This window comes from Streptococcus cristatus, from assembly GCF_963529205.1.
In the GTDB taxonomy this organism is placed as follows: Bacteria; Bacillota; Bacilli; order Lactobacillales; family Streptococcaceae; genus Streptococcus; species Streptococcus cristatus_O.
In genome coordinates this window covers 1-44,470 of the sequence record NZ_CAURYF010000015.1, presented here as the reverse complement: position 1 = coordinate 44,470, position 44,470 = coordinate 1, and the positions used below count along the sequence as shown (strand labels likewise).

General features: G+C 42.3%; 45 protein-coding genes, 1 tRNA gene and 2 pseudogenes. 3 read left to right on the top strand and 45 right to left on the bottom strand.

Features of this window, described 5'->3' with window-relative positions; translation table 11 throughout:
• Positions 1–353 precede the first annotated feature (353 nt).
• From tehB to RWS39_RS04725, 17 genes and pseudogenes are all read right to left on the bottom strand, one after another.
• The gene (tehB, locus tag RWS39_RS04805) at positions 354–1,217 is read right to left on the bottom strand and encodes an SAM-dependent methyltransferase TehB (RefSeq protein ID WP_314481054.1); all 864 of its coding nucleotides are present in this window, start codon (positions 1,215–1,217) and stop codon (positions 354–356) included.
• A 215-nt stretch (positions 1,218–1,432) separates the two neighbouring features.
• Positions 1,433–1,513, bottom strand: a pseudogene (locus RWS39_RS04800) (SsrA-binding protein); the annotation flags it as partial.
• A gap of 41 nt (positions 1,514–1,554) precedes the next feature.
• Entirely contained in the window at positions 1,555–2,517 is a 963-nt protein-coding gene (locus tag RWS39_RS04795) for a hypothetical protein (RefSeq protein WP_314481064.1), read from the bottom strand.
• 230 nt (positions 2,518–2,747) lie between these two features.
• On the bottom strand, positions 2,748–3,674 hold the full coding sequence (locus tag RWS39_RS04790) for a hypothetical protein (RefSeq protein ID WP_314481052.1): 927 nt from the start codon (positions 3,672–3,674) through the stop codon (positions 2,748–2,750).
• 156 nt (positions 3,675–3,830) lie between these two features.
• Complete coding sequence (gene smpB / locus RWS39_RS04785) at positions 3,831–4,298, bottom strand: SsrA-binding protein SmpB (protein WP_002894882.1); 468 nt, start codon at positions 4,296–4,298, stop codon at positions 3,831–3,833.
• A complete protein-coding gene (gene rnr, locus RWS39_RS04780) occupies positions 4,261–6,609 on the bottom strand; it encodes a ribonuclease R (RefSeq protein ID WP_314481050.1) in 2,349 nt (782 codons plus the stop codon). Before rnr ends, smpB begins: the two co-directional genes overlap by 38 nt.
• Before the next feature lie 83 nt (positions 6,610–6,692).
• Positions 6,693–6,926, bottom strand: a complete 234-nt coding sequence (secG, locus tag RWS39_RS04775; protein ID WP_005590722.1) for a preprotein translocase subunit SecG — start codon at positions 6,924–6,926, stop codon at positions 6,693–6,695.
• A gap of 41 nt (positions 6,927–6,967) precedes the next feature.
• Positions 6,968–7,117, bottom strand: coding sequence for a 50S ribosomal protein L33 (rpmG, locus tag RWS39_RS04770; protein WP_005590723.1), 150 nt, complete (start codon positions 7,115–7,117; stop codon positions 6,968–6,970).
• On the bottom strand, positions 7,117–8,313 hold the full coding sequence (locus tag RWS39_RS04765; RefSeq protein ID WP_390896043.1) for a multidrug efflux MFS transporter: 1,197 nt from the start codon (positions 8,311–8,313) through the stop codon (positions 7,117–7,119). Before RWS39_RS04765 ends, rpmG begins: the two co-directional genes overlap by 1 nt.
• A gap of 10 nt (positions 8,314–8,323) precedes the next feature.
• Positions 8,324–8,917 (bottom strand): dephospho-CoA kinase, encoded by a 594-nt coding sequence (gene coaE / locus RWS39_RS04760; RefSeq protein ID WP_314481048.1) that lies wholly within the window; start codon positions 8,915–8,917, stop codon positions 8,324–8,326.
• 5 nt (positions 8,918–8,922) lie between these two features.
• Positions 8,923–9,747, bottom strand: coding sequence for a DNA-formamidopyrimidine glycosylase (mutM, locus tag RWS39_RS04755; RefSeq protein ID WP_314481046.1), 825 nt, complete (start codon positions 9,745–9,747; stop codon positions 8,923–8,925).
• A gap of 27 nt (positions 9,748–9,774) precedes the next feature.
• Entirely contained in the window at positions 9,775–10,251 is a 477-nt protein-coding gene (locus tag RWS39_RS04750; protein WP_314481044.1) for an NUDIX hydrolase, read from the bottom strand.
• A 56-nt stretch (positions 10,252–10,307) separates the two neighbouring features.
• The gene (gene era, locus RWS39_RS04745) at positions 10,308–11,207 is read right to left on the bottom strand and encodes a GTPase Era (protein WP_125373310.1); all 900 of its coding nucleotides are present in this window, start codon (positions 11,205–11,207) and stop codon (positions 10,308–10,310) included.
• Between the two features lie 15 nt (positions 11,208–11,222).
• Positions 11,223–11,627 (bottom strand): diacylglycerol kinase family protein, encoded by a 405-nt coding sequence (locus RWS39_RS04740; RefSeq protein WP_288932012.1) that lies wholly within the window; start codon positions 11,625–11,627, stop codon positions 11,223–11,225.
• Complete coding sequence (gene ybeY / locus RWS39_RS04735) at positions 11,608–12,105, bottom strand: rRNA maturation RNase YbeY (protein ID WP_314481039.1); 498 nt, start codon at positions 12,103–12,105, stop codon at positions 11,608–11,610. Before ybeY ends, RWS39_RS04740 begins: the two co-directional genes overlap by 20 nt.
• Before the next feature lie 139 nt (positions 12,106–12,244).
• Positions 12,245–12,317: transfer RNA gene (locus RWS39_RS04730), tRNA-Thr, on the bottom strand.
• 49 nt (positions 12,318–12,366) lie between these two features.
• Positions 12,367–12,936, bottom strand: a complete 570-nt coding sequence (locus tag RWS39_RS04725; RefSeq protein WP_314481037.1) for a GNAT family N-acetyltransferase — start codon at positions 12,934–12,936, stop codon at positions 12,367–12,369.
• A gap of 175 nt (positions 12,937–13,111) precedes the next feature.
• Between RWS39_RS04725 and ald the strand changes: the two genes are divergently transcribed.
• Complete coding sequence (ald, locus tag RWS39_RS04720) at positions 13,112–14,224, top strand: alanine dehydrogenase (protein ID WP_314481035.1); 1,113 nt, start codon at positions 13,112–13,114, stop codon at positions 14,222–14,224.
• A gap of 189 nt (positions 14,225–14,413) precedes the next feature.
• Here ald and RWS39_RS04715 read toward each other — a convergent pair whose 3' ends face one another.
• The 16 genes from RWS39_RS04715 to nagB all read right to left on the bottom strand — a co-directional run bounded on the left by RWS39_RS04715 (position 14,414) and on the right by nagB (position 30,290).
• Positions 14,414–14,974, bottom strand: coding sequence for a DUF3267 domain-containing protein (locus RWS39_RS04715; RefSeq protein ID WP_314481034.1), 561 nt, complete (start codon positions 14,972–14,974; stop codon positions 14,414–14,416).
• Positions 14,975–14,987: 13 nt separating this feature from the next.
• Complete coding sequence (locus tag RWS39_RS04710; protein ID WP_314481032.1) at positions 14,988–15,680, bottom strand: ABC transporter permease; 693 nt, start codon at positions 15,678–15,680, stop codon at positions 14,988–14,990.
• The gene (locus RWS39_RS04705) at positions 15,673–16,506 is read right to left on the bottom strand and encodes an ABC transporter ATP-binding protein (protein WP_314481030.1); all 834 of its coding nucleotides are present in this window, start codon (positions 16,504–16,506) and stop codon (positions 15,673–15,675) included. The genes RWS39_RS04710 and RWS39_RS04705 overlap by 8 nt, the downstream gene beginning before the upstream one ends.
• A 209-nt stretch (positions 16,507–16,715) precedes the next feature.
• On the bottom strand, positions 16,716–17,456 hold the full coding sequence (locus tag RWS39_RS04700) for a DUF3169 family protein (protein ID WP_314481028.1): 741 nt from the start codon (positions 17,454–17,456) through the stop codon (positions 16,716–16,718).
• Positions 17,457–17,471: 15 nt separating this feature from the next.
• Positions 17,472–17,825 carry a PspC domain-containing protein gene (locus tag RWS39_RS04695; RefSeq protein WP_314481026.1) on the bottom strand — a complete coding sequence of 118 codons (354 nt, stop codon included), beginning with the start codon at positions 17,823–17,825 and terminating at the stop codon, positions 17,472–17,474.
• A 168-nt stretch (positions 17,826–17,993) separates the two neighbouring features.
• Positions 17,994–18,200: a helix-turn-helix transcriptional regulator gene (locus RWS39_RS04690; RefSeq protein ID WP_005590740.1), complete on the bottom strand. Its 207-nt coding sequence runs from the start codon at positions 18,198–18,200 to the stop codon at positions 17,994–17,996.
• Positions 18,201–18,211: 11 nt separating this feature from the next.
• On the bottom strand, positions 18,212–18,406 hold the full coding sequence (locus RWS39_RS04685; RefSeq protein WP_314481023.1) for an aspartyl-tRNA synthetase: 195 nt from the start codon (positions 18,404–18,406) through the stop codon (positions 18,212–18,214).
• 296 nt (positions 18,407–18,702) lie between these two features.
• Complete coding sequence (gene alaS, locus RWS39_RS04680; RefSeq protein ID WP_314481021.1) at positions 18,703–21,321, bottom strand: alanine--tRNA ligase; 2,619 nt, start codon at positions 21,319–21,321, stop codon at positions 18,703–18,705.
• A 35-nt stretch (positions 21,322–21,356) separates the two neighbouring features.
• Entirely contained in the window at positions 21,357–21,938 is a 582-nt protein-coding gene (locus RWS39_RS04675; protein WP_314481019.1) for an LURP-one-related/scramblase family protein, read from the bottom strand.
• A gap of 138 nt (positions 21,939–22,076) precedes the next feature.
• On the bottom strand, positions 22,077–23,153 hold the full coding sequence (gene prsA / locus RWS39_RS04670; protein ID WP_314481017.1) for a peptidylprolyl isomerase PrsA: 1,077 nt from the start codon (positions 23,151–23,153) through the stop codon (positions 22,077–22,079).
• A 110-nt stretch (positions 23,154–23,263) separates the two neighbouring features.
• Positions 23,264–23,947 carry an O-methyltransferase gene (locus tag RWS39_RS04665; protein WP_314481015.1) on the bottom strand — a complete coding sequence of 228 codons (684 nt, stop codon included), beginning with the start codon at positions 23,945–23,947 and terminating at the stop codon, positions 23,264–23,266.
• 1 nt (position 23,948) lies between these two features.
• The gene (gene pepF, locus RWS39_RS04660) at positions 23,949–25,751 is read right to left on the bottom strand and encodes an oligoendopeptidase F (protein ID WP_314481012.1); all 1,803 of its coding nucleotides are present in this window, start codon (positions 25,749–25,751) and stop codon (positions 23,949–23,951) included.
• A 20-nt stretch (positions 25,752–25,771) separates the two neighbouring features.
• Entirely contained in the window at positions 25,772–26,731 is a 960-nt protein-coding gene (locus RWS39_RS04655) for a competence protein CoiA (RefSeq protein WP_314481009.1), read from the bottom strand.
• Between the two features lie 158 nt (positions 26,732–26,889).
• Positions 26,890–28,056 carry an MFS transporter gene (locus tag RWS39_RS04650; RefSeq protein WP_314481060.1) on the bottom strand — a complete coding sequence of 389 codons (1,167 nt, stop codon included), beginning with the start codon at positions 28,054–28,056 and terminating at the stop codon, positions 26,890–26,892.
• Positions 28,057–28,139: 83 nt separating this feature from the next.
• Positions 28,140–29,477, bottom strand: a complete 1,338-nt coding sequence (locus tag RWS39_RS04645) for a D-alanyl-D-alanine carboxypeptidase (RefSeq protein WP_390896042.1) — start codon at positions 29,475–29,477, stop codon at positions 28,140–28,142.
• A gap of 105 nt (positions 29,478–29,582) precedes the next feature.
• Positions 29,583–30,290 carry a glucosamine-6-phosphate deaminase gene (gene nagB / locus RWS39_RS04640; RefSeq protein ID WP_314481008.1) on the bottom strand — a complete coding sequence of 236 codons (708 nt, stop codon included), beginning with the start codon at positions 30,288–30,290 and terminating at the stop codon, positions 29,583–29,585.
• A 317-nt stretch (positions 30,291–30,607) separates the two neighbouring features.
• On the opposite strand from nagB, the gene queA reads away from it, so the two are divergent.
• Positions 30,608–31,636, top strand: coding sequence for a tRNA preQ1(34) S-adenosylmethionine ribosyltransferase-isomerase QueA (gene queA / locus RWS39_RS04635; RefSeq protein ID WP_005590760.1), 1,029 nt, complete (start codon positions 30,608–30,610; stop codon positions 31,634–31,636).
• A 13-nt stretch (positions 31,637–31,649) separates the two neighbouring features.
• Entirely contained in the window at positions 31,650–32,120 is a 471-nt protein-coding gene (locus RWS39_RS04630; protein ID WP_005590761.1) for an arginine repressor, read from the top strand.
• 81 nt (positions 32,121–32,201) lie between these two features.
• Here the strand turns inward: RWS39_RS04630 and RWS39_RS04625 are convergent, their stop codons facing one another.
• The 12 genes and pseudogenes from RWS39_RS04625 to RWS39_RS04570 all read right to left on the bottom strand — a co-directional run.
• Positions 32,202–33,536, bottom strand: a complete 1,335-nt coding sequence (locus RWS39_RS04625; RefSeq protein WP_314481004.1) for a dipeptidase — start codon at positions 33,534–33,536, stop codon at positions 32,202–32,204.
• A 21-nt stretch (positions 33,537–33,557) separates the two neighbouring features.
• Entirely contained in the window at positions 33,558–35,072 is a 1,515-nt protein-coding gene (locus tag RWS39_RS04620) for a YfcC family protein (protein WP_125405894.1), read from the bottom strand.
• Positions 35,073–35,284: 212 nt separating this feature from the next.
• Complete coding sequence (gene arcC / locus RWS39_RS04615; protein WP_045499180.1) at positions 35,285–36,232, bottom strand: carbamate kinase; 948 nt, start codon at positions 36,230–36,232, stop codon at positions 35,285–35,287.
• A 158-nt stretch (positions 36,233–36,390) separates the two neighbouring features.
• Entirely contained in the window at positions 36,391–37,407 is a 1,017-nt protein-coding gene (gene argF / locus RWS39_RS04610; RefSeq protein ID WP_005590765.1) for an ornithine carbamoyltransferase, read from the bottom strand.
• 58 nt (positions 37,408–37,465) lie between these two features.
• Positions 37,466–38,695, bottom strand: a complete 1,230-nt coding sequence (gene arcA / locus RWS39_RS04605) for an arginine deiminase (RefSeq protein ID WP_005590767.1) — start codon at positions 38,693–38,695, stop codon at positions 37,466–37,468.
• Between the two features lie 304 nt (positions 38,696–38,999).
• Positions 39,000–39,686: a Crp/Fnr family transcriptional regulator gene (locus tag RWS39_RS04600; RefSeq protein WP_314481000.1), complete on the bottom strand. Its 687-nt coding sequence runs from the start codon at positions 39,684–39,686 to the stop codon at positions 39,000–39,002.
• 296 nt (positions 39,687–39,982) lie between these two features.
• Positions 39,983–40,762, bottom strand: coding sequence for a YhfC family intramembrane metalloprotease (locus tag RWS39_RS04595; protein ID WP_314480997.1), 780 nt, complete (start codon positions 40,760–40,762; stop codon positions 39,983–39,985).
• Positions 40,763–40,960: 198 nt separating this feature from the next.
• On the bottom strand, positions 40,961–42,013 hold the full coding sequence (locus tag RWS39_RS04590) for a serine hydrolase (protein ID WP_390896041.1): 1,053 nt from the start codon (positions 42,011–42,013) through the stop codon (positions 40,961–40,963).
• A gap of 113 nt (positions 42,014–42,126) precedes the next feature.
• Positions 42,127–42,732: a superoxide dismutase SodA gene (sodA, locus tag RWS39_RS04585; RefSeq protein ID WP_314480993.1), complete on the bottom strand. Its 606-nt coding sequence runs from the start codon at positions 42,730–42,732 to the stop codon at positions 42,127–42,129.
• 91 nt (positions 42,733–42,823) lie between these two features.
• Positions 42,824–43,861, bottom strand: a complete 1,038-nt coding sequence (gene holA / locus RWS39_RS04580) for a DNA polymerase III subunit delta (protein ID WP_314480990.1) — start codon at positions 43,859–43,861, stop codon at positions 42,824–42,826.
• A 106-nt stretch (positions 43,862–43,967) separates the two neighbouring features.
• Entirely contained in the window at positions 43,968–44,144 is a 177-nt protein-coding gene (locus RWS39_RS04575) for an XRE family transcriptional regulator (protein ID WP_314480988.1), read from the bottom strand.
• Between the two features lie 70 nt (positions 44,145–44,214).
• A pseudogene (locus RWS39_RS04570) lies at positions 44,215–44,470 on the bottom strand (accessory Sec system glycosylation chaperone GtfB); the annotation flags it as partial.

Below are 44,470 nucleotides of genomic sequence, written 5' to 3'. Positions count from 1 at the left end.
GAACATTAGTCTGAGCAGTATTTTCTTCATAGTCTATCTCCTTTTGACTATCTGCGGGGCTGGAATCAACTCCCAGTCTAAACAACATAAACCGTAATACCTTAACATTCCTACTTTAGTATACTCTCTTTCTAATCTTTTTGCAAGCGTTTACATAAAATTGTGTATATTTTTTATCTAATCTATATTTCCTCTACTTTTTTCTCGAATCAGAGCAAATAAACTAAAAAATAGCCCCATCTTATTTAGAGAAAAGGCTATTATTTTTTGTCTTATCAGAAAGTATCCTGCTATAAAATCTTTATAAGCAATTCACTAGAGATTTTAGCAGAGCCGACTTGAGCTTAAAGAATTTATCTCACTTTTTTAGCCAACATAGTCGCAAAGCGCAGCTGAATTCGATTACCGTTTTCATCACGGCGATGGAGGTGGCCAGGATTTTCATTGTACTTGACCAGCTCCCAGTCCTTGTAATACTCGGCAAGCTCACCTTCCTTAAAAGTAAAAGGAAAAGGCACAGAGCATGGGAAGTCTTCTGTATCCATAGCACAGACGATGAGATTGTAACCACCAAGCGCTGTCTGCTCCTGCATATTGCGGATAATATCTGGAATCCGCTCCGCCTGCAGGAACATCAGGACAACGGTGGAAACAATCAAATCATAAGTCTGGGTCAGACTAGCTGAGTTGATATCGTAGCTACCCACTGGCAGATCTAAATCTTCCTGTTCCACAATGCTACGTAGGATCTCCAGTGCCAGCTCATTCTGATCTACGGCCGTCACTTCAAAGCCTTGCTTGGCCAGAAAGAGGGCATTGCGACCTTGACCGCAGCCTAGATCCAAGGCCCGTCCTGGTCGGACTGTTTGCATAGCTTCCAAAACCTCTGAGTGCACTGGATTGCTGCCGTATTTCTTAGGGAAATAATCCTCAGGTCGACAGTAAAATTCTAAATACCACTCCAAATCATCTGTCAGGGCTTCGACCCGATGCCAAGCTTGGGGCTGGGCGAAAGGATTGTCCTGACCGGCCTCAAAGATATGCTCATCCAGCTCCTCACCTTCCTCTGACATCTCGACAAACTTAAGTCGTCCCTTGAGCACCGTGATTTTACCCCAAGTTCCCACTTTGGTATTGTGCTTTCTCTTGACTGCTTCTGGCATGGTCTCAGCAGTCCACAGCGGCATACGTTTATAGGCTAGTAATTCTTCTGTCATAAAAAATCCTTTCTCTGAAAGCCAAATTTCAAAATTTTAACTGTCTTTATCATACTCGAAAAGAGCAGACTTGACAAGTGCTAGGGTATTCAAGGTATCACTAGCAAAAAAGCAAGAAATGATTAAGTAGTCAATTCTTGCTCATATCATACATTAAGTTTTATGTTATAAATTATATCCCTGTACCTTATACGACGGCTTGTTCTGAAGAGCTTTCATCTTGTATTAAAGTTCTTCATCTGCCTTGCCATGTCGCGGTTTTTCTCGCGGCGTTTGATGGACTAGCGCTTGTCGTAAAAGTTATTTGTCAGTAGTTTTATCGTTTTCCCTGTAGACTCTAGTTTTCTTTTTGTGGATGGGTTTCAACCCACTGCTTGAAATCATTAAAAGATCGAATCTGCGTTTTCTCTCCAGTTGTTTCATCTGTGGCATAAAGTTCCATTACATCCTGATCTTCGGGCGCAAACCAATGAATTAAATCATTAAACCACTCCTCCTCATTGTATTGGTCTGGACGGAAATAGATTTTATTGCCTTCTTTTATATTTGTCCCAATTTCTGGATAAAGTTTTGCAAAATTAGTGCCTGAAAGATCTAAATTACCTTTATCATAAGAAGCCACTAAGTAACCCGGTCCATATCCTAAGTGATAATTTGATGTTGAAGAACTAATCTGACTCTCTATACCTCCTTTTTTCCAATTGGTAGCCATAGGCGAAGAAGCCTCCACAGGAAAAATCGTGATATCCTCTTTACTTAAAAATTCATTGAACTCATTTTCTGACATCTTCTTTTCGATTTTTCCCGTATCCAACGACAGAATTACGTATATAGTTTTTTCTATCTTACCGCCTTCGTTCGAATACATGCTAAAGGATAAATACTCTTTTCCATCCCTTGAGAACTGCTCCTGAATCTGCTTTAGCCTATATGTATTCTCTCGTCCTAACAAACTATAGATATCGACTTCTTTGCTAGTTATTTTGGTAGAATCGTGCAAATTATATATCTTGATTTTGAAATATTCCTCTTTATTTACTTTAGATGAACTTACACTGTCATATTCATCCAAGCTGTTGTATTTAAAATCCGTTATATAATTTTGACTATAGCGAAAAGAATCAGTTTCTTTACTGCCAACTAAAACATATTTATCTTTATTAAATAGCTGTATTCCTTCAACACAATATTCACTCTTAGCATATTCTTTCTTCTTCCCACCTAGAAAAAAAGTCAGTGAAGCCACGGAAGTCAGAATCAAACAGAATATAAATATGAAAAATTTTTTATTGAATTTCATTTGCTTACCACCAGTTTTTAATTCATCTAGCCATTTAATTTGATAGTCCTCGGAGTCATTCCACTTTTTTTCATCAATCATTCACCAAAAGTGGTCATCTTCAAACCTCATCCTTTCCATTATAGCATAAATCAATTGACAGAGTTGAATGCTAAAAAAGACCGGTCGCCCAGTCTTTTAATGTCATTAGTCATCTTCCCCTATAGCTACTGTTCACTTCTTTGCCCATCTCAATCATTTTGATGTGACTCTTTCCACTTTAAAAAATCTTCATAAGAATTAATAGGTGTTACTTCATTAGTTTCCTTATCAGTTATAGAAAGAGAAAGCTTATCTTGCCCTACTGGAGCAAACCAGTGCATTAGTGTATTATACCATTCCTCCGGGCTAATATTGCCCTGGCGTGTGTAAATTATTCCCTTACCAGAATTCATTTTTTTAACAACCTCAGGGTAACGTTTCGAGATATTTAAATCATCAGGTATTTTACTTCCTTTGACTGACCTAGAACCGATGCCTTGAAAGTCTGAAGCAAGACCGTATGAGTCAGTAAGGTGATCCCACAAGCCAGAGGTGATGGATACTTCATCAAACTGTAATTTAGATTTGACAAATTCTTTTGAATAATCAATTATCTCCTCAGTATCCACATTAAAGAGGATTTCTTTAATTCTCGGTGAGCTGTTTTCTTTTATTAGCCTAATGTAAATATAATCTTGCCCTTGAATGTTTAGAATATCGCCAGATAAGTCAACCCCAAACGAAGGATCATAATGTCGAACAATTTCAAAAATGTCCAATCTTTTCTTAAACTTCTTCGTCTTTAGATCATAGACATTAATAAAGTAATACTCTCCTTCATTCTGATGACTATCAGCTCGATTTTCCTCACTATAATCGAAGCTCCAATCATCCAAATAAAAATTATTTTGCCCAACTTTTAATGCATTAAAGCCCTGTTCAGGTGTCTTACTTGTCACAAACACAAGCTTTCCATCTTCCAATTGCTCAAATCTAAGATCATCAACATAAAGTGTATATTCACTCCTGAAACGCTCCTCTTCTACTGGCGATTGGTGATAAAGGAATAGAGCTCCGAATAAAGCCGTAAGAAGAATTATGAAAAAGATACTTTTTTTTGATTTTATAACTTTCATTCCTTAACCTCAAGTAATTTTCTGAAGAACTCGTTACATATTTATATACGCCATCTATCTGTAAGAGAGATTCCGAATTACATTCCTCATCCTTTCCATTATAGCATAAATCAAAAATCAGAGTTGAATGTTAAAAAAGACCGGTCACCCAGTCTTTCATCTTGTATTAAAGTTCTTCATCTGTCTTGCGATGTCGCGGTTTTGCTCGCGGCGTTTGATGGACTCGCGCTTGTCATAGTCGTGCTTCCCTTTAGCTAAGCCCAGAAGCAGCTTGGCATAACCGTCCTTGAGATAGACCTTGAGTGGCACCAGTGTCATGCCAGTTCCCTTGGTCTCCTGCTCCAGCTTTTGGATCTGCTTCTTATGCAGCAGCAGCTTTCTGCGGCGCTCAGGCTCTTGGTTCCAGATATTGCCCTCTTCATAAGGGGCGATATGGACATTGCTGAGCCAGGCCTCGCCATTCTTGATCTGGGCAAAGCCGTCTTTGAGATTGATACGGGCTGCGCGGACGCTCTTGATTTCCGTCCCCGTCAGCACCATGCCGGCCTCGATGGTGTCTACGATGGTATAGTCATGTCTGGCCTTTTTATTTTGCGCGACGACCTTTCCTTCTCCCTTTGCCATGCTTGGCTCCTTTCTTGACTAGTTCCTTGTAAAATGCCTTCTGGCTCTTGCCTTTCTTGGACTTCTTATCTTTCTTATCTCTGTTGCCTTTTTCTTTGGAAGAATGGCTGCGCTTCTCATCCTCACGGCGTCTATTTCTCCCTGACCTGCCTCTGCTACTCTTGCTAGTCTTTTCTACCAGGTCAAATTCACTAGGCAGGTATTCAAAGTCAATCTCGCCCGTAGCCTTATCCGCTCGGACCAGCTTAATGCGAATCTGCTGACCGACCTTGAAGACCACGCCAGACTTTTCTCCTTGCAGGGTCATAGTCCGCTCATTGTAGCTGTAAAACTCTGGCAGGTTGGTAACATGAATCAAGCCCTCTACCGTATTGGGCAGTTCGACAAAGAGTCCAAACTTAACCACGCTTGAAACCACGCCGTCAAACTCTTCTCCAACGAATTCTTCCATGTACTCAGCCTTCTTCATGGCTTCAACTTCACGCTCGGCCTCAATAGCCCGACGCTCTCGGCTGGAAGACTGACTGGCAATCTCTGGAATCACTTGCTCAAAATGCTCTGCTATTTCCTTAGACTTAGCATAATCCCGTACCATCCGGTGAACCAGAAGGTCAGGATAGCGGCGAATCGGACTGGTGAAATGCGTATAAAACTCCGCTGCCAGACCATAGTGGCCGTGATTGTGCTCAGAGTAGCGAGCCTGCTGCATGGAGCGCAGAAGCATCATGGATAGGACATCCTCATAAGGCTGGTCTTTGACCGCCTCCATAATATCCTGCAGAGCCTGCTGACTCATGGAGCTAGCCGTCCCGTATATCCGAATCCCAAAGCTAGAGGCGTAATCGATAAACTTCTGTACCTTCTCCGCTTTGGGCTCCTCGTGGATCCGATAGATAAAGGGCAGATTTAACTTAGCAAAATACTCAGCCACCGTCTCATTCGCCACCAGCATAAAGGACTCAATCATGCGCTCGGCAATACCCCGCTGACGCAGGACAATATCCACTGGCCGACCTTCCTTATTGACCATGATTTTGGCTTCGTTGGTATCAAAGTTGAGCGCACCGCGTTTAAAGCGCATGCTTTCCAGAATCTCATGTAGACGAACCATGCTGTCAATACTAGGTAAAATGGCCTTGAACTGCTCGGCTTTTTCCTGATCACCTGCGATGATGTCGTTGACATCGCTGTATTTCATGCGAAAGGTCGTCTTGATAACAGTCTGGGTGATGGTATGCTTGACCACGCGCCCCTTGGCATCAATCTCCATGATAGCCGACTGGGTCAGCCGATCCACATTGGGATTGAGGGAGCAGATACCGTTGGACAGGCGCTCTGGCAGCATAGGCACCACGCGGTCAGTCACATAAACAGAGGTCGCCCGATTGAGGGCTTCCTTGTCCAGCTCAGAACCTTCTTTGACATAGTGGGACACATCTGCGATATGGACGCCTAGCTCAAAGTTGCCATTTTTCAGGCGCTTGATATGGACAGCATCATCCAAGTCTTTGGCATCTGCTCCATCGATGGTGAAGGTAATCTCTTCACGCAGGTCCAAACGCCCTTCCAAATCACTCTCTGTCGGTGCATCTGGAACTCGCTCGGCCTCTTCCAAGACCTTTTCTGGAAATTCGGAAACAATGTCCATCGACTCCAGCACTTCCAATACATCGATACCTGGATCGTTGACATGGCCGACCACATCAACCAGACTAGCCACGAAGAAATCGTGTTTCTTGGTCGGATATTTGTCAATAGCGACCTTGAGTACCTCTGTACCGTCCAAAACCATAGCTGGTTTTTTGACATAAATAGGCTGACGGATTTTCTGATTTTTCGAGCGGATATAGCCCGCATACTTGGGCTTTTCCCCATCCAACACCAGCTGGCCAACTGCTGACGTCAGGCTGTGTTCCAAAATGTCAATAATCTTAGCCTCAGCTGACGTTCCCTTGATGCGATCTGCTACCTTGGTAATGACCACTTCCACCGTATCGCCATCAATGGCATGATTGACATCATTGCGGCCGACAAAGAGGTCATCCTCTTCCTCATTCAAGGTGACAAAGCCAAAGCCATTCTTGTGGGCATGAAAAACACCCTTGAGCGTCAGACGCTCCTGCTTTTTCTTCTCATAAAGCTCAATCCGCCCCTTGTCATCAAAGCGAAGCTGATGCTTTCTTTCCATCTGGGAGATGGTCTTGACCAAGGCACTAAAATCCTTGGAAGACTCTTTCCCCAAAGCAGCTGCCAGCTCATGTACGCTAGCCTGCTGCCTGTCTTTTAAATATTCTATAATTTCTTCTTTCATACTTTCTTTCTATACTATGAGGGGATCTTGATATTGTCCCTTTTAAACTTTAAAAAAAGGCCAAGACATAGTCAGAGCCCATTTTATTTACTAGATAATACTGCCAAAATCAAGGCAATCAGCAACCAGACAAAGATCAGAAATCCGGTCAGACGCTGCATTACAGCTTCAAATCCACGTGCTTTAGACCGCTCAAAAAGGTCGTTGGCACTCGAATCAAACACGTTACTAGATTGGTTTTTAGTTGGTTGCATGAAAATAGCAATGACAATAAAACCTGATAAAATGACTAAAATCGTTAATAATAGGCTATACATAAATAAAACTCCTTAAAATCCTTTCTATTTTACCATAAAATCTACTTAGATTCAAGATGTAAGGTTACTTTTCTTTCCTTGGGGCAGTACTTCAATACCTCAATCTTATCAGGATGAGTCTTACTATTCTTACTAGTTAGATAATTTTGACTGCCGCAACTGGAGCATTTCAAATGAATTTTAACGCGCACTAGATTTCCTTCTTTTTCAATAAATTTCCAAAACAAAAAAAGTTGATGAAAAGACTGACTGCTACCAAACCTGCTGTAGCATAAAAGACTGAATGATAGCCTGCTGTCGCTGCAATAGCCGAGCCCGACATAGGACCGATGACACCACCCAGATAAAAGAAAATCTGGTTGTAGCTGAAGATTCGAGAAATCCCAAACTTAGGCGTGATTTTACTCAATAGAGCATTGACTCCCGGCACCAAAGCTCCGGTCCCTAAACCAAACAAGAAACGGTAAAAACCGAGTTGGAGCGAAGAGCCTGCATGAGCACAGAGCAGGTAAATGATAATAGAATAAAACTGAGCTAAAACGAGCAAACGATGATTGCCCATCCGATCTCCCATACGGCCTAAAATACTTGAGCTCAGCATACTAGACAGTCCCATACTCGAAACAATCAGGCCAGATACAAAAATCAGATTGTCCGTTTGGCCTAACTCCCGAATATAAAGGGAAAGAATCGGACCAATAGACTGGGCTGCAAACTGGATAACAAAGCTAGTCAGAAAAAGAGTTAGCAATAGCTTGGGATATCTAATCTGGCGAATGAGTTCCCCAAAGCCAATCTCCTCTTCCTTGGTGACTGGCCTAAAATCTTCTCGGATAAAAGCAGCCGTCATCAGGGTCGCAATCAGAAAGAAAAAGCCAATCAGTAGAAAGACATTGCGGATACCAAAAACTTCAGCAATCACTCCACCAATCAAGGGTCCCATGAGATTGCCAGCGACGACACCAGTTGCCAAAGTTCCCAGCGCATAGCCCGTCTTTTCCTTAGGAACCTGACTGGCAATCAAGGCTGTGCTGTTGGGCACATAGCCCGCAAAAACGCCGTTGAGAAAGCGCAAGACCAAGAGCCAAAAAATATTAGGCACAAAGGCAATGCCACCCATGGTAAAGACCATAGCCGTAGCAGCCCGAATCATCATAGGTTTACGGCCATAACGGTCAGCCAAACTGCCCCAGACAGGGGATAAAAAGGCTGCCGAAACAGCCGACAGAGCAATGCCAAGACCAGCATAATACTCCACCTCATGACCACGCGCTCCTAGCTGCTCCACAAAAAGGGGCATGAAAGGAGTGACCAGAGAAATACTGGCACCTGTCAGGAAATTCCCAAACCAAGCGATTTTCAGATTATGTTTCCAATTTACTTGTATCGTGATAAAATCATCTTCTTTCTGTTTTTAAAAGCCGGTCAACTTGAGCCAAAGTCTCCTCTAGCCCACCATTATTCTCAATGAGCACATCCGCCCTCTTTCGCTTTTCTTGGAGAGATAGCTGAGCTGCTATGCGTTTTTCTGCTTCTTCCAGACTGAGAGCATTTCGAGCCATAAGACGACTGAGCTGAGTTTCCTCCGTCACATCTACCAGCCAGATTTGGTCAAACCAGTTATCATATTCTAACTCAAACAGCAAGGGAAGATCCATGAAAAAGATATCTTCTGTCTCTGCCAACAAGTCTCGTCTGCCAACCAGTTCCTCTCGGATAATCTCGTTCTGAAGCTGGCTAGACTGCGCCAAGAGGTCTGGATTCCCAAAAATCATGGCTCCCAGCTTGGGGCGATCCAATCGTCCATCTTCCTGTAAGATAGCTGTGCCAAAGGTAGATAAAAGAGCTTGATACAGTCGTCCTCCCGGCTCCTGCAGCTCATGTACCACTTGATCCGCATCGACGACTTGGTAGCCCTGCTGCCGCAAAAACTCTGTCACTGTCGACTTACCCGAAGCAATGCCGCCGGTGATACCAATAATTCTTGCCACTACAGCTACCTCGCTTTCTGACAATGAGGACAGAGATGAGTACCACGTCCTCCCAGCTTGATTTTCTCAATGGGACTGCCACATCTAGCACAAGGCTGACCAGTCTTTCCGTAGACCTGCAGAAAATCCTGCATGGTGCCATCTTCGCCCAAAGCATTGCGGTAAGTCCGAATGGTCGATCCTCTCTTTTCAATCCCCAGCTGCAAAACTTCTATAATCTGCTCACGTAGCCGCTTGACTTCTGCAGGCTTTAAACTAGCTGCTGGCCTTACCGGATGAATCCGCGCCCGCCAAAGGGCCTCATCTACATAGATATTGCCCAGACCAACGACTAAAGTCTGCTCTAGCAAATAGGGTTTGATGGGCTTCTTGGAACGACCTAAAGCTGCTGCAAAAGGTGACAAAAGAAAGTCCGCCTCTGTCGGCTCAGGACCAAGCTTTCTGGCAGCAAAATAAGCCTCCAGCTGATCCTTTCTCAACAGTTCCATGGTCCCAAACTTGCGAACATCCTCATAAACAAGCGTCCCACCATCCGTCATCTCGAAAAAGACATGGGCATGCTTGCGCTCAGGCACCGCATCAGGATAAAAAAGATACTTGCCTTCCATTCGCAGATGGGAAACCAGCACTCCGCCTGTCAGGTAAAAGAGCAAATACTTGCCCCGACGGCCAATCCTTTCAATGGTCTGACCTGGCAAGTCATGGACAAAAGCATCCACTCCCGTACCAATCATCTTAGCATAGCGGACTCGCACCTGCCCAATCGTCTTGCCAGCAACCAGACGCTCCAAACCGCGCCGAACCGTTTCCACTTCAGGTAATTCAGGCATAAAGCTCCTTTCTTATTCTTTTACATCTCAAAGCCCCATAGCAAAGCTGTCTGAGAAATACTCATCCAGCATCAGGCGGTGTTTATCTGATACATTTTCCAGCTCTGCTATTTCTTCTTTAGAAAAGAATCCTAAACGCAGTGTTTCCTCGTTGTGAAAATTGGAAATATCAACATTCTCCAGTGCCTGGAATTCATACAGAAAGACAACCGTCTGCACTTTGTCACCATTAGGATAAGATTCATCAAAATTAGTATAAACATTCAGCAAGCGCTTGGCTTCAACAGCAATGCCTGTCTCTTCGTGAAATTCGCGCACGGCTGCTTGCAAAGAAGTCTCCCCGAGCTCCATAGCTCCACCAGGAATCGCCCATATTTTTTTATCGCCTCGCAACTGCAGAAGCACACGACCCTCCTCGTCTGCCAGAATCCCACCAGCAAAATTCAAGATAACCTTATCATGCCCCACCTTGGAGCGAATATAGGAGATGTAGTCTTGATTCATTCTATCTTCCTACCTACGATTCAATCGATAACCAGAAATGAAAAATTCTTACTCTGTTAATATTCCTTCTCATTATAACCGAAGTCTGCCAAGTCCAGCTTCTTGTCCCGCCAGTTTTTCTTGACCTTGACCCAGGTTTCAAGGAAGACCTTATCTCCCAGCATAAGCTCGATATCGCGACGAGCCATGGAACCAATTTTCTTGAGCATAGAGCCGCCTTTACCGATGATAATGCCTTTTTGGCTATCTCGCTCGACCATGATGGTCGCTCGGATGTGGACCTTGTCCGTCTCCTCGTCTCGCTTCATGCTGTCAACAACTACCGCGACTGAATGGGGAATCTCTTCACGAGTCAGGTGTAGAACCTTTTCGCGGATCATTTCTGAAACCAAGAAACGCTCTGGATGGTCGGTAATTTGGTCTTCTGGGAAATATTGGAAACCTTCCTCCAGATTTTCACTAAGAATATCAACCAGACGGGAAACATTGTTACCCTGCAAGGCTGAAATTGGCACGATTTCTTTGAAATCCATCTGCTGACGGAAATCATCAATTTGCGCCAAGAGCTGATCCGGATGGACTTTATCAATCTTATTGACCACCAAAATAACTGGCACCTTAGCCGCTTTCAGGCGTTCGATAATCATGTCATCGCCCTTACCACGCGGCTCATCAGCCGGTACCATGAAGAGAACCGTATCTACCTCACGCAGGGTGCTGTATGCTGCTTCCACCATGAAATCGCCTAAAGCTGTCTTAGGCTTGTGAATGCCTGGCGTGTCGATAAAGACAATCTGCTCCTTATCCGTCGTATAAATCCCCATAATCTTGTTGCGGGTCGTCTGAGCCTTATCGCTCATGATAGCAATTTTTTGCCCCATGACATGATTCAAAAAAGTTGATTTACCGACATTTGGTCGGCCTAAAATGGCTACAAAGCCTGATTTAAAAGTCATTGTTCTATTCCTTCTCTAAAAAATAATATCCCACAGTTTTGGCAGAAAGATAATCAAACCTGTGATAACTGCAAAACCAGAAACCACCAAAACTGCACCAGCCGCCATATCCTTGGCATTCTTAGCCCGCATAGAAAAGTGATAGTCACTAGCCAGATCCACAACATTTTCAACAGCTGAATTCATGATTTCAAAGGCGATCACCAAAAAGATGCTTAGCAGCAAGAACAGCCACTCCGTCGCTGAAATCCGAAAAATCAAACCTGCAATGATGGCAGCTACAGCTGAAAGAACATGGCTCCGCATATTCTTTTCTTCCTTAAAAGCTGTGAAAATCCCCGTCAGGGCAAACTCCAAGCTCGATATGACATCTCGATTTTTCCACTTGCGCTTGTTTTTTTTATTGTCTCGTAAGTCCATAAGCTGTCAAAATTTCTTCCTGTAAGCCAAACATTTCTGCTTCTTCTTCTGGTGTATAATGATCGTAGCCGTTGATATGCAGAAAACCATGCACCGCCAAAAAGCCCATCTCCCGTTCAAAGCTGTGGCCGTATTCTTCTGCTTGCTCCCGCGCCTTGTCCACCGAAATGAAGAGCTCACCAATATAAGCATCAAAATCCTCCAGCATCTCAGCCAGCTCAGGATTATCCGCTAAATCTTCCTCGTCAAAGGCAATATCCAGCTCTGGCTTGTATTCCAAGCTGATGACATCCGTCGGCCGATCTGTGTCTCGGTATTCCAAGTTGAGCTCATGGCTGCGCTCATTAGACACAAAAGTCACAGCCATTTCCTTATTTTCTTTACCCGTCTTCTGAGCCGCAAACTCCAAGATTTCCTGAGTCTGCTTGATGATTTCTTGAGAAACCTGACTGGTTTCATCCACCATTTCGATATACATATTTTACCTGCCTTGCTAATATTACTTTTATTATATCATATTTGGGCGCCTATGAGAGCCACAAGCATTGCATTTAAACGAGGAGAAATCCTAATTCAAAACCAAAAAAGGCTGAGAAAATCTCAACCTCTTTATCTAGTGCTAATTGCCGGGATCGAACCGGCGACCTCATCCTTACCATGGATGCGCTCTGCCTACTGAGCTAAATCAGCATTACCTATCTACTATATCATGTAGATAGGTACTTGTCAATATTCTTTCTCATTTTTTTGCAAAATATTGGTCCCTAGTCAGATAGTAATGCACCCGTGTCACTATGCGCCCTTCCTCATGCTGGTCCAAGGCTGCGTAAGGCTCTTCGTGCGAAAAGATCATGCCTGACTTTTGCATGACACGGCCAGATGCTGGATTATCCGCATCGTGCAGCGCTACAAGTTTATTCATGCCGATTTCTTCAAAAGCCAGCTCAAGTACTGCCCAATTGGCCTCAGTCGTATAGCCCTGATTCCAGTATTTTTTATGGATCGCATAGCCGATAGCTGCCGTTTTCAAATCCAAGCGAATCTTATGCAGGTCAATCGTTCCGATAAAGTCGCCAGTCTCCTTCAGCTCGATTCCCCAGCGCCCCAAAGGATTAGCCAAGTAAAACAAGGCAATATTATTGCGGGTTTCTTCTAGATTTTTGTTAGCCTCAAAGGTATAGCGGACATTCTCCTCATCCGAAGCATATTCAAACATGGCTGGTGCGTCATCCAAAGTCACCGGACGCAAGATCAATCGTTCCGTCTCAATTCTGGAATGTTGGCTCAGTTTAACATAGATATTTTCCATCTCTTCCTCCTGATTTTTCTTAACAGAATAGCATAATTCCCTGCCTAAAACAATCCTTTTTTTCTTGCTTTTTGCGCCAGTTTCCTTTAAAATGAAAACATCACAATAATTGACCTAGGTCCCTTTGTAGTCCTGTATTCGGAGATCCTAGCGTTAGAAAAAGGAGTAAAGCTCTATGTTAATCGGAATTCCAAAAGAAATTAAAAATAATGAAAATCGCGTTGCCCTGACGCCAGCTGGTGTACACAGTCTTGTAGGAAAAGGCCATCAGGTTTTGATTGAGACAAATGCTGGACTTGGATCTGGCTTTGCAGATGAAGACTATGAAAAGCAAGGTGCAAAAATCGTTGCTACCGCTGCTGAAGCCTGGGCAGCTGAGTTGGTTGTTAAGGTTAAAGAACCGCTGGAAGCTGAGTACCAATTCTTGCGTGACGACCTCCTACTCTTCACTTACCTGCACATGGCCGCTGCTCCCGAATTAGCCCAAGCTATGGTAACTGCTAAAACTACAGGGGTAGCCTACGAGACTGTACGTGACGGACAAGGTCAACTACCACTCTTAGTACCTATGAGTGAGGTTGCTGGCCGTATGGCGGTCCAAATCGGAGCTCACTTCCTAACCAAGCAAGCAGGTGGTTCTGGCGTTCTCCTTGGCGGTGTACCAGGCGTGCCAAAAGGTAAAGTCACCATCATCGGAGGCGGTGTTGTAGGAACTCATGCAGCCCGTATTGCTCTGGGACTAGGCGCTCAAGTTACTATTCTCGATATTAGCGCCAAACGTCTATCCGTACTGGAAGAAGTCTTTGGCAACCAAATCCAAACCCTCATGTCCAATCCATTTAACATCGAGGCAAGCGTCCGTGAAGCAGATGTCGTGATTGGAGCCGTGCTTATTCCTGGTGCTAAGGCTCCAAAACTGGTGACTGACGATATGGTGAAGCAAATGCGCCCTGGTTCTGTCATTGTTGACGTGGCCGTTGACCAAGGTGGCGTTATCGAGACTGCTGACCGCGTGACAACCCACGATGAGCCAGTTTATGAGAAACACGGTGTTCTCCACTATGCAGTAGCCAATATCCCTGGTGCCGTGGCTCGCACTTCTACCATCGCTCTGACCAATGTCACCCTTCCTTATATCGAAGCGTTGGCTGGCAAAGACTTCAGACAAGCTATTGCAGACGACGCTGGATTGCGTGAAGGTGTCACAACCTATCATGGCCACATCACTAGCCAACCTGTTGCAGAAGGCTTAAACCTCGACTACACTTCTATTGACGAACTTGTCTAATCATTTTTCCTCTTATATACAAAACCCGAAGGAACTTCTAGTCCTTCGGGTTTCATTTGTCTTAAATTTAAACTTAATATCACGCTGCCATCCATTTAGACAGGATCAACAGTGCTCCAAATCTTGAAATTATCAAATATGTTACTCTTTAATAGTCATTTTACAAGAAGTATCTAATGCCAGTGATTCCTAACCCTGACTAGGCTCTTCTTTCTGGTAAAAATTCATCCCAACCTCAGTATCCTCGACCAGAATATCATCAGTCTGGCCCAACAGCAGCAAAGCGATGTAAAAGTCACCAACACAGCCCGCAGCATGAATACTAGCTAGAGGCATGTAGAGAGTTGGACTGAGCAAGCCCAGCATAGCCAGTAAGGTCAGAAGCAAGCTAATCAAAACAAAGGGAGCCAAACCAATGACCAAAAAGTCCTTACGATTGTAAAAAGTTCCTGGACTAGTCGCATAAGCCATCCCATTTTTAAAACCAAACTTTACCTTGGCTTTCCCTTTACCAAAAAACTTGAAGAAGAAACCGTGGATGTACTCATGGATGACGACAAGGATAAAGGCAAAAACTAAAAAATAGGCAAGATCTAGACCCGAAAAATCATAATGATCGGCTCGGAAGATTAGCTGGGTCAATTTCGCAAAAAACATGGAGAAAGGAAAAATCAGTAAGAGCCCTGCTACATTTAGACCGATTACATATTTCTTTTCTTCCATAAAGTTGATTTTTTTAATGAGTTTCATAAAAGCTCCTCCATCATTTTCGACCTTTACTCAAGACATAAGTGCTTGCACTGATAAAAATAAGAAGCCAAATCACCAAATTAGAGAAATCTTCAATTTTAAGTGAATAGTCTCCTGTTTCAAAGAAGTTGATAAATGGATTCATAAAAGTAAACCGCAGAATATGCTGTATTGTTTTATCAAAACTAGCAAATAGAGGCACGAAACTAATCAGCAACAGCGGAAATAAACTATAAACCTGAGCTTGTGATTGTGTCTTTGAAATACTACCAATAAAAAGATTGATTAAAAGGATAATAACAATAATTAAGAGATTGATCAAAAGATAAATAGGCCATTTGCCAGACAGGTCTACATGCAAATAATATGGGAAAAAAAGCAAGGCAAAGACTGTAAATAGGAAGGGATAAACCAACATGGATAAGAGGTATTCGCCAGAACGAACCCCGCTCAACATCAAGGTTTTTAGATTACGCTTCTCCTTGTCCTCTGCCATCATAATAGATACCATGTAGCCGCCACTCATGGCAAAAGTCATAGGCAGGATCATCTTCAATAGTCCTTGGCCTGCATTGCCATTCTTATTTAAAATCATATTGTACAAAAAGAGGAGGCCAAAGGGCAGCAAGACGGACATAAGCAAAGAAGAGTTTGTCAATAAAATCTGAGTACGCAGCCATGTGAGAGCTTTAATTTTTTTATACATCTAATTTTTCTCCTGTTAATTGAATAAAGATTTCTTCTAATGTAGGTTCGCAAGAATGTACTGTAATAGCTAATTTTAGGTCTTTTGTAGCCAATTCTGAGAACGAAATTTGCTCGGTTTCTCCATTTCCATAGCTAATTTTAACTTTCTTGGCTGTGTTATATTTTTGAATAATAGCTTTCGGCTCGCCATATTCTACTAATACTCCCTTATTTAGCAGGGCCAGTCGATCACAAAGGGCGCTCGCTTCATGCATATCATGCGTCGTCAGAAAAATGGTTGTTCCCTTTTTCTTCAGCTCAAGCAAAAGCTCATGAATCACCTTGGAAGTGCGAGGATCAAGCCCACTCGTTGGCTCATCTAAGAATAAGACTTCAGGATCGTTTAAAAGAGCCCTAGCTAGAAACATCCGCTGCTTCATACCTGTCGAAAGTTTTTCTGCTACAATATTTTTGCTTTCTAACAAACCAACCTGCTCTAAAACTTCATCTATCCGCTCATTTTTTAAATCATATAATTTCGCATATATCTGCAGGTTTTTATAGAGAGTCATCTTTTCATAAAAGCCACTTGTATCAGATACTAGGCCAATTTTCACCAAATCTTGAGCATTAATAGCATCTGAAGCTTTACCAAGGATTTTACTTTGACCATTATCGGCATCAAGCTGGCCTGTCAGGATATTAATTAAGGTTGTTTTTCCCGATCCAGATGGTCCTAAAAATCCGAAAATTTCTCCTTGATCGATATGAAAATTAATCCGTTCTAAAGCTTTTTTCTCTCCAAAACTTTTAGAAATATTCTCCACTTGAATCACTTGTGACATAAGGCCTCTTCTCACTTTCTTACTTATAATAACGTTTAACAATTTTGTACTGGCTGACAGTAACATAAAGATAGATGACCGACACCGCAATCCAAGCCAAAATCGTATCCAATTGGAATAGGAAATTTAGCAGTATCAGTCCAATATAGATACTAGGAAAGATAAAGCTCACTAGTTTCAAACGAACTCCTTTTTGGCCGACAAACAGCTTATTTGAAATATCTTTTAACTGCTTGATAGGAGTCCACATTGATATAGACAAAAATAATGGTTAAGACAATCATGCCAGATACGACCTGCATCGGTGTCCCAGCTCCGACAAGAAAGAGAAGGATATAGAGACCTGGAATGAGTCGCTGATTGAGATTAAAGAGAGTTAAAAAGCTTTGCTCATAATGAGCCTGCAACTCCCCTTCATCATAGGACAGCGCATAGTCCTTCATCTCCTCAATGGTTGGCATAGCAGATAATTTATATTGACGAACCTTCTGAGTGGTTTTCAATACAAGAATTTGACCTAAAATCAAAGCAAGAAACAGTGCAATATCATAAAATGGAATGTGAATCGTTGTCTCTGACCTTAGTATCGGACCTAGGTAGCTCACTCCTACAAAGAGGGTGAATAGAGTCAGAGCAGACGAGATATTATATAAAATCGTCGCATATTCTAGGGTTTTGAAAGTTTGACGATAGAGCTCATAGCTTCTGTCATCATCTTCTTCTCTCTGGTAAGCTCCGTGAACTTTATGCGTCTGATAGAGCAAGAAAAAGGTTACGGGATAGAGAATGAATAAACTCGCTCGACCAATGTTCTTCAGCAGTTCAACATTTAAGAAAGTCGGCCAAGAAATATGCTCAAAATGAGCCATTATAAAACCAACTACCCCTCCTAATATAACAGCAAGAATTAGTATGCCGATATTTCTCAATATTCTTTTCTTTGTTGACATTGTTTTCTCCTATTCTTAAATAAGCGCAGTCAGCCAAGCCATGACTTGGCTAATAAAGTCAGAGACAATTTCCAGTATTTCACGGCCAAATAAAGGTAAAATAATCAGCACTGTCATTAGAAAAATAAAGTGATTTCTGACTTTTTGGCTCATTTTATTCCACAAATAATCCCTTTGTAACCATCCTGCCAGATAGGCATAGCCCAAGGCTACAAAAATCCCTAGCTCAGTTGATGTTAGCACTACAACTGCGAAAATTAGACGAATATAAGCTACTTTTATCCCAAAATAATCTGCCAAACCTGCGCAGACACCAGCAATTTTTGCTTCTTCTTCGTTAACTTTAAAGTTTTCCATAAATTCTTGCATTGCTTTTCTCCTTGTTTTACTTTCCGTCACTTGCGGAAAAGCACTAATATACTTACACAGCTTATCAAGATTAGCTCAAGTACTACCTTGATACAGAACTTGCTTGCTAGTCTTCATGACAAGATAGCTAGCATAAACTATCTACAGTAACTGATTTTTCCTGACTACCTACTCTTCCTCCACTAGGCGAAAGACATTTTCGACACTTTCGTTGAAAATCTGAGCAATTTTGAGGGCAATGACCACGGAGGGCGTGTATTCATCCCGCTCCAGCAAGCTAATCGTTTGCCGTGATACGCCAGCTTTCTTGGCCAAGTCAGTTTGATTCAGCCCGTCTCTGGCCCTCAGCTCTTTAAGTCGATTTTTCAGCTTCATGACAACACCTCTCAGTCTTCTTTCAGTTCAACAGACTTGATATCGTCAATGCGCATGAGCTTGATTCTTGTTTGCCCCTTTTTATTAGTATTCTTCAGCTTAACCCAATCCTCATCAGCATCAACTACCTTCCAGCAATCTGTCCCAAAAACTTCACCGACGATGATCGGTTTTTTCCCAATCATTTCTTTAAAAAAACGTGACATTTCTCCACTCCTTTCTTTATTTCTCTTTAAACGTTTCAACTTCCTTTTTACATTTTTCAATTCACTGGATGACATCAGCCACAAACCAGAAAATATCGGAAGTAGACACCAAAACAATATCTCCATTAGTCCCTCCTTTTATCTTTTCTTCTTAACTTAAATTCATTGTAACAGATTCTTTTCTTTTTGACAAGTATATTTGTCAAAAAAATAAATATTTTTGTCAGAAAGACTTAGATCCTTTACAAAAAAGAAGTAAAAAAGACCAGGACTGAATCCTGATCTTAAAAAATATACTATAATTTACCTGCTACTGCATCCAGCAAGTCTTGGATTTTCGCTTGGTTGCTTCCTCCTGCCATGGCCATGTCTGGTTTACCACCACCACGTCCATCGACGATTGGTGCTAATTCTTTGACAAGGTTTCCTGCATGGAGGTCTTTCGTCTTGCTAGCTACGAGCACATTGACCTTGTCACCGATAGCTGCTACTAGGACAAGAAGGTCAGAGTAGTCTTTTTGTTTCCAGTTATCCGCAAAGGTACGAAGGGCACCTGCGTCTGATACAGAAACTTGGCTAGCAATGTAACGGTGGCCGTTGACTTCCTTCACATCCTTGAAGACATCACCAGCAGTTGCGGCTGCGGCTTTTTCCTTCAATTCTGCATTTTCTTTTTGCAATTGACGGAGTTGCTCTTGAAGACCTTCGACCTTGTGAGGTACTTCCTTGAGTTGAGGTGCTTTCAAAGTCGCTGCCACTGCTTTAAGGGCATCTTCTTGATCACGGTAGGCTTCAAAGGCTTCCTTGCCAGTCACGGCCAAGATACGGCGAGTTCCTGAGCCGATTCCTTCTTCTTTGACAATTTTGAAGAGGCCAATCTCAGAAGTATTGCCAACGTGGGTACCACCACAAAGTTCGACAGAGTAGTCACCGATGGTTACAACTCGGACTTCTTTACCGTATTTCTCACCAAAGAGGGCCATAGCTCCCATTTCTTTGGCAGTGTCAATATCTGTCTCAACAGTTTCTACTGCAATTGCTTCCCAGATTTTCTCATTGACTTGTTGTTCAATGGCGCGCAATTCTTCAGGAGTCACTGCTTGGAAGTGGGTAAAGTCAAAGCGGAGGAATTCTACTTCGTTAAGTGAACCTGCTTGGGTTGCATGGTTTCCAAGGACATTGTGAAGAGCTGCATGGAGCAAGTGAGTCGCTGTGTGGTTTTTCATGACACGAAGACGACGATTGGTGTCGATGCTAAGTGTGTATTCTTGGTTCAAGGCAAGCGGAGCATGAACTTCGACTGTATGCAGCGGTTGGCCATTTGGTGCTTTCTGAACATCTGTTACAGTCGCCACGATGTTTCCAGTAGCGTCCAAGATTTGTCCGTGGTCAGCTACTTGTCCACCCATTTCAGCGTAGAATGGAGTCTCAGCAAAAATGAGAGAGGCAGTTCCTTCAGAGACATCTTCTACTTCAGCATTGTCCGCTACGATAGCCACCAGTTTAGAAGGCAATTGACTGGCATTGTAGTTAAAGACGCTCTCAACAGTGATGTTTTGAAGGGTTTCATTTTGCATACCCATTGAGCCACCCTTAACAGCTGATGCACGCGCACGTTCTTGCTGCTCTTTCATGGCCGCTTCAAAACCTTCACGGTCCACAGTCATGCCCGCTTCTTCTGCGATTTCTTCCGTCAACTCAACTGGGAAGCCATATGTATCGTAGAGTTTAAAGACATCTTGCCCAGCGATGACAGTTTGACCTTTTTCTTTCAAGTCTGCTACGATGCCTTGGGCAAAGTGTTGGCCTGAATGAAGGGTACGAGCAAATGACTCTTCCTCGCTCTTGACGATTTTCTCGATAAAGTCACGTTTTTCAAGCACTTCTGGGTAGTAGCTTTCCATGATTTTTCCAACAGTTGGAACGAGTTTGTAAAGGAAAGGCTCGTTGATACCCAATTTTTGACCGTGCATAGAAGCACGACGGAGCAAACGACGAAGGACATAACCACGACCTTCATTTCCTGGAAGGGCACCATCACCGATAGCAAATGAAAGGGAACGGATGTGGTCTGCGATGACCTTGAAGCTCATGTTGTCGCCATCTTGGTCGTAGACCTTACCAGACAATTTCTCAACTTCACGAATAATCGGCATGAAGAGGTCTGTTTCAAAGTTTGTTTTAGCCCCTTGAATCACCGCCACCAAACGCTCTAAACCAGCGCCCGTATCAATGTTCTTGTGTGGCAATTCCTTGTACTCGCTACGAGGAACAGCAGGGTCTGCGTTAAATTGTGACAAAACGATATTCCAGATTTCGATGTAACGGTCGTTTTCGATATCTTCTGCAAGGAGACGAAGACCGATATTTTCTGGGTCAAATGCTTCTCCACGGTCAAAGAAAATTTCTGTATCTGGTCCAGAAGGTCCAGCACCGATTTCCCAGAAGTTGTCTTCGATTGGAATCAAGTGGCTTGGGTCCACTCCTACTTCGATCCAGCGGTTGTAAGAATCTTTATCGTCTGGATAGTAAGTCATGTAGAGTTTTTCAGCTGGGAAGTCAAACCACTCAGGGCTTGTCAAGAGTTCATAAGCCCAAGTAATAGCTTCATCACGGAAGTAATCCCCGATAGAGAAGTTCCCCAACATCTCAAACATGGTATGGTGACGCGCAGTTTTCCCTACGTTTTCGATGTCGTTGGTACGAATCGCTTTTTGCGCATTGGTAATACGTGGGTTTTCAGGGATAATGGTTCCGTCAAAGTATTTCTTAAGGGTTGCTACGCCAGAGTTAATCCACAAAAGAGTCGGGTCGTTTACAGGTACCAAGCTGACTGATGGTTCTACAGAGTGGCCTTTGCTTGCCCAGAAATCCAGCCACATTTGGCGAATTTGAGCACTTGACATTTGTTTCATTTATGTTTTCTCCTTAATTTTTCTAAATATTTATATTATGATGAAGAGCTTTCCAGCATCTCCACATAGTCAATAGCGACGCAGAGGGAAATAACCAAATCCGAGTAAGCCACATCATAGACACTCACCTGATAAGTGGAGGTCAGATGGAAAAGCTCCTTGGTAATCTCTGCCACGATTTGATTGCGATCATCCAGCAATTTAAAATTTAAATCCCAGATATTGCCCTCAATCCGTAGGTCTAAATTGTCAAACTCATACTTATCACGGAAGAAGGTCAGTTTCTTGCGAATATAAAAGCTTGTCCCGTCATTGAGCTTGATTTCAAACCGAGGCAAAAATGTTAGAAAGATTTTGCTGATCTGGCTAACCGTCTGTCCTTGGGCATCATAGATGGTGAAGCTCTTCGGAATCTGGAAAAATGATCCTTCTACTTGGTAATCTACATTACCTCGATCATCCTTGATATCAAAACGTTCGCCACCAAGACGCAATTTTTGTTTGACAAGATAGATCTTCATCGCTTTACCTCCAGAGTCAAGATAAAAGACAAGTTCCTTGTCTGAAGGGCGAAAAACCGCGGTACCACCTTCATTCAATGAACTTGTCATTCTCATTAGCTATTTAGTTTGAAACATGAGTAGCATGAATTTTCCTCTCACATGGCTCGCAGCACCGCCAATTCTCTGAGCTGAAATCTAGAAAATCAATTCTCAATAGTTTTATTATACTGACTTCTTAGCTTTTCGTCAAGCTTATTCTGCTGCAGGAGCTGGTTTTTCTTCAGTATGAGCAGCTTCTGACTTGCTTTCTTCCGAGCTAGAAGCCTCAGTTTTTGCTTCTTCCGAGCTAGAAGATTGTGATTTCTTTTCTTCTGAACTAGGAGACTGAGACTTGCTTTCTTCTTTAGACGATGAGCTAGAAGTATCTCCTTCTACATATTGGGCAAAGACATTTTGGAAAGCTGGATCCTTCACTTTCAGATTCGCTTCCTTCAATTCTTTAGAAATAACAGAACGAATAAAGCTTGCATCGTTTTGTTTTTGAGTCAGGATTCCCTCTTTTAGTTGTTTCTTGTAATCTGTCCATTTTGCAGATTTTTGAGTTTTCTTCACCAATTTAACAATGTAGTAACTTGCTGAATAGTTCTGCTTACCTCGTACAGTGATCACATCAGAAACGCCATTTTCTTCTAAGGCAAAAGTAGCCTTTTTAACAGCATCCGCAACTGTTGTTGAGGTTGAATCAAATTTCACCTCGCCACCCTTATCTTTGGTGTCCTTATCGGTTGAGTTTTCCTTGGCCAACTGACCAAAGTCTGCTCCCTCAGCCTTGGCTTTTTCAAGCACTTCCTTAGCCTTTTCTTCACTGTCCACCTTGATAATTTGAGCCGTTACTTCTGGTGTATACGTTTCAAAGAAAGCCTTGTAGTTGTCATCTGTCAGCTCTTTTTCAGCTGCTTTCTTAACAGCGTATTCGACCAATTTATTTGCGCGGATCTGGTCTCTGTAGGCATCTTCTGTCATTCCGCTTTGAGCAAGAACATTTTGGAAGGCAGAACCATAAGCGGATTTCATTTTTTCAAAGGCTTCTTCAACCTCTTTATCCGTTACTTTTTTGCCATACTTTTCTTCAAAAACTTGCTTAATGGCCATTTGAAGCAAGACTTGTTGAGAGGCACCATTATTTTTTACTTGATCGTAAAATTCACTGACTGTGATTGTCTCACCTTTCATTGTCACAATATCTTTATCTTTTGCTGTTTGTGAACATGCTGCTAAAGCCACTACAGAAAAGAGAGTTACTGCTCCTGTAAGGATTTTTTTCTTCATTATTTTATCTACTCCTTCAATAAATTCACTTTGTCTATTGTACCATAAATCCAACTTGATATCTTAATTTTTCCTAAAAATTTTTGGAAATCAAGAAAAAAGTGAAGGGATTATTTTTTTCTAATCATAAGTAGCCCATCTCCTAAAGGAAGCAAGCTTGCAGTCAAATCTGGACTATCCAAAGTTGCGTCAAAAAGACTATGCAGTCCTCGGTAAATAGCTCGTTGACCACGCTTAATTTCCTCAAAAGGCTTGGCAACATCGCCACCTTGGAAGACATCATCGATGAGGATCAGCCCACCAGGATTGAGGCGCTTGAGGACTTGAGGTAGAAAGACCACATACTTGGACTTGGCAGAGTCCATAAAGACAAGGTCGTAGGAATCCTCCAGAGTCTCAAGCAGATCCACCGCATCGCCTTCCAGCAGGGTGATCTGCTGACGGCTGTCATACTTAGCAAAATTAGCCTTGGCCAACTCAATCATCTCTGGATTGCGATCAATAGTCGTAATCTGAGCCTGAGGAGCATGCTCCGCCATCAAAAGGGCCGAAAAACCAATAGCCGTCCCGATTTCTAAAATCTTCTCTGGCTGGAGACTTTCGAGTAGCAGGCGGAAGTAAGCTACTGTCTCATGGGGAATCACGGGTACATTTTCAGCTCTGGCAAAATCCTCCAGCTCCTTGAGTCCACCAGCGACCGGCTGGAGACGCTGTCTCATAAAGTCAACGATTTCTTCTTTGACCACTGGCCGGCGCATATTAGGATTAGAGTTTTGGTTGTAAGTCTCGACCATCTTATGCCAGTCCCAACTTTTCTACCAAGGCTTCGAATTCGTCCAGACGACGTTCAAAGACAGCAAAAGCAGCATTTAGGTAGTCTTCTTTTTCCATATCCACACCTGCTTTTTTGATGACATTAAGTGGATAGTCAGAGTTGCCAGCTTTCAGATAGTCCAGATACTTGTCCTTGTCTTCCTGACTGCCATGGACAATCTTTTCAGCCAAGGCAGAAGCCGCTGAAAATCCTGTTGAATATTGGAAAACATAGTAATCATAGTAGAAATGCGGAATCCGAGCCCATTCGTACTGAATCTGCGGATTATCCTCTTTAGTCAGACCATAATATTTTTCGTTCAAGTCAGCGTAGAGTTCATTGAGAAACTCGCTGGTCAAAACTTGCCCTTCTTGGTCAGCCTTGTGGATCGCATGCTCAAACTCAGCAAACTGGGTTTGACGGAAGACCGTACCTCGGAAGCCATCCAAGAAGTGATTGAGGATCGCAAAGCGGGTCGCATCGTCTTCTACTTCTTCCAAGAGCTTCTCTGTCAGGATGTTTTCATTGGTCGTTGAAGCAATCTCAGCTAGGAAGATAGAATAGTCTCCATAGACATAAGGCTGGGTCTCACGAGTATAGCTGGAGTGCATACTATGTCCCGTCTCGTGCACCAAGGTAAAGAGATTGTCCAGCGTATCCTGCCAGTTGAGCAACATAAAGGCATTGGTATCATAAGAACCGCCTGAGTATGCTCCTGAGCGCTTGCCTTGATTTTCATGAACATCAATCCAGCGCTCTGAAAAAGCTGTCTTCACTCGGCTCAAATAATCCTCACCCAGAATAGCCAGGACTTCCTCAGACTTAGCCAAGGCTTCCTCATAAGTGAACTTGTAGTCTGTCTCTGACAAAGGTGTGTACATATCATACATCTTCAAATCAGAAATGCCTAAAATCTTCGCTCGCAAAGCGATATAACGCTGCAAAAGAGGCAAATGCTTATTGACAGCTGAAACTAGGCTGTCATAAACACTCTCAGGAATAAAGTCCGCTGACAAGGACGCTTCACGGGCAGATGAAAACTTGCGGACCTTCGCATTGTAGTTGTGAACCTTGACATTGGTCTGCAGAGTCTTGGCATAGGTATGCTGATACTGCTCGTATACGCTGTAGAGAGCCTCGTAAGCTTCCTTACGGACCTCTCGGTTCTTAGACTCGACCAAGGTGATATAGTTACCATGGCTGAGCTGAACTTCATTTCCATCTTCGTCATGCACCATCGGAAAGACGATATCTGCATTATCCAAAATAGCAAAGGTTTCGCCCGCTGCCCCAAAGATTTCCCCAGCACCGGCCAATAGCTCCTCTTCGCGCTGGGTCAGGATGTGGGCTTTCTTTTTCAAAAGCTTGTCAAAATAATGTTGGTAAAGTTGCAAACCTGGCTGCTCAGCCAAGAAAGCTTGGTACTGCTCTTCTGTAATCGCCATAAACTCAGGCTCATAGAAGGCAAAGCTTTGACCGAATTCACTATAAAGAGTCATCCCCTTAGCCTGATATTCTTGATACTTGGCCACGCGAGTATCCTGGTCGTTCTTCATATGAGCATAGGAATAAAGTTTCTCAATACGGCGCATCAAGTCCAACTGCACTTCAGTCGTTTTTAAGAGACTATCAGCCGAATCCAGCAAATGCCCAGCCAAACTAGCTGCCTTCTTCACTTCTTCTGAAACCTGCGCCAACTCCGCTTCAAAGGCTTCATCTGTTGGGAAAATTGTTGTCAAATCCCAAGTATATTTTTCTTCAATTTCATTTCTTTGTTTTGCCATAGAAATTTCCTCCATCCCTTCTATTCTATCATAAAAGTGGGGGAAATCCTCGCATAAAATACTGGTGGATAGATAATTTGAAGCTGCTTATTTTTTTCAGCCTGATAATAGCGATGAAAGTGCTGGTAATAGGACGTCAAGTCTCTTGTTATTTGGCAAAAGGAGCTGGCTTGGACAGGCCGAACCTGCGGATAAAAATCCTCAGCTGACTTGGTCAGAAGATTGTCTCCTTTTTGATAGAGCTGGGCTTGGAGCTTCATCCAACGAGGCTGCTGGTAATAAAGTTGCTGACGAACATAGCGACAAATCTCCGGATCTTGCTTAGCCAGATAGCTCTCTAGCCCCTGTTTCTGAAAGGGACTGCGTAGGACAGATAAAAGACAGCCTTGACCAAAAGGAAAGGATTTGACCTTGTACTGAGCTCGCCCATGCAAGTCTTCGTGAATGAGATATTTAAGCCGAAGCTCCTGCTTTTTCTCATCCAATTCCCAAAGATGAAAGCCCATATTTTGACTAAAATAAAGAAAGTCCTTTTGCAGTCTCGTCAACGACTGTCTTAGCCATAATTTCTTGCCCAAGAGCCAGAGGACCTGATAGCCATGCTGGCGATAGGACAGGGTTCGTTCTTCAAGTCTTTCCTGACTGAGTGGACTGCATTGGACCTCCAGGGCTATACGACCGTCCAACAAAAGATCAGCAATCTGCTTTATCTCAGGCAAAAAGGCCTCCACCTGAACCTCTTGGCTTTGCTTCCCCCAGCTATAAAGTCCAGCTTTCAGGTTCAAATGCTCCGCACTTTCATTTTCCGCATAAAACGAACAATTTTCAAGAGAAATATGAGCAAAATGCGGTCGCATGACCCTTCCTTTTTTGAAGCGAACCGCTCCCGAACAGGCCGGACAAAAGAGTTGTTCGCCTAGAGACGGCTGATTTTCCATGGCATTCAGCAAAATCCCCTCTTCATTTTTCGCAAGCAACATGAGTATTTCCCTTTCAAAACAATGTCTTTTATATCTTTATTCGTAATTAAAACACCAAAGAGAGGGCTTGTGAAATGGAACGAAGTATTATTTATTCTCTCACTTATGTAATCTCCCAAAACAAAAACGAGCTGAAAAAATTCCAGACTCGTTTTTTCTTATCCAAATAAATTCTGATTCTTTTTTTCAGGAACTTTCAAAAATAGAGCAAGCAAGAGCACTAGACCTATAATTGCTGCCAACATGAGATTCATACTACCATAGCCAAAACGATCTAAGATAGAGCCTGACATATTCTGGATGAAAATTGTTCCTAGATTTCTCCCTGTCTGTAGTAACGCAAAAGCGGTCACCAAATATTTTTCATCCACCAAATTTGCTACGATGCGCAGACTAAGCATGGTCAGTACCATACCAGAGGCATGCTTGGAAAGCAGGGTGACTGCAATTTTCGAGAATAAGCCAAAGTTCAAAGCATAAACCGCATACTGGAGGAGCATCATGCCCAAGCAAATATAGAGCAACTTTTTGACAGAGATTTTATCCATGAAAAGGTAGGAATAAAAGATTAAGGGAGCCTCGCATAGTACAGAGACAGCCACAACAGTTGTTGCCCAATCAACACTCAAGCCGCTAGATTCTAGCATGGACGGAATATAGGTATGCCCTGTATTGCCCACTCCAGAGTAAAGGGCGACAAGAATCAGATAAAAAAGATAGGTTCTGTTTTTAAGAATGGCTGAAAAGAGCGATTTTCCTCTTTTTCCAGTTTTTTTCGTCAACCTATCCCGCTTAGGATTCATGCCAAGAACCCCTATAATACTCAGCAACATAGTCCCGATAAAGACCAAATAAATGGCCTGGGGAGAAATATTTTTATAAATCAAACCTGCCAGCTGTGAACCGACGGCGTAACCGATCGTTCCCCAAATTCGGATTTTCCCATATTTATAAGGACTTTGGGTCGCCAGTACATCCATCACGGTACCCACCCCATTGATAAGCATCAAGACAAAACTGTACCAGATGGCTAAAAGCCATAGATTATCAGCCTCCATGAAAAAGATATCTCCCAGAATAATCAGGAAAAAACTGATAAGCGAAACCCTCTTGATGCCAAGCGTATCAGTTAACAGCCCCATGATTGGCTGAGCCAGCATGGAAGAAAAGAAAGAAGCTGATACGACGATAGATACTTGACCAGCCGTGTACCCCTTATCCAGCATATAAACGGATATCAAGGTTGAAAACAATGAATTGGATAGAAAATAAAAATTATACATCAAAAAATAAGCCAAATAGCTATTAGAAAACTTTTTTCCCATCATCAAAACCTCTCCAAAAATAGAATAAAACCCAGTTTTTAGGAACTGAGCTTTATTTCAGCTTGCAAGCTAAATGCAATCAATTATTTATTTTTCCTAGCTCTTGCTTTAGCTTTTCTCGATTTCCGATTCTCGATATAGAAAATCAGGATAATAATGACAATTGGCAAGGCAATTAACCAGCGGTTGCTCAGCAAGTCACTATACCAAGTTTTATTATTTTCTTTCTTAGTGACTTCTTCTTTGGCAGACTGGGTGACAGAAGCATCTACTTCCTCCACTTTCATCTCATCAGAGATCTTTGGAGAGAGCGTGTATAGATCATTTCCAGCCTTCAAGACACCATGCTCAACTACAGGCTTTGCCTTCGCGTCTTTTTTGATTGTCGCATAAAAATCTTCTGGCAGATTGTAAGTTTTTCCATCAATCTCCTGCTTCCCTTTAGAGAACAGTTTCTTGTACTCGTAGTCAGCATAAGATTTTTCGATCAAGGCATTTCCAAATGGGTGGCGGTAATATTCACCATCTTGGTCAGACCAGTCACCAACACCCATGATGACGCCAATCACGCGCTGATTCCCGCGCTTGACAGTTGCAATGTAGTTGAAAGCACCGTTCGGACTTGAACCCGTCTTCAGACCATCTACTCCCTCCAAAGCGTAGCGAGCACCCGGCAGTGAGTAGTTATAAGTCTCAAAGGTTTCTTCATAAGGCGTACCAGCCTTAACGGTCACTTTGGCCTGATTGGTATAGTTTAAAATATCTGGATAGTTTTTTACAAAATTATAAACTAAAATCCCTAAATCACGCGCAGTTGTTTGGTTGCTAGCGTAGTTATTATATCTCTGAGGAGTATAGTAACCTTTGAAGGAAACTGCCGCAGCACCACTGGCATTAAACCATTTGGTATTGGTCATGCCTAGTTCTTGCGCTTTCGCGTTCATCTTATCCAAGAAAGCATCGGGATCATTATCTGATAAGTAATTTGCCAACATCACTGTTGTTGCGTTAGAAGAAGGGACAACTGTCATGGTAATCAGCTCAGAAACAGTATAACTGACCCCAGCCACAATTTTATTATTGGAAATTTCATAAATTTCCGCAACCGCCTGATCTTGCGGTGTCGCCTTAATCACCGTATCTAAACTGAGTTTTCCCTCTTTAATGGCTTCAAAAACCAAGTACAAGGTCATGATCTTACTCATGCTAGCTGGATCGCGAACCTCATCAATGTTATCCTGCCACAGTATATCGCCCGTATTTCCGTCAATCATCAAAGATGACTTAGGACGATTGATTGCTTGTACATTTTCATTGGGATACATTTTTCGTGCCATATCTACCAATTCATCTGCCGCAGCAGAAAGCGGTGATAGAAAGGCAGACAAAATCAATCCAAACACCAAAAACTTCTTCTTCACATTTATCCTCCAAAAAAATCATTCCTAACTAGTATATCATATTTTTAATCATGTTTTTGATAAATATAAAAAATCCTACCTAAAAATTAGATAGGAAATAGATTGTTAAGCTTCTAATAAACTTAGAGCTTCTTTGTCTGCAATAATCACGACATCTTCATGGCCTTGAAGGGCGCTAGCTGGCACAGCTTCTGTTACCTCTCCTCGGACTGTTCCTGCGATGGCTTGAGCTTTAGAAGCGCCATAGGCAAAGAGAATGATTGATTTTGCATCTAAGATATTCCGAATTCCCATTGAGATGGCTTGTGTCGGTACGTCCTCTATCTTCTCAAAGAAGCGAGCGTTCGCTTGGATAGTTGACTGCTCCAAATCGACGATATGAACAGTGCTATCAAAGCTAGTTCCAGGCTCATTAAAGCCAATATGACCATTGGTCCCAATTCCCAAAATTTGCAAATCTACTGGATGGTCTGCCAAGACTTGATTGTAGCGTTTCACTTCTGCTTCCACATCTTCTGCTGCACCGTTTGGCAAAAAGCTTTCTTTGAAAGGTTTTTCATTAAATAACTGCTCATTCATAAAGTAACGGTAAGACTGAGGATTATCTTCTGAAAGTCCCACATACTCATCCAAGTTTACACTGGTCAGCTCTGACAAATCTAGGTCACTGGCAATGATTTGCTTGTAAAACTCAATCGGGCTACTTCCTGTTGCCAACCCCAATGTTTTGGCCCCCTGAGCTAGCTTTTCTTTCAAGATTTCTAAAGCTACCTTTGCGCCTTCTACTTGATTCTCAACACGAATAACTTTCATTCTGTTCTCCTATTTTTCTTGATTGATTCCTTATTTTATTATATGGTATAGACCAATTTTTGTCAAGTAGATTCCACTTAATTTTTTCAAATTTTACTGAGAGACTTAGCGTCAAATCATGGTATAATAAAAGCATGCTATTACCAATGATTATAATCTTTTTACTAGGAATTGCCCTTTTTACCGCTGGGCTTTTCTTAAAAAAACATCTCGGTTGGCAACTAATTTTTTTATGCCTGGGAATTTTCTTTATCAGTATTCCCTTTTTACTTGCCGCCTACTATATTTGGATCATGAGAACTATTTAAGGAGATAGAATGAATACTGCTGATTTTGATTTTCACTTGCCGGAAGAACTGATTGCTCAAACCCCTCTGGAGAAGCGAGACTCTTCTCGCCTGCTCATTGTAGATCGGGAAACTGGCCAGTTTAGTGACCAACATTTTGACAATATTATTGACCAACTTGAGCCAGGTGATGCCTTGGTTATGAACAACACTCGTGTCCTGCCAGCTCGCCTTTATGGGACCAAACCTGAAACCGGTGGCCATGTCGAGCTCCTACTCTTGAAAAATACCCAAGGAGACTTCTGGGAAGTCCTAGCTAAGCCTGCCAAACGACTCAGAGTCGGAACGCGTGTTTCTTTCGGTGATGGCCGTTTGACTGCCACTGTTACAGAAGAGCTAGAACACGGCGGACGGATCGTTCGCTTTGATTATCAGGGCATTTTCTTAGAAGTCCTAGAAAGTTTGGGTGAAATGCCCCTGCCGCCTTATATCCACGAGAAGCTAGAAGACCGTGAACGCTACCAGACAGTCTATGCTAAAGAAAACGGCTCCGCCGCTGCTCCAACCGCTGGCCTCCATTTCACAGAGGAATTGCTGGATAAAATTGCGGCAAAAGGCGTTAAACTCGTCTACCTGACGCTGCATGTGGGGCTTGGAACCTTCCGTCCTGTATCAGTTGACAACTTGGAAGAGCATGAAATGCATTCCGAATTTTATAGCTTGTCTGAAGAAGCAGCCGAGACCCTGCGCCAAGTCAAGGCAAGCGGCCACCGCATCATTGCTGTCGGCACCACTTCTATCCGAACACTGGAAACAATCGGCAGCAAATTCGAGGGTCAAATCCAAGCAGACTCCGGCTGGACCAATATCTTTATCAAACCGGGCTATCAGTGGAAGATTGTCGATGCTTTTTCAACCAACTTCCACTTGCCAAAATCAACCCTTGTCATGCTGGTATCAGCTTTTGCTGGACGCCAACTGACACTTGAAGCCTATGAGTATGCTATCGCTGAGCGCTACCGCTTCTTCAGCTTTGGCGACGCTATGTTTATCAAATAATACAGGTGAATCTATGAATAAAATCGAAAGTAGGCATCGCCTCATTCGCTCCCTCATCATGGAAAAAAGAGTCCATACCCAGCAGGAACTCCAAGAACTACTGGAAGCAAACGGCGTCATTGTCACCCAGTCTACTCTCTCTCGTGACATGAAAACTCTCAATCTAGTCAAGGTGACCGAAAACGACAAATCCTATTATGTCATTAACAGCATCGCCCCTTCTCGTTGGGAGAAAAGGCTGCGCTTCTATATGGAAGATGCCCTCGTCATGCTCCGCCCCGTTCAGCATCAAGTCGTCATGAAAACCTTGCCCGGACTAGCCCAATCTTTTGGTGCCATTTTAGACGCTCTGGAATTACCCCAGATTGTTGCTACAGTCTGCGGAGACGATGTCTGCCTGATCATCTGCGAAGATAATCAAGCTGCTATCGAATGCTTTGATAAACTCAAAGAATTTGCACCCCCCTTCTTCTTTAGTAAATGACAAAAAAAGAGTTGGAAAATCCAACTCTTTTGTCATTTTTTGCCAAGAAAATTAGTAGAACTAACATCTATCCTAGCAATTTTACTCCCCTGCCAAGCGGAAAATAGTCTCAGCATAGATATCCATCGCACGATAGAGATCTTCCAAAGACGCTCGTTCATTGGCCTGATGTTCCGTCTGCTCTACTCCTGGGAAAAGAGCGCCAAAGGCCACACAATTTGGCATAGTCCGAGCAAAGGTTGCCCCACCAGAGGACATAGCTGGACTAGTATCGCCAGTCTTTTCTTGGTAGATAGCCATCAGGGTGCTGACCAGTTCGCTGTCCTTAGGTACATAAAGCGGAGCCAGATAGTCAAACTCTTCATAGTCCAGCTGGTAGCGCCCAGCAATATCCGCTAGTTTTGCCACTAACTGATCTTTATCCGCTAAGACAGGAATCCGAATATCAATACGGATTTCAGACCTTTCTGAGTTCAGTGTCAGACCTGCAATATTAAAGGAAAGTATGCCAGACGGTTCATCCGAAATATCACCAAATAAACGGCTACCAGTCGCATCTTCTCCCACCGCTTCTGCAATAAAGGCCAGAGCAGGATGAGCTTGTAAAGGCTGCAAAACTGTCGCTAGCCGAACAATAGCATTGATACCTTCAGCTGCATCCTTGGCATGCTTAGGTAGACCGAGAACAGTGACTTGTTGGTCATTTTGCTCGTAGTCAAAAGAAGCTGCCTGCAAACCTGCCACGACCTGCTCTAAAAGCTCCCCTTGATAGCTAGCCTTGCCAGGCACAACATTAAAGGCTGCTCCTGCTTCTAGCTCCAGCTGATCTGAGCCAGTACCATGCAGCTTAACTTGCAAGAGGCCTTTTTCAGCATAGGTCAGAGGGAAAGAAGAATCTGGTGCAAAGCCAAGCGTTGCTGTTTCTTCTAGTTCATTGTACCGTCCCATGCAGCGCCAGAGCGTCTCCTCGTCCGTACCAAAGATAAAACGAACCCGCTTTTTAAATTCAACTCCGCTATCTAACAGAGCCTTAACTGCGTAGAGAGCAGCCATAGATGGTCCCTTATCATCTTGGACACCACGTCCGAAGATCCAGCCATCTTTGATAGTTGCCTCAAATGGCGGTGTCCGCCAATCCGCCTCATCACCTGATGGAACAACATCCAAATGACAGAGAACGGCCAGAAGCTCTGCTCCCTGACCGATTTCTGCATATCCGTAATAACCTTTAGGGTCAAGATAGGTAGTGAAACCTAAGCCTCGACAAAGCTCTAAAGTTTTTTCTAGGACATCTTGGATTGCTTGTCCAAAAGGTGTTCCATTTTCTCCTTCATTGAGTACCGAAGGGTAGGAGATCAAGGTTTTTAATGATGTAAGAAATTCATCTTTAACTTGATTTGTTATATATGTTTTCATGGAATCACCTCACTCACTATTTTATAGGAATGGAATGAACGTTCCAAGGAGAAGAAGGGCGATAGTCACTACAATGATAGCAACTACAAGTTTGCCCATGAATTTCCACCAAGTACCAATGTTGATACGTCCAAGTGCAAGAGCTCCCATCACAATACCAGATGTTGGTGCGATCAAGTTCAAGACACCTGAAGCAGATTGGTAAGCAGTGATGATCAAGCTAGGACGCACATTGACAAATTCTCCGAGCGGAGCCATGATACCCATAGTCGCGCTGGCAAGACCAGATGAAGATGGGATCAAGAATGACATAGGCAGATAGAAGATATAAGTCAAAACGATAAAGACTTGTGAAGACAGACCGCTCAAGCCTTCTTTACCCCAGTTGAGGATAGTATCTGTAATCATACCATCGTTCATGATAACTTGGATACCACGGGCAATTGCTACGATCAAGGCAACACTGAGCAAGTCAGCAGCACCATTCATGAAGGCAGAGATAATCTTGTCTTCTTTAAGACCATAAACAACACCAATAAGGATACCCATAAAGGCGAAGAGCATTGCTCCTTCTGGGAAGTACCAAGTACCCAAAGCAGCTGTAGATGAACCAATAATCTTACCGATAACTGGAAGACCAGTCAACCAAGTGTTGAAGTTATCAAAAACAGTTATCTTCAAGTCTGTCCATGGAATGAAGCTCAATACCATCAAGACAAAAGTAAGAACAAAGAGTACGAAGACATGTTTTTGTTTCTTAGTAAGAGTTGAGTTGACATTTTCTTCGTCTTCACCAACATTGAAGAATTTCATATCTTCATCACGTGTTGCATAAGTGAGAGACTTAGTTGGATCTTTTTGGATCTTATCAGCATACTTGTAAACGAACCAAGTGCTAAGACCAGTTAAAGCAAACCAGAAAATCAAACGAAGGATAATCCCTTCACCAAGACCTACACCTGCAGTTGATGAAGCAATACCTGTCGCAAATGGGTTCAAAGTAGATGCCAAACATCCAATTTGTGAACCGAGCAAGATAATGGCAACCCCAGTCAAGCTATCAAATCCAACAGCCATCATAACTGGCACAAGGAGAGGATAGAAGGCCATGGTTTCTTCACCCATACCATAAGTTGTACCACCGAGGGCAAACAAAGGCATGAGAACCAAAATCAACATTTTTTCGCGGCCCTTGTACTTCTTCACAATAGAAGCAATACCAGTGTCTAGCATACCAGTTTCATTGACAACACCAAGGAAACCACCAACCATGAGGATGAAGAAGGCTACATCGATCGCTGCACTTGTTTCCTTAATCAGCGAGCCTTCCTCTGGATGAGTACCTAGCATAGCCCGAATCGGTGCCATGAGAACATCCCAAATCCCTTGCGGATTTTGAGGTTGGGCTTTATAAACACCATCCACAAAGGCACCTGCAGGGATGATCCAAGTCAACACTGCCATAATAGCAATGATTATCAACAAGACGGTGTAAGATGAAGGCATCTTAAACCCTTTTTTAGCTTTTTCACTCATTTGTTTTTCCTCCTAATGTCTAACAAAGTGCAAAAAACCAACCACTTTCTTAAATAAATATTTAAGAAAAACGCTTTCTATTTATATTTATTTTACCACATTAAGGTCTAAAAAACTAGTATTTTTTGAAAATATCGCACCTATTTTCAAGAAATATTCCTAACTTGATATAAAGACGTTAGAAATACTATATATTTTACTAGTAAAATAGCTTATTCTTTTTCAATAATTGTTCCGCTTTCAGATTCGATCAAAGCGCCAAGATTTTCAAGGGAAGTAATAACTGCTTTTCCTTCTGGACGACCGTTGACAAAAGCGATAGCTGCTTCTACTTTTGGAAGCATGCTGCCAGGGGCAAATTGGTCTTGTTTGATATATTCTTCCAGCTGAGCAACATTCACATGTTCCAACTTTTCTTGGTCTGGTTTGTTGTAGTTGACAAAGACGTAATCTACACCAGTCAAGACGATGAAGAGGTCAGCTTCGACTAATTCCGCCAAGCGTTGAGAAGCAAAGTCCTTATCAATAACAGCTTCAACACCAGCCAAATGACCGTTGTCTTCCTTGATGACTGGGATTCCGCCACCACCAGCAGCAACGACCACTTGACCAGCATTCAAGAGGGTACGAATTGTTTCGATTTCCTTGATATCAACAGGTTTTGGTGAAGCAACGACCTTGCGCCAACCGCGACCAGCATCCTCTTTGAAAGTCGCTCCGCTCTTTTCAGCTTCTGCTTTTGCTTCTTCTTCTGAATAGAAAGGACCGATTGGTTTGCTCAAGTTAACAAAAGCTGGGTCATTTTTATCGACAACAACTTGTGTCACAACTGAAGCAACATCTTTTTCGATGCCTTCATCCAAGAGAGCATTTTGCAAGGCATTTTGCAGCCAGAAACCGATGCTACCTTCTGTCATAGCAACAAGTGAATCGAGTGGGAAAGCAGGGTTCTTTTCAGAATCAGCAGCCAAGTGTTGGAGCAAGAGATTTCCAACTTGAGGACCATTACCGTGAGTGATGATCAAATCATCCCCATTTTTGATCAATTTTACAAGGTGCTTAGCTGTTTCCACCAAAGCTTCCTGTTGAGCTTTTGCTGATGGATCAGAAGAAAGAATCGCATTTCCTCCCAAAGCCACTACAATTTTACGATTTGCCATAAATTCTCCTTTATCACATTCAATTGAATGCCTTTAGATTTCTGTTTAATATTTTTTCAAATTTTTATAAGAAATAACAGATTTCCATCATATAAAAGAGGACTGGACTAAAGCTATTAGTCGCAGCCCTCATAGCTGTTGGTATTACGGTTTATAAATTATACTTTTGGAATGTAAAGGTTGCCGAGTGTAGCAGCCATAACAGCTTTGATTGTGTGCATACGGTTTTCTGCTTGGTCAAAGTGGCGAGCGTATTTGCTACGGAAGACTTCGTCTGTTACTTCCATTTCTTCTACGCCAAATTTTTCAGCGACATCTTTACCGTAAACAGTATTTGTATCGTGGAATGCTGGCAAGCAGTGCAAGAAGATCAAGTCTTCATTGTCAGCTTTCTTCACCAATTCCATGTTAACTTGGTAAGGTTTCAAAAGTGCAACGCGTTCTGCGAATTTATCTTCTTCACCCATAGATACCCAAACGTCTGTGTAAAGTACATCTGCACCTTTAACAGCTTCGTCTGCATCTTCCGTGATGAGGATGTGTGCGCCACTTTCTTTCGCAAAGCCTTCTGCCAATTCAACAATTTCTTTTTCTGGGAAGAGTTCTTTTGGTGAGAAGATGTGAACGTTAACGCCAAGGATAGCTCCTGTTACGAGCAAACTATTAGCAACGTTGTTACGTCCATCACCACAGTAAACCAATGTCAAGCCTTCCAAACGACCAAAGTTTTCTTGGACTGTCAAATAGTCAGCAAGCATTTGAGTTGGGTGCCATTCGTCAGTCAAACCATTCCATACTGGAACACCTGAGAATTCTGCCAATTCTTCAACCATGCGTTGGCTGAAGCCGCGGAATTCAATCCCGTCAAACATACGTCCCAATACTTTAGCAGTATCTTCTGTAGATTCTTTCTTACCAAGCTGAATATCATTAGCACCAAGGTATTCTGGATGTGCACCAAGGTCAATAGCTGCTGTAGTAAAGGCTGCACGCGTACGAGTAGATGTTTTTTCAAACAAGAGGGCGATATTCTTACCAGCAAGATAGTGGTGCTGAATATTGCGTTTCTTTAAGTCTTTCAAGTGAGCTGAAAGTCCGATTAGGTATTCTAATTCTGCACGAGTAAAGTCTTTTTCTGCAAGGAAGCTACGTCCTTGGAATACTGAATGTGTCATTCTGTTATTTCCTCTTTCTAGTTATTAAATTTTCTATTGATAAATTGTCGAACACGAATTAAACTTCTTCACGTTCAAATGGCATAGACATACAACGAGGTCCACCACGGCCCCGAACCAATTCACTTCCTCGAATCTTGATCAAGCGAAGCCCGTATTCTTCCAAAATCTTGTTGGTTACAGTATTGCGGTCATAAACCACTACCACACCAGGAGCGATAGTCAAGGTGTTAGAACCGTCATTCCATTGTTCACGTCCAGCTGCTACGATATTGCCGCCACCGCAACGAATCAAATGAACTTTTTCTACGCCAAGGTTTTGAGCCAGAAGCTCAGCCAAGTCACCTTTTTCTTCAACGATCTTCAGTTTTTCGTTTTCATAAGTAACGGAGTAAACGCGAAGGTCGCCTTCGATTTCTGGGTGAATGGTGAACTTATCATAGTCGACCATAGTGAAGACAGTATCCAAGTGCATGAATTTACGGTTGTTAGCAAATTCAAATGCCAATACTTTCTTGAAGCCAACATTCTTCTTGAAGATGTTCACCAAAAGTTTTTCGATAGATGCTGCGTCTGTACGTTGAGAAATACCAACTGCCAATACATCTTTAGAAAGAACTAGTTCGTCCCCACCTTCAATACGAGTATCTTCTTCACGGTTGTAAACCAATTCCACTTTTCCAGCGTATTCTGGGTGATATTTGAAGATGTATTTACCGTAGAGAGTTTCACGGTTACGAGTATCTGCAAACATGTGGTTGAGCGATACAGCATTACCAATTGTAGCAAATGGATCGCGTGTGAAGTAAAGGTTTGGCATTGGATCAATCGCAAATGGATAATCTGATTCTACCAAGTCAGTCAGACCTTTCGCTTCGTCAGGGATTTCTGGCAATTCAGCTTTTTGAACCCCTGCCATTGTTTTTTCAACCAATTCTTGGTTGTCCTTGATACCATGCAGCAATTCACGAATAGCTTTCTTCGTTTCGCGTCCACGAATATTTGCTTCTTCCAAATATTCTTCGATGAACTGTTCACGAATTTCTGGAGAAATCAAGGATTCAGCAGCCAATTTTTCGAGATAAAGAACTTCAATTCCTTCATCACGAAGAGCTTGAGCGAATGCATCGTGTTCTTTTTGAGCATCTTCCAAGAAAGGAATGTCATCAAAAAGAAGACGTTCTAGGTAGTCCGGTAGCAAGTTTTCCAGCTCTTTGCCCGGACGGTGCAACATAACTTTTTTCAGTTTTCCAATTTCTGAGAAAACATGAATTGGATGTGTAGACATCTATTGTCCTCCTTTTCGTTGAGGTTCGGTTTCCCAATCCCTTTTATGCTATTATTCTATCATAGATTGGAAAGGCTTACACCTAAAATCTTACATTACAAATGCTAAATCCTTTGCGTTTTTTATAAAACATTATGATATTTATTTATTTTAAAGCGTTTTCTTTGCATATTTTGGTTGTTCTATTATTTTTAGGAATATATATTTTTTTGTAAAAAATATATGTTCAATTAATATTAGAATATGATCAGAAAAAACTTTTAAATGTTTAAAAATGTTTGAAAAAAGCCAATCAAATGATTGATTAGCTTCCTTCAAAATATCTCATAAAGTAATCCTTATTCTTAAATGTCAATTTTTTATGCTCGTAGTCAATCACTCCTTCTTCTCTTAGTTTTTTTAGAACCTGATTGACTGTTTCACGTGTAGTAGCTCCTAGCTTGGCCAACTCTTTCATACTCATTGGAAATGGAAGTGTATCCTGCTCTTTACACAGATCCATGCATAAAATAGATAAAGACTGGGTCACGCGATCCGTCGCACTTGCCGAGACAACATTCCGCAAGCGTAATTCCTGGAACTCTAAAATTTGTGATAAACGCTTGGTGATAAATAGTAGCTGATCCACGTTCTTTTTAGAATAGTCTTCAAACAAGTCCATCGGAATGCTGAAGTACTCTACATTGGTAACCGCACTAGCTGTATAATGATAACGCTCGTCGAAAAACATGCCCCCATAGGGAAACACACTATTCATTTTAACATAGTCCATATATGAAAAAGTATCAGTGGAATCGTACTGCTCGATACGAACATAGCCTCGATGCAGGAGGAAAAGACGATCCCTGCGATCCCCCGAAAAGAAGATAATCTGTCCCTTGGGAATCTTGCGAAATTGAATCTCAATAGCAATCTTATCAAAAATTTCCACAGGAAAATGTGCAAATGCTGGATGCCGTCTAATAATCTGATAATGTTCCTTATTGATCATAATACCCCTTCTTGCTCACTACTAGTATTATAGCATAAATCCGCTTCCAAAAACAGAAATTATTAGACTATTTTATTTTAGTAAAAAGAATAATATAAAAGTGAATCAGTAGCAATTGAGCTGTACTCGCTTTCTCCGAAAATTCGTTTTAAACATTCTCTCAGAACTTTTTAAGTACTCCTGCCAAGCACATTAAGAATCTTTTTCCAACGAAAGAGAGGCTAGGAATTTTTTGTCCTAACCTCTCCTTACTATCCAATCTCGTTTAGGCTCTTACCTACTTTACTTGAGCCTTATTAAGCATTTTTGCTCTTGGTATTAAAAATTGATAACGATAGAAACTTCTTAGTCAGAAATACCAGAGCAAGAAATTCTACCAAAATAATCACTTCAACCAGAATCGGCTGAGTCAGCCATCCAACTTGAACCAGAGCAGGAGCCAAATCAATCAAAGCATGAAAGCCCAGAGCCGCAAGAAAATAGCTCATTTTTTTGTCTTTGACAGCCGTCCAAACCCAGAAAGTCAAGAATACTTGGATCGCAAGTGCTAAAATCCGCTCGAAAGCCAGTAAGTAAATTTGACCTGCCTGTAGTTTTTGTACATAAGAAATCGTCACTTGGGGTAATTGCGCTAGCAAGGTGCTGCCCCCTTGGCTGACTAGTTGAGCGAGGACAAACAGACTCAAGAGACCTGAAATACCTATGAAAAGAGCTTCGATCCCGCCGTGTCCTAAACCATAGGCCAGACTATCACCAATGGTCAGGGAACGCTTCTTTTGCAAATATCGAAAAATCACATAGCGCGCCGTTTCTTCAAAGATGGCCGCCGTTGCAATTCCATATAGAACATAAAGCAAGGGAGCGTTTTTCATTAGAGCAATTGTCCCATCAGCCTGAGGCTGTAGAACCAAGCGATGGAGGAGATTTTCAAAAATCTGACTAGACAGATAAAATCCAACCCCTCCCAAGAGGAAAACAAGCAGGGAAATCTGCTTGGTCTTTTTAAAATAAATTACCGGAATAACTACAGCGGCTAAAATCAGCACCATAGCAATCAAAATATGCGTTTGAAGCATGAAATCGTCTCCTCAACTATTAAAAGTTTTACTAGAATTATACCTTTTTCCTCCCAGATGTCAATCCTCTAAAAAAGCTGGGCAGAAAAGTCACATTCAGAACAAAATGCGAGGATCAATCTCACATTCTATATCTATTTTTCTACAAGATAACCTGATTCAGCTGGTGCATTACAAGACCAAGCTGCTGGGCTGGTTTTAGTTCATATTAACCCGGTGCCACTCATTGATGATATAGGCAATTTGACCGACCTGATCAATACCAACTCCACTAATCTCCTCACTGGCTTCTGTGCTGCCACCTAGATAGGCTGTATAAAGTGCCACAATATAAGGCTTCTCCTCCATAACAATAGCATCAACATTGAGAGCTTCCCTAACATAGCCAGGCTTTTGATAGATGGTCAAATCATAAAGATAACGTTTGTAATATTCACCTGGGAAGGACACACCGATAAAATAAAGAATATCCTTGTATTTTTCTTGATTATTCCACAAATACTCTAGAACTTGAATATAATAGTCCGTTGTTGTTTTATTTTCGCCGCTGATCGTCTTGATTTTAGCTTTTGACCGACCATACCTTTCAAACATGCTGTAGGCCTTGTCCATCCCACCCAGTCGCTCTGCTAACGCATAAGCGGGCGTATTTTCAGAGTAAACCAAGGAATACTCCTGCATATCTGGGATAGACATGGCGCCATTGAAGGCCGCTACATAGTTATCATGTTCTCCTTTGTATTCATAGCTGGTGTTGGTAATATCAAACCGCTCTTCCAGCGATAATTTTCCTGCTGCTACCTCATCAACAACCAACATATTAAGGGGAAGTTTATAAGTAGAGCCCGCTGTCATAGGCTGGGTATCATTCATCGCATAAGCTTGCCCACTCGTCAGATCTTTATAAGAAAAAGCAATCTGCGAAGAGTCAATTCCCATGTCATCCATGTAAGCCTGAACAACTTGTGGCAGCGTCATATTCGCATAATCGTAAGATAAACCAAAGGCTTCCATGGTCGGAAGGTCTTGCTCCATCACCTCTTGCTTCTCTTCCATTGTCTTGCTAGCACGCGCAGTCGCCTCAGATTTTGTTTCCTCTCCTTCTGTAGACTGTGAAGAAGCGATTGCTTGACCTGCTTCTGCTATCTTTTTATCAGCTCGCTGTGGTTCCACCAAAAGACCCAAACAACAAATAAATAAGAAAACTCCACCGAACCAGCAAGTCAGTTTCTTTATGTCATTTTTAATCAAAGTATTTCTCCTAATATTTTAGTATTATAAAAGATTCTCATTAAAATAACAAGTAGAAAGGGCCATTTAAGGGCATTTAAAAACGAATCATTGCGATCCGTTTTATAATTCTATTATTTAGCTGCTGCGTAGAGTTCATCCACTTTGTTCCAGTTGATAACTGAGAAGAAAGCCTTGATGTAGTCAGGACGCACATTGCGGTATTTCACGTAGTAAGCATGTTCCCAAACGTCCAAGCCTAAGATTGGTGTCTTGCCTTCTGAAATTGGTGTATCTTGGTTCGCTGTTGAAGTTACTTCAAGTTTCCCTTCTTTGTTGACAACCAACCATGCCCAACCAGAACCGAAACGAGTTGTTGCTGCTGCAGTAAAGGCTGCTTGGAATTCTTCGAATGAACCGAATGTCGCATCGATCGCTGCTGCAAGTTCTGCTGAAGGAACTGTCTTTTCAGGCGTCATCAATTCCCAGAAAAGAGCGTGGTTCAAGTGTCCACCACCATTGTTGATCACTGCCTGACGAATATCAGCTGGGATAGACTCAACATCTGCCAACAGTTTTTCTAAATCTTCACCAATTTCAGGGTGTTTTTCAAGCGCCGCATTTACGTTATTCACGTAAGTTTGATGGTGCTTGTCATGGTGAAGGTGCATTGTTTCCTCATCGATGTAAGGTTCCAAAGCGTCGTATGCATAAGGTAGATCTGGTAAAATAATTGCCATTTACTTGTCCTCATTTTCTTTATTATTATACAAATCATAACGTAAAAACGCACATTTTTCAACTATTTTGCTTATAAATTTTGCTAAGCTTTTAGAAGTTTCCTGTTGCGATTTTCAGCAAGGCAAGGTCAAAAAGGTAATCCTTGTCATAAAGGCCAGACTTGATCTGGTAGTCCGCTTCAATCAAACAGGTCAGGGTTCTTTTCAGAAAGCTGAGGCTAAGCCCACGCGCATCCTTGAGTGCAAACTTGACTTGGAAGGGATTAATCTTGCGGCCTAGATAATCTGATAAATCCGCCACGATTTGACTTTCGGAGCGGCCATTGTCCACTAAAATCTTGACCTGAGTAAACATCCGAAACTGGCCTAACATGATGGCAATCAACTTGATTTCATCTTCACCCTGCAGGGTCAGATCGCGCACCAAACTCCGTGCGGCATCAATTTGTTTCTGTAAAATCAGCTGGGTCAAATCAAAAATGTTGTCTTGCAAGGTTTTAGGAATCGCCTCAGCGATGTCTTCTATACTGACTTGCCCCGACTCCTTATAAGACTTGAGAAAAGCCAAGTTTTTACTGATTTCGCTGAAATGAAAGCCTGATTTGATCAGCAAGTGGTCAAAAGCCTTTGGAGCAAACTCCAGACCTTCAAGCTGGGCCTGTTTAGCAAAATACTGGCGTAAATCTGCTTCCTTAATCTCAGCCGCTTCAAAAATCTGTCCGTCGCGCTTGAGCATCTTGACTAGTCGGCGTTTGCTGTCCAGCTTACCTTCCGCAAAAATGACCAATTTGGTCGTACTACTAGGATTTTCCAAATACTGCTCAAAGGACTTGAGCTCTTCATCCGATAAATAGCGCTTTTTTGCTGTCGTTAGATCCGCAAAATGATCTAAAATAATAATCTTTTCATCCGCAAAAAAAGGCAGGCTGACTAAATCCAGTTCCACATCTGGATAAGGCGTTTCTTTCATATCAAACAGCATCACATTCAAATCTGCAGGATCGTAGTGAATCTGCTTCAGAAACTCATCTTTTAACAGCTCATATTGCCCCAAGTCATCGCCCGTCAAAATCGTTAAGCGTGGGAGATTTTCGGGAGTGATTTTCCTAATTTTTTCAATTGCTAACACAGTGGCACTCCCTTCCAATTCCTTGATTCTTAGTCATGTATAAATTGTAACAAAAAACAGCAGGAAAGTCTGCTGTTTTTCATCATTCTAGCCAGAATATTAAGTGCTAAAAGAATTGTCCCAACTGCATGATAATCGTAACCAAGAGGGTGATAAGAAAGAGAATGCCACCTAGAACCGCAATCATACTAAACTCTTGCTTCTCTCTTTTCAACGGTTTTCTACGATTATCTAGTTGCTCTTTGATATGTTCCTGCAGAATTCCCTTTTTCTTCTCTGGCATGATTGTCCTCCCTTACTAAATCTGCATAAAGGAACTTGCCTTCATCGAAAGCAAGTTCTCATGTATCTGGTTAAAGAATGGTCTTATATTGCTCCAAACTAGCTTGATTAGCAGCCTGTTTCTGTCTAGCAAGTGCTGCTTCCATCTCTGATGAGTAAGCAAGGACAGCTTGAATCTTATCCACCATGGTTGAAACATTTTCTGGCGCGTAAATGTGATCATCCGCAATAAATCGACGGCTATGACAAGTGTTTGTGAAACTGAGAATCAACATGTTGTTCTCAAAAGCTGTGCGACATGCATTGAGGATTTCATCGCTGATATTG

What these genes read in the sequence shown, in the direction of transcription:
- ybeY (WP_314481039.1), bottom strand. Translation starts at nt 12,105, where the DNA reads ATGTATATCGAAATGGTGGATGAAACCAGTCAGGTTTCTCAAGAAATC.
- alaS (WP_314481021.1), bottom strand. Translation starts at nt 21,321, where the DNA reads ATGAAACAAATGTCAAGTGCTCAAATTCGCCAAATGTGGCTGGATTTC.
- smpB (WP_002894882.1), bottom strand. Translation starts at nt 4,298, where the DNA reads ATGGCAAAGGGAGAAGGAAAGGTCGTCGCGCAAAATAAAAAGGCCAGA.
- RWS39_RS04625 (WP_314481004.1), bottom strand. Translation starts at nt 33,536, where the DNA reads ATGAAAACATATATAACAAATCAAGTTAAAGATGAATTTCTTACATCA.
- RWS39_RS04630 (WP_005590761.1), top strand. Translation starts at nt 31,650, where the DNA reads ATGAATAAAATCGAAAGTAGGCATCGCCTCATTCGCTCCCTCATCATG.
- RWS39_RS04750 (WP_314481044.1), bottom strand. Translation starts at nt 10,251, where the DNA reads ATGAATCAAGACTACATCTCCTATATTCGCTCCAAGGTGGGGCATGAT.
- RWS39_RS04675 (WP_314481019.1), bottom strand. Translation starts at nt 21,938, where the DNA reads ATGAGAATGACAAGTTCATTGAATGAAGGTGGTACCGCGGTTTTTCGC.
- RWS39_RS04650 (WP_314481060.1), bottom strand. Translation starts at nt 28,056, where the DNA reads ATGGGAAAAAAGTTTTCTAATAGCTATTTGGCTTATTTTTTGATGTAT.
- RWS39_RS04725 (WP_314481037.1), bottom strand. Translation starts at nt 12,936, where the DNA reads ATGGAAAATATCTATGTTAAACTGAGCCAACATTCCAGAATTGAGACG.
- sodA (WP_314480993.1), bottom strand. Translation starts at nt 42,732, where the DNA reads ATGGCAATTATTTTACCAGATCTACCTTATGCATACGACGCTTTGGAA.
- RWS39_RS04620 (WP_125405894.1), bottom strand. Translation starts at nt 35,072, where the DNA reads ATGAGTGAAAAAGCTAAAAAAGGGTTTAAGATGCCTTCATCTTACACC.
- RWS39_RS04710 (WP_314481032.1), bottom strand. Translation starts at nt 15,680, where the DNA reads ATGTATAAAAAAATTAAAGCTCTCACATGGCTGCGTACTCAGATTTTA.
- RWS39_RS04685 (WP_314481023.1), bottom strand. Translation starts at nt 18,406, where the DNA reads ATGTCACGTTTTTTTAAAGAAATGATTGGGAAAAAACCGATCATCGTC.
- RWS39_RS04690 (WP_005590740.1), bottom strand. Translation starts at nt 18,200, where the DNA reads ATGAAGCTGAAAAATCGACTTAAAGAGCTGAGGGCCAGAGACGGGCTG.
- era (WP_125373310.1), bottom strand. Translation starts at nt 11,207, where the DNA reads ATGACTTTTAAATCAGGCTTTGTAGCCATTTTAGGCCGACCAAATGTC.
- RWS39_RS04715 (WP_314481034.1), bottom strand. Translation starts at nt 14,974, where the DNA reads ATGAAACTCATTAAAAAAATCAACTTTATGGAAGAAAAGAAATATGTA.
- pepF (WP_314481012.1), bottom strand. Translation starts at nt 25,751, where the DNA reads ATGGCAAAACAAAGAAATGAAATTGAAGAAAAATATACTTGGGATTTG.
- ald (WP_314481035.1), top strand. Translation starts at nt 13,112, where the DNA reads ATGTTAATCGGAATTCCAAAAGAAATTAAAAATAATGAAAATCGCGTT.
- RWS39_RS04600 (WP_314481000.1), bottom strand. Translation starts at nt 39,686, where the DNA reads ATGATCAATAAGGAACATTATCAGATTATTAGACGGCATCCAGCATTT.
- RWS39_RS04655 (WP_314481009.1), bottom strand. Translation starts at nt 26,731, where the DNA reads ATGTTGCTTGCGAAAAATGAAGAGGGGATTTTGCTGAATGCCATGGAA.
- argF (WP_005590765.1), bottom strand. Translation starts at nt 37,407, where the DNA reads ATGACACATTCAGTATTCCAAGGACGTAGCTTCCTTGCAGAAAAAGAC.
- secG (WP_005590722.1), bottom strand. Translation starts at nt 6,926, where the DNA reads ATGTATAGCCTATTATTAACGATTTTAGTCATTTTATCAGGTTTTATT.
- queA (WP_005590760.1), top strand. Translation starts at nt 30,608, where the DNA reads ATGAATACTGCTGATTTTGATTTTCACTTGCCGGAAGAACTGATTGCT.
- RWS39_RS04740 (WP_288932012.1), bottom strand. Translation starts at nt 11,627, where the DNA reads ATGGACTTACGAGACAATAAAAAAAACAAGCGCAAGTGGAAAAATCGA.
- mutM (WP_314481046.1), bottom strand. Translation starts at nt 9,747, where the DNA reads ATGCCTGAATTACCTGAAGTGGAAACGGTTCGGCGCGGTTTGGAGCGT.
- RWS39_RS04705 (WP_314481030.1), bottom strand. Translation starts at nt 16,506, where the DNA reads ATGTCACAAGTGATTCAAGTGGAGAATATTTCTAAAAGTTTTGGAGAG.
- RWS39_RS04575 (WP_314480988.1), bottom strand. Translation starts at nt 44,144, where the DNA reads ATGCCAGAGAAGAAAAAGGGAATTCTGCAGGAACATATCAAAGAGCAA.
- RWS39_RS04790 (WP_314481052.1), bottom strand. Translation starts at nt 3,674, where the DNA reads ATGAAAGTTATAAAATCAAAAAAAAGTATCTTTTTCATAATTCTTCTT.
- RWS39_RS04595 (WP_314480997.1), bottom strand. Translation starts at nt 40,762, where the DNA reads ATGCTTCAAACGCATATTTTGATTGCTATGGTGCTGATTTTAGCCGCT.
- RWS39_RS04665 (WP_314481015.1), bottom strand. Translation starts at nt 23,947, where the DNA reads ATGGTCGAGACTTACAACCAAAACTCTAATCCTAATATGCGCCGGCCA.
- rnr (WP_314481050.1), bottom strand. Translation starts at nt 6,609, where the DNA reads ATGAAAGAAGAAATTATAGAATATTTAAAAGACAGGCAGCAGGCTAGC.
- prsA (WP_314481017.1), bottom strand. Translation starts at nt 23,153, where the DNA reads ATGAAGAAAAAAATCCTTACAGGAGCAGTAACTCTCTTTTCTGTAGTG.
- arcC (WP_045499180.1), bottom strand. Translation starts at nt 36,232, where the DNA reads ATGGCAAATCGTAAAATTGTAGTGGCTTTGGGAGGAAATGCGATTCTT.
- nagB (WP_314481008.1), bottom strand. Translation starts at nt 30,290, where the DNA reads ATGAAAGTTATTCGTGTTGAGAATCAAGTAGAAGGCGCAAAGGTAGCT.
- RWS39_RS04695 (WP_314481026.1), bottom strand. Translation starts at nt 17,825, where the DNA reads ATGCAAGAATTTATGGAAAACTTTAAAGTTAACGAAGAAGAAGCAAAA.
- RWS39_RS04700 (WP_314481028.1), bottom strand. Translation starts at nt 17,456, where the DNA reads ATGTCAACAAAGAAAAGAATATTGAGAAATATCGGCATACTAATTCTT.
- tehB (WP_314481054.1), bottom strand. Translation starts at nt 1,217, where the DNA reads ATGACAGAAGAATTACTAGCCTATAAACGTATGCCGCTGTGGACTGCT.
- arcA (WP_005590767.1), bottom strand. Translation starts at nt 38,695, where the DNA reads ATGTCTACACATCCAATTCATGTTTTCTCAGAAATTGGAAAACTGAAA.
- RWS39_RS04795 (WP_314481064.1), bottom strand. Translation starts at nt 2,517, where the DNA reads ATGAAATTCAATAAAAAATTTTTCATATTTATATTCTGTTTGATTCTG.